The 52,372-nt window shown below is 41.0% G+C and carries 43 protein-coding genes and 2 pseudogenes; 27 read left to right on the top strand and 18 right to left on the bottom strand.

Translation table 11 applies throughout. The features are described from left to right. Positions 1 to 326: 326 nt before the first annotated feature. Entirely contained in the window at positions 327 to 881 is a 555-nt protein-coding gene (locus OGM63_RS20490) for an EF-hand domain-containing protein (protein ID WP_263747500.1), read from the bottom strand. Positions 882 to 927: 46 nt separating this feature from the next. Here OGM63_RS20490 and OGM63_RS29930 point away from each other — a divergent pair, with 46 nt between their 5' ends. Continuing rightward, positions 928 to 1,041 carry a type II toxin-antitoxin system RelE family toxin gene (locus OGM63_RS29930; RefSeq protein WP_375340509.1) on the top strand — a complete coding sequence of 38 codons (114 nt, stop codon included), beginning with the start codon at positions 928 to 930 and terminating at the stop codon, positions 1,039 to 1,041. A gap of 400 nt (positions 1,042 to 1,441) precedes the next feature. Here the strand turns inward: OGM63_RS29930 and OGM63_RS20485 are convergent, their stop codons facing one another. Beyond that, positions 1,442 to 1,816 carry a c-type cytochrome gene (locus tag OGM63_RS20485; protein ID WP_263747499.1) on the bottom strand — a complete coding sequence of 125 codons (375 nt, stop codon included), beginning with the start codon at positions 1,814 to 1,816 and terminating at the stop codon, positions 1,442 to 1,444. A 189-nt stretch (positions 1,817 to 2,005) separates the two neighbouring features. Between OGM63_RS20485 and petG the strand changes: the two genes are divergently transcribed. Continuing rightward, the gene (petG, locus tag OGM63_RS20480; RefSeq protein ID WP_263747498.1) at positions 2,006 to 2,119 is read left to right on the top strand and encodes a cytochrome b6-f complex subunit V; all 114 of its coding nucleotides are present in this window, start codon (positions 2,006 to 2,008) and stop codon (positions 2,117 to 2,119) included. 231 nt (positions 2,120 to 2,350) lie between these two features. On the opposite strand, the gene rsmD is transcribed toward petG, so the two are convergent. Together rsmD and hisH are read right to left on the bottom strand one after the other, a co-directional pair. Beyond that, the gene (rsmD, locus tag OGM63_RS20475) at positions 2,351 to 2,896 is read right to left on the bottom strand and encodes a 16S rRNA (guanine(966)-N(2))-methyltransferase RsmD (protein WP_263747497.1); all 546 of its coding nucleotides are present in this window, start codon (positions 2,894 to 2,896) and stop codon (positions 2,351 to 2,353) included. Positions 2,897 to 2,975: 79 nt separating this feature from the next. Next, positions 2,976 to 3,611: an imidazole glycerol phosphate synthase subunit HisH gene (hisH, locus tag OGM63_RS20470; protein WP_263747496.1), complete on the bottom strand. Its 636-nt coding sequence runs from the start codon at positions 3,609 to 3,611 to the stop codon at positions 2,976 to 2,978. A 58-nt stretch (positions 3,612 to 3,669) separates the two neighbouring features. Here hisH and OGM63_RS20465 point away from each other — a divergent pair, with 58 nt between their 5' ends. From OGM63_RS20465 to OGM63_RS20455, 3 genes are all read left to right on the top strand, one after another. After that, complete coding sequence (locus tag OGM63_RS20465) at positions 3,670 to 4,182, top strand: pyroglutamyl-peptidase I family protein (RefSeq protein ID WP_263747495.1); 513 nt, start codon at positions 3,670 to 3,672, stop codon at positions 4,180 to 4,182. A gap of 39 nt (positions 4,183 to 4,221) precedes the next feature. Further along, complete coding sequence (locus OGM63_RS20460; RefSeq protein ID WP_263747494.1) at positions 4,222 to 5,571, top strand: DUF3370 domain-containing protein; 1,350 nt, start codon at positions 4,222 to 4,224, stop codon at positions 5,569 to 5,571. A gap of 170 nt (positions 5,572 to 5,741) precedes the next feature. Next, positions 5,742 to 6,557 (top strand): SAM hydrolase/SAM-dependent halogenase family protein, encoded by an 816-nt coding sequence (locus OGM63_RS20455; RefSeq protein ID WP_263747493.1) that lies wholly within the window; start codon positions 5,742 to 5,744, stop codon positions 6,555 to 6,557. A 276-nt stretch (positions 6,558 to 6,833) separates the two neighbouring features. On the opposite strand, the gene OGM63_RS20450 is transcribed toward OGM63_RS20455, so the two are convergent. The 3 genes from OGM63_RS20450 to OGM63_RS20440 all read right to left on the bottom strand — a co-directional run bounded on the left by OGM63_RS20450 (position 6,834) and on the right by OGM63_RS20440 (position 9,869). Continuing rightward, positions 6,834 to 7,496 carry a hypothetical protein gene (locus tag OGM63_RS20450; RefSeq protein WP_263747492.1) on the bottom strand — a complete coding sequence of 221 codons (663 nt, stop codon included), beginning with the start codon at positions 7,494 to 7,496 and terminating at the stop codon, positions 6,834 to 6,836. A 139-nt stretch (positions 7,497 to 7,635) separates the two neighbouring features. Then, the gene (locus OGM63_RS20445; RefSeq protein WP_263747491.1) at positions 7,636 to 8,967 is read right to left on the bottom strand and encodes a hypothetical protein; all 1,332 of its coding nucleotides are present in this window, start codon (positions 8,965 to 8,967) and stop codon (positions 7,636 to 7,638) included. 191 nt (positions 8,968 to 9,158) lie between these two features. After that, entirely contained in the window at positions 9,159 to 9,869 is a 711-nt protein-coding gene (locus OGM63_RS20440) for a Uma2 family endonuclease (protein WP_263747490.1), read from the bottom strand. Positions 9,870 to 10,702: 833 nt separating this feature from the next. Between OGM63_RS20440 and OGM63_RS20435 the strand changes: the two genes are divergently transcribed. From OGM63_RS20435 to OGM63_RS20425, 3 genes are all read left to right on the top strand, one after another. After that, entirely contained in the window at positions 10,703 to 11,965 is a 1,263-nt protein-coding gene (locus OGM63_RS20435; RefSeq protein WP_263747489.1) for a DUF4331 domain-containing protein, read from the top strand. Positions 11,966 to 12,256: 291 nt separating this feature from the next. Beyond that, the gene (locus tag OGM63_RS20430; RefSeq protein ID WP_263747488.1) at positions 12,257 to 13,645 is read left to right on the top strand and encodes a tetratricopeptide repeat protein; all 1,389 of its coding nucleotides are present in this window, start codon (positions 12,257 to 12,259) and stop codon (positions 13,643 to 13,645) included. 176 nt (positions 13,646 to 13,821) lie between these two features. Beyond that, entirely contained in the window at positions 13,822 to 15,111 is a 1,290-nt protein-coding gene (locus OGM63_RS20425) for a nickel/cobalt transporter (RefSeq protein ID WP_263747487.1), read from the top strand. Between the two features lie 112 nt (positions 15,112 to 15,223). Here the strand turns inward: OGM63_RS20425 and OGM63_RS20420 are convergent, their stop codons facing one another. The 4 genes from OGM63_RS20420 to OGM63_RS20405 form a co-directional block, all read right to left on the bottom strand. Continuing rightward, complete coding sequence (locus OGM63_RS20420) at positions 15,224 to 15,760, bottom strand: GNAT family N-acetyltransferase (RefSeq protein ID WP_263747486.1); 537 nt, start codon at positions 15,758 to 15,760, stop codon at positions 15,224 to 15,226. A gap of 12 nt (positions 15,761 to 15,772) precedes the next feature. Beyond that, the gene (locus OGM63_RS20415; RefSeq protein ID WP_263747485.1) at positions 15,773 to 16,063 is read right to left on the bottom strand and encodes a type II toxin-antitoxin system TacA family antitoxin; all 291 of its coding nucleotides are present in this window, start codon (positions 16,061 to 16,063) and stop codon (positions 15,773 to 15,775) included. A gap of 220 nt (positions 16,064 to 16,283) precedes the next feature. Further along, positions 16,284 to 18,113, bottom strand: a complete 1,830-nt coding sequence (gene thrS, locus OGM63_RS20410) for a threonine--tRNA ligase (protein WP_263747484.1) — start codon at positions 18,111 to 18,113, stop codon at positions 16,284 to 16,286. A 252-nt stretch (positions 18,114 to 18,365) separates the two neighbouring features. Then, positions 18,366 to 19,628, bottom strand: coding sequence for an HhoA/HhoB/HtrA family serine endopeptidase (locus OGM63_RS20405; RefSeq protein ID WP_263747483.1), 1,263 nt, complete (start codon positions 19,626 to 19,628; stop codon positions 18,366 to 18,368). 172 nt (positions 19,629 to 19,800) lie between these two features. On the opposite strand from OGM63_RS20405, the gene dnaA reads away from it, so the two are divergent. Further along, positions 19,801 to 21,177, top strand: coding sequence for a chromosomal replication initiator protein DnaA (gene dnaA / locus OGM63_RS20400; protein WP_263747502.1), 1,377 nt, complete (start codon positions 19,801 to 19,803; stop codon positions 21,175 to 21,177). Between the two features lie 1,192 nt (positions 21,178 to 22,369). On the opposite strand, the gene OGM63_RS20395 is transcribed toward dnaA, so the two are convergent. Continuing rightward, entirely contained in the window at positions 22,370 to 23,449 is a 1,080-nt protein-coding gene (locus OGM63_RS20395; protein WP_263747482.1) for a hypothetical protein, read from the bottom strand. A gap of 227 nt (positions 23,450 to 23,676) precedes the next feature. On the opposite strand from OGM63_RS20395, the gene mnmH reads away from it, so the two are divergent. Next, a complete protein-coding gene (gene mnmH, locus OGM63_RS20390) occupies positions 23,677 to 24,786 on the top strand; it encodes a tRNA 2-selenouridine(34) synthase MnmH (RefSeq protein ID WP_263747481.1) in 1,110 nt (369 codons plus the stop codon). A 258-nt stretch (positions 24,787 to 25,044) separates the two neighbouring features. Here the strand turns inward: mnmH and OGM63_RS20385 are convergent, their stop codons facing one another. Next, positions 25,045 to 25,908 (bottom strand): prohibitin family protein, encoded by an 864-nt coding sequence (locus tag OGM63_RS20385; protein WP_263747480.1) that lies wholly within the window; start codon positions 25,906 to 25,908, stop codon positions 25,045 to 25,047. 183 nt (positions 25,909 to 26,091) lie between these two features. Here OGM63_RS20385 and nfi point away from each other — a divergent pair, with 183 nt between their 5' ends. Together nfi and OGM63_RS20375 are read left to right on the top strand one after the other, a co-directional pair. Continuing rightward, positions 26,092 to 26,757, top strand: a complete 666-nt coding sequence (gene nfi / locus OGM63_RS20380) for a deoxyribonuclease V (protein ID WP_263747479.1) — start codon at positions 26,092 to 26,094, stop codon at positions 26,755 to 26,757. Positions 26,758 to 27,526: 769 nt separating this feature from the next. Continuing rightward, on the top strand, positions 27,527 to 29,809 hold the full coding sequence (locus tag OGM63_RS20375) for an amylo-alpha-1,6-glucosidase (protein WP_263747478.1): 2,283 nt from the start codon (positions 27,527 to 27,529) through the stop codon (positions 29,807 to 29,809). Between the two features lie 115 nt (positions 29,810 to 29,924). Here OGM63_RS20375 and OGM63_RS20370 read toward each other — a convergent pair whose 3' ends face one another. Both OGM63_RS20370 and OGM63_RS20365 read right to left on the bottom strand, forming a co-directional pair. Further along, positions 29,925 to 30,242: a DUF2973 domain-containing protein gene (locus OGM63_RS20370; protein ID WP_263747501.1), complete on the bottom strand. Its 318-nt coding sequence runs from the start codon at positions 30,240 to 30,242 to the stop codon at positions 29,925 to 29,927. A gap of 306 nt (positions 30,243 to 30,548) precedes the next feature. Beyond that, positions 30,549 to 30,866: a DUF2605 domain-containing protein gene (locus OGM63_RS20365; RefSeq protein WP_263747477.1), complete on the bottom strand. Its 318-nt coding sequence runs from the start codon at positions 30,864 to 30,866 to the stop codon at positions 30,549 to 30,551. A gap of 494 nt (positions 30,867 to 31,360) precedes the next feature. On the opposite strand from OGM63_RS20365, the gene def reads away from it, so the two are divergent. From def to OGM63_RS29925, 4 genes are all read left to right on the top strand, one after another. Beyond that, a complete protein-coding gene (def, locus tag OGM63_RS20360; RefSeq protein ID WP_263747476.1) occupies positions 31,361 to 31,894 on the top strand; it encodes a peptide deformylase in 534 nt (177 codons plus the stop codon). Beyond that, positions 31,887 to 33,017, top strand: a complete 1,131-nt coding sequence (locus OGM63_RS20355) for a phosphotransferase enzyme family protein (protein WP_263747475.1) — start codon at positions 31,887 to 31,889, stop codon at positions 33,015 to 33,017. The genes def and OGM63_RS20355 overlap by 8 nt, the downstream gene beginning before the upstream one ends. Next, positions 33,014 to 33,553: a DOMON-like domain-containing protein gene (locus OGM63_RS20350; protein WP_263747474.1), complete on the top strand. Its 540-nt coding sequence runs from the start codon at positions 33,014 to 33,016 to the stop codon at positions 33,551 to 33,553. Before OGM63_RS20355 ends, OGM63_RS20350 begins: the two co-directional genes overlap by 4 nt. A 185-nt stretch (positions 33,554 to 33,738) precedes the next feature. Next, positions 33,739 to 33,888, top strand: a complete 150-nt coding sequence (locus tag OGM63_RS29925; protein WP_375340510.1) for a PIN domain-containing protein — start codon at positions 33,739 to 33,741, stop codon at positions 33,886 to 33,888. Here the strand turns inward: OGM63_RS29925 and OGM63_RS20345 are convergent. Next, positions 33,868 to 33,990: a hypothetical protein gene (locus OGM63_RS20345; protein ID WP_263747473.1), complete on the bottom strand. Its 123-nt coding sequence runs from the start codon at positions 33,988 to 33,990 to the stop codon at positions 33,868 to 33,870. The two genes, OGM63_RS29925 and OGM63_RS20345, sit on opposite strands and share 21 nt — an antisense overlap. Before the next feature lie 114 nt (positions 33,991 to 34,104). On the opposite strand from OGM63_RS20345, the gene OGM63_RS20340 reads away from it, so the two are divergent. Further along, entirely contained in the window at positions 34,105 to 35,790 is a 1,686-nt protein-coding gene (locus tag OGM63_RS20340; RefSeq protein WP_263747472.1) for an NAD(P)H-quinone oxidoreductase subunit 4, read from the top strand. A 94-nt stretch (positions 35,791 to 35,884) separates the two neighbouring features. Here OGM63_RS20340 and OGM63_RS20335 read toward each other — a convergent pair whose 3' ends face one another. Then, positions 35,885 to 37,822, bottom strand: a complete 1,938-nt coding sequence (locus OGM63_RS20335; protein WP_263747471.1) for an ABC transporter permease subunit — start codon at positions 37,820 to 37,822, stop codon at positions 35,885 to 35,887. A 124-nt stretch (positions 37,823 to 37,946) separates the two neighbouring features. Next, entirely contained in the window at positions 37,947 to 38,897 is a 951-nt protein-coding gene (locus tag OGM63_RS20330; protein ID WP_263747470.1) for an ABC transporter ATP-binding protein, read from the bottom strand. A gap of 291 nt (positions 38,898 to 39,188) precedes the next feature. Here OGM63_RS20330 and OGM63_RS20325 point away from each other — a divergent pair, with 291 nt between their 5' ends. The 10 genes and pseudogenes from OGM63_RS20325 (at position 39,189) to OGM63_RS20280 (ending at position 52,224) form a co-directional block, all read left to right on the top strand. Then, entirely contained in the window at positions 39,189 to 39,359 is a 171-nt protein-coding gene (locus tag OGM63_RS20325; protein ID WP_263747469.1) for a hypothetical protein, read from the top strand. An 874-nt stretch (positions 39,360 to 40,233) separates the two neighbouring features. Next, on the top strand, positions 40,234 to 40,704 hold the full coding sequence (locus OGM63_RS20320; RefSeq protein WP_263747468.1) for a DUF29 domain-containing protein: 471 nt from the start codon (positions 40,234 to 40,236) through the stop codon (positions 40,702 to 40,704). Between the two features lie 280 nt (positions 40,705 to 40,984). After that, positions 40,985 to 42,772 carry an aspartate--tRNA ligase gene (gene aspS / locus OGM63_RS20315; RefSeq protein WP_263747467.1) on the top strand — a complete coding sequence of 596 codons (1,788 nt, stop codon included), beginning with the start codon at positions 40,985 to 40,987 and terminating at the stop codon, positions 42,770 to 42,772. 1,010 nt (positions 42,773 to 43,782) lie between these two features. Continuing rightward, positions 43,783 to 44,496 (top strand): hypothetical protein, encoded by a 714-nt coding sequence (locus OGM63_RS20310; protein WP_263747466.1) that lies wholly within the window; start codon positions 43,783 to 43,785, stop codon positions 44,494 to 44,496. Between the two features lie 201 nt (positions 44,497 to 44,697). After that, on the top strand, positions 44,698 to 45,777 hold the full coding sequence (locus OGM63_RS20305; RefSeq protein WP_263747465.1) for a trypsin-like peptidase domain-containing protein: 1,080 nt from the start codon (positions 44,698 to 44,700) through the stop codon (positions 45,775 to 45,777). A 7-nt stretch (positions 45,778 to 45,784) separates the two neighbouring features. Then, positions 45,785 to 47,233: a VMAP-C domain-containing protein gene (locus tag OGM63_RS20300; protein ID WP_263747464.1), complete on the top strand. Its 1,449-nt coding sequence runs from the start codon at positions 45,785 to 45,787 to the stop codon at positions 47,231 to 47,233. A 21-nt stretch (positions 47,234 to 47,254) separates the two neighbouring features. After that, positions 47,255 to 48,259, top strand: coding sequence for an AAA family ATPase (locus OGM63_RS20295; RefSeq protein ID WP_263747463.1), 1,005 nt, complete (start codon positions 47,255 to 47,257; stop codon positions 48,257 to 48,259). A 2-nt stretch (positions 48,260 to 48,261) separates the two neighbouring features. Then, positions 48,262 to 50,691, top strand: a pseudogene (locus tag OGM63_RS30075) (SAV_2336 N-terminal domain-related protein); the annotation flags it as partial. Positions 50,692 to 50,706: 15 nt separating this feature from the next. Then, positions 50,707 to 51,537 (top strand): annotated as a pseudogene (locus OGM63_RS30070) (formylglycine-generating enzyme family protein); the annotation flags it as partial. A gap of 474 nt (positions 51,538 to 52,011) precedes the next feature. After that, positions 52,012 to 52,224, top strand: a complete 213-nt coding sequence (locus OGM63_RS20280; RefSeq protein WP_263747462.1) for a four helix bundle protein — start codon at positions 52,012 to 52,014, stop codon at positions 52,222 to 52,224. Positions 52,225 to 52,372 lie beyond the last annotated feature (148 nt).

The raw sequence follows: 52,372 nt of genomic DNA, 5'->3' as shown, positions 1-52,372 counted from the left end.
GTTGTTAAACCCCTCCCATAAGTTTTGTACGCGCTCCCCTAAGTTGTAAAAGCGCTCCCATAAGTTGTGAAACCGCTCCCATAAGTTGTGAAACCGCTCCCATAAGTTGTGAAACCGCTCCCATAAGTTGTGAAACCGCTCCCATAAGTTGTGAAACCGCTCCCATAATTTCATATAATATCTGGGTTTTACCAACGTTCTTAAGCAATGGGTATCGTTAAGGGCGCTCCTCCCCCCTGAACGGTTACCTAAATTACCAGGAAACTTAATCACACAATCCTGTGGCATCAGACCATCTTGCAGGTTTGTGAGGGTCAAGGGAACATTTATGGTTCGAGGGGACCAAGCAGCCAGTAGCCGGGAGAATCGGGCGAGTTGTCAAAGTAATAAGCGCGGATGGCTTCGAGCAGTTCACGGGTAGTGATGAATCCATCCTCGTCCTGGTCAATGCGGCGAAATCCCTCGCGGGCATCTTCCTCGGATATGTGCAGCATAGCACCAATCCAGCGGATCTCATCAGTGACAGAGAGCTTCCCGTCGCCATCCTGGTCAACGATATCCATAACGGCGCAAAGGAAAGGCATGTAGCCCTGGTCAAACGTTTCGGTGCTTTCTAGTAGTCCCGACGCGAATGCTGCTTTATACTCGGTCTCGCTGATACGCCCGTCAGTGTTTGTGTCGGCGACTTGAAGCAAGTGTTCCCAAAGACCTAAGCTAAGATCGAGCAGCCGTTGTCGAGCAGGAGATTCAGATTCGTGACCGAATTCTTCAGCCAGACGCGCGACCGACATCTCGAAATCGATCCGCTCAATAAAGCCATTGCCATTATCGTCGTAGGTGCGAAAGCGTCGGGAGAGTTTGCGATCCAGGAAATTGTTCATCCGGTTGATGTGACATCATTTATGTACTCTATAAATAATAAAGGCGATGTATCCTATCCGCATTAGTGATTATAGAGTTCGTTACAAAATTGATGATGAAAGTCAACTTGTACAAATTTTGCAGTGCAACCATCGCAAAGACGTTTATAGAAAAAGTTAGTCCTGAATAATCTTAGCAAAGCAAAAGACATCTCCAGAGTCATACGTAGAGACGTTCCACGCTTTACGTCTTTACAAGGGTTTCGGGCAACACATAATTAAATTCTGGAGATGTCTAAAGTATACTAGCCCCGGCGATGTTCGTAATCGCGGCTATACAAACGAAGTCCGCGATTAGGTAGACTCAAGGAATTTGAAACCCAGGTCGGTGGGTTTTGTCTGTATAGCCGCAAATTCCATTCGCTAGGGCTAAGGATATTTTTACCGGATTGTAGTGTATGTCAAATCTGATTGGGCGATCGCACTGGAGAGACGTTACATGTAACGTCTCTACAATAAGGGTTTATTTACCCGACAATTGCTGTAAACAGCCCCCATTCCCCATTCCCCATTCCCCAATTTTAAAGACTCTCCAAATAGTTCAACAGATCCGCCATTTCTTTGACGCTAGGCTTGAATTTTGGCATTGGTGGGGTGTCACCGCTGGTGACTTGGTGAATCAACCCATAACGTGACTTTCGCTTGGAGACAGCTTGCAAACTCGGACCTACTCGTCCAGAACCTTCTAGACCATGACAACCCGCACAGTTTATTTGAAAGATAGCGTGTCCTTGAATTGGGTCTCCTGTCAGCGATAGAACACTCTTAACATATGGCTCGGAGGCTCTAAGGGTGCGAACAGCAAAAATGCCCAAAAGGATTGCTAGCAGAATCACCACGGCAAACAAAGCGATCCGCTGAATCAGAATTTCAGGTTTGTTAATCTGGTTATCCAAAGGGTTTGCTGTAAAACTATAAGAAACTTTTCATTTCATACACATAGCTTAAAAGTTCTTGATTGTGTCTGCAAGCACAAATTTAATTTTTGTGATTTTTTTCGGCGCTCAAAAATGCAATTTTAGCCGGGATTCATACCCGATTTGGTAGAATCAAAAGCAGAAAACGTTAATTATAGGAGACTTACAGTGGTTGAACCCCTGCTATCAGGCATTGTTCTTGGTTTGATTGTTGTCACGCTGGCTGGCTTATTTTACAAGGCTTACGAGCAATTTAAGCGCGGCAATCAGCTCGGCTTATAAATTGGGGAGGAGCGGAGGAGTGGAGGAGCGGAGGAGTGGAGGAGTGGAGGAGTGGAGGAGTGGAGGAGTGGAGGAGTGGAGGAGTGGAGGAGTGGAGGAGTGGAGGAGTGGAGGAGTGGAGGAGTGGAGGAGTGGAGTTAAGATTCCCCCTTGATCACGCAGTCCCCCTTGTCTCCCCTGTCCCCTTGTCCCCCTTGTCTCCCCTGTCCCCTTGCCCCCCTCCCCCCCTCCTCATTCCCCAATTCTATAGAATGTCAAAGCGGTGTTGCCGTAAACTTTCTCGCGGCATATTTCGATAGCTGGAATTACTGGAGATGTCCAATTTTGGGGGCTGTGTTCGGCTGCGATTTCACCGCTAGAATCTAAAAGCTGACTAGAAGCGATCGCTTCTAACACTGGCTCATATAATCCACTGGCATAAGGTGGATCGAAATAAATCTTATCAAATTGCTTTCCGGATAAATTTTTTAAGCGCTGCAATACGTCTCCCCGCAGCACTTGAAATTCCTGATCTTCGTTTTTTACTTGCTGCCAATTTTGTTGAATAATGGCACAGGCTCGACTCGACTGTTCAATGCCAACTACGAAGCTGGCTCCTCTAGATAAGGCTTCTGCTCCCATTGAACCGCTGCCAGCGCACAAATCCAGCCAGCGACAACCAGCTATTTCTCCCTGCCAAATATTAAAAACTGCTGACCGTACCCGCGCACTCGTAGGTCGGGTATCAAGTCCCGGTAAAGTTTTTATCTGGCGATTTCCGTATATTCTCAGACTCATTTTTAATTGGTCATGGGTCATTAGTCCTTTGTAACTCAGGACTAATAACTAGAGACTAAACATAAAACTCACATTTACATTATGCAGGAATTTTTTCACGGACTTGAGAAACAAAATTAGAGAGGATTTGCAGTCCTATATTAGAAGATTTTTCGGGATGAAATTGGACTGCCATGAGGTTATCGGTTGCGATCGCTGCTGTGACTGTTTGATTCCCGTGGGTGATAGTGGCAGAGCGGACTTGGGGGTCAATTGGGTCAACATAGTAAGAATGGACAAAATATACCCAAGGTTGATAAGGCAAATGCTCCCACAAAATACTTTTTGGCTGAGTCAATTGCAGTTGATTCCAACCCATGTGGGGAATAGTAATTCCGGGTTCGTGAATAAACCGTCGCACTTTTCCTTTGATAATTCCCAGTCCTGGTAATTTGCCTTCTTCGCTAGATTCAAAAAGAATTTGCAATCCTAAGCATATACCTAAGAAAGGTTTGCCGCTGGCGATCGCTTCTTTTATTGGTTGTTCTAAACCACGTGCTCTTATATGTTGCATTGCGGGATCAAATGCTCCCACTCCTGGCAAAATAACTGCATCTGCTTGTTGTAAATCTTTTGAAGAGTGAGTAATCTTCGGAGTTGCCCCGGCTTTTTCCAACCCTTTGCAGACGGAATGCAAATTTCCCATCTCATAATCTATAACTGCAATTATCGGCATTTACCTGCTCCTTGTAAATTTATTAGGGAGACTTTTTATATTCTAAATAAGATTTGTTATGAAGAAAAGAATCCTATTAACTTCTTTTGACATTTGGTTGCCTCATCAACAGTCAAATTCTTCTGATGATTTATTGATCGAAGTCGGCAAACTTAACTCACTTGCTCATGATTTTACTTTTTTGCGAAAGTTACCGGTCGATGGACAGCTTGCCAGTTCTCAGGTGAAGGCAAAAATCGAAGTCGTTCAACCAAATTACATCATCCTTTGTGGCATGGCAGAAAGCCGTAAACAATTGAGTGTTGAAAAAATTGCCAGTTACGCAGAAAATATTTTGCAGACAACGGTAAATTTAGAACAACTAGTCAAGGAAGCAACCGCAATTGAGATTAGCCATGACTGCGGCAAATTCGTCTGCGACCATCTTTATTATTCAGTCTTGGACTATTTGAGACAGCAGCAACTCACAGTTGGTTGCATCTTTGTCCATGTTCCTGTTTTGACCAGCGCAAATTTTGGGGGAATTTTTGCCGATTTCTTATTGATTGTTAACAAATTGGCACTTTTATAAAGTCGTTTGCGTCTCGACAGTGAACAAATATGTAGATATATGTTGCCTTTTTTACTAATTTTTCCCATCGCTCAAACAATTCCCCCACCACAACCTGAAGAAGTGGTGCAACAACAAGAAGTGCGTCCTTTACCCGGACAGTTAGATAATGTGCCTGTGTTTAACAGTAATAGTCCAGAATTAGTTTTGAAGGAGGGGATTTTACTTTCTACCTTTCCAAAAAATGGGAAAAAAGTACCACAGGCACACTTGAATTTTCCTTTTCGAGGAAGATTTGATATTTTTGCTCATCACATTGCCAGATCTGAACCCGCAGATAATTTGCGGACGTTGTATTTAGGGATAATTCTGCACAACCCAACGGATCTATCTGTGACGGTGAATGTTTTACGGGGAGCGAGTTATTTAAGTCAACCAGATGCACCATTTATACAATTGCCATCTATTATTGATAATTCTTTAGGTACAGTTTTCGCAGGTCCAGGCGATCGCGCAATGACTGATATTCTCAGAAAACTGCGACAACCAATTTTACCCGCACAAATTGTCATTCCCCCTGGGCAAAGTCAGATGTTGTTAAATCAGCCAATTCCCGTCAAGGAATTGACACCCCCGTTAAATGGTCGCTCAACATTGATACATCTGCAAAGTAATGGTATGATTTATGCAGCAAGCCTTGGGATGTTTGCACCGATAAATTCTGATGGTAGTTCGCTAACGCCTTCTTTGCAAGAATGGCAAAATCTCCTAAATAATAGTGATTTAGCCGGACCCCGTGATAAAATACCCACTGAGCCAAATAGTCCTAAACCAATAATATACGGTCGTGTTGCCGGTGTTGCCCAAGGTTCTGAGTGGAAAGCTTTATTAGTAGATCGTCCCCAAGCTAAATATCTAACTATTCCCCAACCCGGTCAAGCCTTTTCTTACGCCTTGAGTACAGTTCCGGGTGGTAGCTTGGGTACTAATCAAATTCAAAGTGCGCCGATGTTGGTACGCTATCCTGATACCGCATATCGCGCTCATGGTAACTATGGAATTAAATATAGTCTCAAATTGCCACTATACAATAATACTCAAAGTCGGCGCATTGTAACTATATCAATGCAAACACCACTCAAGCAAGATAAATTAGTAAATCAAGGCTTACGCTTTTTGACTACACCCGGACCGCAAGTGTTCTTTCGGGGTACAGTGCAACTACGTTACAAAGATGAGCAAGGTAAACCCCAGACCAAACTTATACATTTAGTGCAAAAAAGAGGTCAACAGGGTGAACCGTTGGCAGTGCTAAACTTAAAAGCAGGCGATCGCTCCGATGTCGAAGTAGACCTACTCTATCCCCCAGATGCCACCCCACCGCAAGTATTAACAGTCACAACTCAGTAATTAACTTCGTAGTAAGCACTGAAGTGCTTTTCTTTTCAAGCGCTGAAGCGCTTACTACACAAGTACTCTCAATCTGATTGGTTCAACAACTCCGTAAAGGTAAAAATTGTCTGGCTGCCATCGTGTCGAACCAATCGGTTTTGTCCCTTTAGCAGTAATACTGGTTTTAAATGTCAAATCAGCAGATAATCGAACAACCACAGGCAAGTATCCTCACTTTACTCAGCGATTTTGGCGATCGCGATGTGTATGTGGGTGTGATGAAAGGAGTGATTGCCCAAATCAACCCCGCACTAACAGTCATAGACTTGACGCACCATATTTTACCACAAAACATCTTGGCTGCGAGGTTTTGCCTGTTGAATGCTTATCCCTATTTCCCCGTTGGAACGGTGCATGTGGCAGTGGTAGATCCTGGTGTGGGAGGGACACGCAGAGCGATCGCACTACAACTGGCTCAAGGTTTTCTCGTGGGACCAGACAATGGTATATTTAGTGGAGTGCTCAGTCAAAGTCCTGCTGTTGTGGCTGTAGAATTAACCAACTCCCAATATTGGCGAGTCTCTTCACCAAGTAAGACTTTTCACGGTAGAGATATTTTTGCATCGGTAGGAGCTCATCTTGCCAATGGGGTACCTATCAAACAGTTGGGAAAAGAAATCGACCCAACCACCTTATTGACGCTAGATATCGCTGAATGTAGTCAATCAGAAGCGAGTGCAATGGGTTGCATTCAATATATCGATCGCTTTGGCAACCCAGTGACCAACATTCCTGGGAGTTTTGTACACGGCAAATCTTGGTGTGTGCAAATCGCAGGATTGACCATTCCAGGACGTGAAGCGTATAGTGATGTCAACGTTGGAGATGCGATCGCTTTAGTTGGTAGTCATGGCTGGGTAGAAATTGCAATTAATAAAGGTAACGCTCAGTCTCAGTTGCAAATACAGTTGAAATCAGCAGTTGTCGTGTACCACGATAATTGACTTCGACACTGCTGTAGCTCCTGCTAGGTCAATGCACTGATGGAGTGTGTATTGCAATTTAGACTTGAATTGGAATAGACATCTGGTGAAAAACAATGTAGAGACGCGAAATTTCGCGTCTCTTGGGGTTTGGATAACGCATATTTAATTTTCGGAGATGTCTAATGGCACCCTTGTTAATTTTGGGTGTTGCTGAAGAAAGGATTGAATTGGTCTCACTTCTAGTCACACTCGTAGCACTCCTTGTAAGAGTTTAAGATCCTTGATTTTGATACTTCAATTGGTGCAACGCCTAATTTTGGACTCTGTTAAAGCACGATTGAACATAGTAGCCAAACCGATTATAGCGATCGCACCTATGCCAAAAAGAGGAGAGGGTTCGGGAATCGGTTTGGGAACACTATAGCAATTTGCGGGCAAGGAACCTCCATCAGGTACATTGCCATCAAAAATAAATGAGATACCTGTAGTTCTTGTATTTTCTATAAACCCTTGTGTGGCACCACCTGGGTAGCAAGCTTTAGGAGATTGAGGTCCAGCAACACCGATATAAACATCCAACCCTGCGGGTAGAGTTACTCTTTCTCTCAATTGCGCTAAATTTGCAGGAGGTCCGAAGTATTGAGCTAGAGCCAACTCTTGAATGGCATCTAATGTAGTTTTACCATTACTACTGTCATAAAAATTAGTTGTTAAAAATCTACCAAACCGATAAGTATTATCATCATTGTAATAGCGATAATAAGTCGTATCTTGCGTCAGGGTCTGTTGTGTACATTCTGAGTTAAGAAACGAGGCAATAACGGTAGCTTGATCTAAAACGGAGTCGGGTATCACACAGGCAGCCGATGCAGGTGTCTGTCCAGCCACAATCACCAAGGGACAAAGACCGATAAATGCCACTCCACCTAACCAAACAGCACAATCCTGCTTTTTCATTCAGATAAATTTTACGTGTAATTTCCTAGAGATTCTATCAACTTCGTTCCTTTTATGTCAACCAAGGAGTTTGTCACTGTATTAAAAGGTTGGTGCAAGATGTGAGTATAAGCACACTTGAATTGCTTATACTCACATCTTAACTTCGTTGAAAACCCTTTGCTGTGGGCTTTTTCGCTTTATCCTTAGACTTAGATTTATTCACATCTGTCAAAGCTTCTTGAAACAAATTATGCAGATGTATAGGTACACTAGCAATTTCTGGTAACTCTGGCTCAATCAGTTTGTTGAATTGCTGCAAAAGCGGTTTCAAGTCGCTTTCCAAACTAAAATCTGGACGCTGTAAATAAGTTTGCAACACCTTTTCTAATTGAGTTGGGTATTGTTGCGCTAACCGATACCAAACGAAGGCATTAATACTTTTATCTTCTAGGAAGTAACGAATTACTTTTTCTGAACCTTCAATATTTGGCACCTCAGCTTCTAAAATTGCCTTCATTTTACCGTATGTTGGTAAAAACATTTGTCCCCAACGAGGATGAGAAAGTGCCGTTACCTGTTCGGCTTTTCTCAGTTCCGCAGGTAAATCAACCTTTGGCATCACCATTTTATTATTGGCAGATTTATTGTTAAATACCTGAGAAACTACTTGAGAGTCAGCACCTAACTCTTCTGCTGCCGCTTTGATTTCTTCTTCGTCGATACCTGCGGCTGAAGCGGCTTCAGCTAAAGATTTAGAAGTATCAATACCGGCTTCTGTCAAGCGTTTCTCAGTCATTAACTCTTGGAATTCAACTACTTTTTTGTTAAGTTGATATCCCGACAATGTGATTTCATCGCTGCCAAAGAAATCAACAAATTCCTGATGATATTTTTCGACTGATAGCCAAGCTTCTTCTAATAAATCTGGTGCATCACCGTAAAGATTATTTTTGTAGTTATCTTTGAAATTACCAATTGCTACTGCTAATTTTGGTTTGCCTAATTTACCGAAGAGTGTATGGGAACCAAAAAACATCCATTCAGTGTCGGTTACGGGAGCAATTCGAGTTAGGAAAATTTCTCCTACTTGAAACCGCAACATTTCTTGAATTGTCAATGGATCAGTTGGCTTGACAATATAGTGTTTCTCTGTTAGCCAATTTACCAATTCAAAGCCATCAGGTAAAATTTGAACTACGGCAAACAAGCCAATAAAACTACGATGCCAACTGCGAATCAGGTTTCGTTCTGTATCTGGTAAATCTGGATGACTTTCACAAAATAAATCAAGCGGTGTTTTATCACCGACTTTGCCTTCGATCGCAAAACTGTCAATGATGAAATCTTGCTGTTTACTATCTCCCGAACCACGACGTGATTGTTCTGCTGCATAGGTTTCCAGCGCTGTAGCTAGTTCACCTTCTGCATCAACCACAAAATCGGTTAAGGCTAGTTTTAATTCGTGCGATCGCTGTAATATTACATCCACAAGTAAATTTCTCGCTTAAATAGATGTTAAATTATAGCTGTTGAGAGAATTTTAGCATCTAGCGATCGCGGTAATTTATAAGTTATTAAGAATGTAGAGACGATTCTGTGCTACGTCTCTAGGGGTTGCTGGATAACACATATTTAAATTCAGTCGATGTCTACAGCATCAGGATCAACCCCAAGCGATGTCTAACGACAAGCCGCTTCGCGTCTACGCAACTGTTCTTTTAACCTTTCTACCTGTAACTCAGCTTGTTTTGCTCGTTCTTCAGCTTGTTTTGTTCGCTCCTCAGCTTGTTCTCGTGCTAAAATTTCCTGCTGTAGCGCTTGCACTAACTCCCCAGGAGCCAATAATTTCTCTTTTGTATCCTGTTTGTAAAAGGCAATCAATTGCTCTTCAATCTCTAACCGTAGTTGCAAAGCCTCACTTCGCTTATCTGTAATTAGCTCATACTCTTGTCTAATTAAACGATAACCCCGGAGTTGTTCGGGAATCCATTCTCCTTTAGGGTCAAATAACCAGTACTCCAGTACTGCTAACTGCTCGTACAGAGTTTTTTTGAAACTGATATCTTGCTCTCTAGTTCCCTGAGAAGTCATTTCAAAAATGACTAGTGGTACTTGTCTTTCTTCCCAAATCTTATAATTATCTCTAGCTCCAGGTGGGACGTTGTAAATTACCATTACATCTGGAGCTACCCTCAATCGAGGATAACCTTGAGCGTAGTAGAGAAACTGATCTGCGAGAACAATTGCCGGTTTGCCTGCAAGATACTGACGCAAGGCAACAACGGTGTTAATTATTGCATCCGCATGAACAGAAGTTTCTGCCAAAGGTTCACCATCCGAACTTGGATAAAAAATATCAGTTGATTCAGATTTGGGTACGAGGCTAGTCATAACTCACACCACCAATTTTATGAGATAACTGAATAGACATAGGAGTGAAAATGAACGTTAGCGTTGTCCAAAACCCCTAGAGACGATTCTGTGCTACGTCTCTACATTTTTTTCTGGAGATGTTTAATGATTCTATTATATTATCGTTTATATCATCAGATACAAGTCAGCTATTCGTGGTCATTTGAAAGCGGGAATGGTAACAGTTGCAGATATTCTTTGGCAACGATAAATTAATTAATTTGAAAGACTTGATGATGGGAAGTTGTGGATATGCATACCGCTATAGCTGAATGGATGTTTTCTAGCTAATCACAATAGATATCTCCAGAGTCATACGTAGAGACGTAGCACAGAATCGTCTAATCAAGGGTTTCGGTTAACGCATAATAAGCATAGCGGTCGATGTCTAATATTGTCGTGGAAAAACGAACCGCAGAGAACGCAGAGTTCACAGAGGAATGAGGAAGAGAGATAATTTTTGCGTAAGTCCTGTTATCAATGGAAGTTTTGATAAGCAGCAAACATCTTTGGTGGTTTCTGGTTGATGTACAAGACATCTCGATAAATTAATTATGCGTTGCCCGAAATCCTTGATTAGACTACCAAGTGCTACGTCTCTACGTATGACTCTACTTTCTATGTCTAATTTGAATAGGAGATTGAGAAACTCGGCTTAAAAGTAAAAGTGAACAAAAAGTGAACAGTTTTTGGTCTGTAAAGTGAACAACACAATTCAACAATATAGAGCTATTGGAGAAGAGGGAAGGAGGAAAGGAATATTTTTCTGAGTTCCCTTACTAATAATGACAAATATGTCAAGAGATACCAAGATGACGGATACAACAACAATTGGTGCTAAAAAATCCTTGCACCGCTTGAGTTTCAAAAATCGGAATCTGAAAAAAATTATTGGAGCAAGTGTATTAGCTTTGGGTTTAGCTGTTGGTATAGTAACAGTTATCCCAATATACGTTAATGCTTCCGACCATGATGACGGGGAGGTGGATACAAAAGGTCGCAACCTGAATTTAACTGATTTATATGTGTTCCGGGAAAAAGACCAAAACCCCAGTGCGAGTGAAGATGACTTGATATTCGTGATGAATACCAATCCGCGATCGGTTGCTCGTCAGCAGTATTATTTTAGCAGCAATGCTCTTTATGAATTTAAAGTTACCCGTGTTGCTGATAAAGATGCAACCCCCACAGGTCAAGAAGATGTGATCCTGCGGTTTCAATTTGAACAACCCAACAGCCAAGGGGAACAAGCATTTAAATTAACTGCGATCGCTAACGGTAGAAGAATTGGTGCAGATGAAGCTAAAACTACTCCCCTAAGTGCAGATAATAATAACCCAACTCTTAACGAACTAAACTTAGGAAACTCCAAAGTTAGTGTATTTGCCGGACTGCGGGAAGATCCTTTCTTCTTTGATGTGGAACAATTTTTCCGAGTTCGTGCTGGAGCTTTAGGTATAGGTCCCCAAGTTGGTTTTCGTCCCACCAACCAAGCCCTTGACTTTGCTAAAGGATATAACGTTAACACCATTGTTGTTAGAGTACCACGCTCTTTATTACAAGGAAAGACTAAAGCCACAACTTTCGATGTGTGGGAAACTATCTCTGTCAGAAACCCCCGCAATCAGAAATTCCAACAGGTTGAACGTCTGGGACGACCAGGTATTAACGAAGGCTTAATCGTTACTAACGATTTTCTGAATGCCTTTAATAGTATTCCCCCCACTGCTGACTTAAGTAGTGCTGCTGCACCGGTGGGAGCAGAAGCGAAAACTACCCTCAAAGCCCTGGGGAATGACGATACACGAGCTAATGCTTTACTGGGTGCATTCCTTCCTGACGTGATGCGAATTGATACTACCCAACAAAGTGGTTACGGTAAAGCCCTCAACCTCAAAGGCAGCCCCATCACCGGACGTTTGCTCTTAGATGATGTGATTGATACAACTTTAAGTGTACTTACGAACGGTGCGATCGCTGCCGATAACGTTTCCTACGAAGGTACTCCCGATAACCCAGCTCAAGGTCATAAACCGTTAGAAACACAATTTCCTTACTTAGCGCTACCAAATTAGAGGGACACAAGAAGATTAGGAGAAAGCAGATTGTAGTGAGCGATTTATCGCTCAAAAAATTAGAAGCACGCTTTGTGCTGACTACGAACTCAACAACTGCTTTTCTCCTTTCCCCTGCTCTGTGTGTTCTCTGCGTCTGTGTGGCTCAAAAAAGGATGTTGCTGAATTCAGGTATGAATCATATCTGTAGAGACGCGACCGGTCGCGTCTCTACAAGGATTTTGGATGCCCAACAAACCAATTTCATACTTCAAATCAGCAACACCCAAAAAAGAAAAGGAAATAACGGAAATGACCGAAGCTATTTACAAGCACAAACTCAAACCTAAGTGGCTGTTACTCCTAGCAGTCCCCATCGCAACTACCCTTGTAGTCTCATACCTCAATTCCCAATCTTCCCAACTTCTGGCACCTTATCGTTACTCTCTTTCTCGCTCTTTACCAGGTACTGACAATCGTCGAGCTACCATCTTACAGGAAATCGCCCTTTACCAAGAAAAAGTCCGCCAAAATCCCGAAAGTGGCTTAAATTTAGCTTCCTTAGCTCAAGCATATTTCAATATGGCAAAGGCAACTGGTGAAAATAACTGGTATTTACTCGCAGAACAAGCAGCTAAACGCTCTCTCTCCAGTTTACCTTTCAATAACCAAAGCGCGGTGATAGTTTTGGCTCGTGTTGCCCAAGCTAGACATGATTTTACCGAAGCCATAGGGTTATCCCAACAAGTATTAAAAATTCAACCCCGCAATCAAGGTGCCCTGGCTATCTTGGTGACATCTAAGTTAGCGATGGGTAAACTAGAAGAGGCAAAAACCGCTGCTGATACCTTAGTAAACAAACTTCCCACCCAAGGAAACTTAACTTTACAAGCCTTGGTACTAACAGCACAAGGACAAGAACAAGCAGCAATTGATACTTTTAAATTTGCCCTATCTATGGAAGAAGCCGGAGAGACAGGCAGTTCTGCATACACGCGGGTATTACTAGGTCAGTTTTACTACAAACACGGACAACTTGAACTAGCAGAAAACTTATATAAAGAAGCTCTAGGAATTATACCGAGGTATCCCTTAGCCCTACTGCATCTGGCAGAACTGAAAACCAGAAAGGGAGACTACAAAGCAGCAGAGAACCTTTATTCCCAAGTTTTACCCAACTCCCAGAAATCATCCACAACTTACGATCATGCTGTTTTTCGGGGTAAAGCCAGACTGAAACAACTGCAAGGTGAACAACAACAAGCAGTAAAATTATTAACCGAAGCCGAAACCTTACTCAGACAAGAAAATGCTACAGCACATGGTAACGGTTCCTTTGGACATCGACGAGAGTTAGCAAGGTTATTATTAGAAAAAAATCGTCCTCAAGATACCGCTGAAGCCTTATCCTTGATGCAAGCAGAAATCAAGATTCGTCGGGATGCTCAAACCAACGATACCCTTGCTTGGGCATTATCTGACTCTGGACGCATCAAAGAAGCTCAACAAGCTATCCAAGAAGCCTTACAACTGGGTACAAAAGATGCTGCTATATTCTATCGTGCAGCCATGATTGAAAAAGCATTGGGAAATAACCAGCAGGCTTTAACTTACCAAAAATTATCTCAACAAATCGATCCGACTTTTGACAAACAAGCGCGATACTCATCAGGACTGGGATTAGAGAATTTTGGATTTTAGCCCAAAATACGAGTGTAGAGACGCGAAATACGAGTGTAGAGACGCGAAATTTCGCGTCTCTACAGGTCTAAAATAAGTACCAAAAACCTTAGCATCAAGCATATTGGATTTTAGCCTTCCTCCGCTACCTGGTAGTTCATAAACTCTTCTTCCTGCAAACTCTCAAAGATATGAAAATGCACTGGCGTAAAATTAGTATCATTTCCTTCTTTTTATCACTGCTGTTATCAATTAGTTTTAGCGCACCTAGCCTTGCACATTGGGCAGATTTGTCAGTTGCAGAAGTTATGGTAGGCGAAAAAGAAACTGCAATTACACTGACTTTTCCTACGGGTTTAGTAGCTTTTAGTGATGACAACCGGGATGGACAACTTTCCCGTGAAGAAACTGCAACCCATAAAAGAGAACTTGAACAATTTTTAGGCGATCGCATCTTTTTATCCAATGAGCAAGGTAAAAAAGGCACTGTGGCGATCGCACCTGTGGAAACAAACAATTTGCAACCATCTCTGAAAGTTAATGCCAATACCCACACTACTTTGCAACTAAATTACTCTTGGCTACAACCAGCACAAAACCAGAGAATGCATTATGATTTGTTTCTCACTGAAGCACCCTTCTCTCATTGTTTAGCAACAATCTTTCACAAAGGAAAAGTCCAAAATTTTATTTTTAACCGTCAAAATCGGGATTTTTGGTTAATTCCTGGTGCCGTCGGGCAATTTGGTGGTAGTCTTGCGATCGCGCTGATGGCTGCTTTTGTCTGGGGTGCAATGCACGCAATGTCACCCGGACATGGCAAAACCATAGTTGGTGCTTATCTGATGGGTTCAAAAGTAACTGCTCAACACGCTCTGTTTTTGGGACTAACAACAACTCTCACCCATACCATCGGCGTGTTTATCTTGGGATTGGCGACTCTGTTTGCTTCCCAATTTATCTTACCAGAACGGGTATTACCTTGGTTAAGCATCTTATCTGGTTTTATGGTGCTGGTAATCGGTTTAAATCTATTTATTAGCCGTCTGCGGAATCACGACCATGATCACCATCATCATCACCACGATCATGAACATGAACATCACCACGATCATGAACATGAACATCACCACCATCACTTACCCTCAAACACCCCTGTAACGATGGGAAATTTACTCGCTTTAGGTATTTCTGGTGGACTTGTACCTTGTCCTTCAGCTTTAGTTTTGCTATTAAGTGCGATCGCTATCGGACGTGTGGGTTTCGGACTAATGCTGGTTTTAGCATTTAGTTTGGGACTAGCGGCAGTACTAACAGCATTGGGATTATTGCTAATTTATGCCAAACAGTGGTTTGAGAAACTACAGTTACCAAAACCACAGCGTCTCCACAGAATTTTGCCCGCACTCAGTGCATTTTTAATCTCGCTGATTGGTTTGGGAATCACCACGCAAGCATTAATAGAAGTAGGAATACTACGGCTGTAAACTACCTACACCGACTCTTTATATCATATAGGGTTTTGCGATCGCCATGAAATCTCAGATTTTTCGTATCTCAATTCCTCAGAAAGGACAGATTTAAAAAACTTATTTTTGCTTAATTTTTTGGGAGTAAACCAAAAGTTTGAGCAATGTTTTTCATGGTACGGAACAGCTTGTAGGGTTGGTCAGGAAAAGTTTGAAACTCAAACCTTTGATAAAACCTCACCGCTTCATCGTCAATCGCATCTACTACCACTGCAAAACAACCAGTCCTTTGGCTGACTGCGAGACTTCTGTATAAAGCGTCCATAATCAACAACTTTCCCCAACCATATCCCCTGTAATCATGAGCCACCGCTAATCTCCCAATTAAGGTCACGCCAACAATCGGATATTTTGGCAACTTTTTAACAATACTTTGAGGTAATTGTTCGAGATTTATGCCACTCATGGATAGAGTATAGTAGCCAATTATTTTTTGGCGATCGCGATCAAAGATAGCGTAAGGAATTGCAATATTTCTCTTCTTGTCTTGACTGGCTGTGGAGTGCAAGTAGCGATCCAGTTGTTCGTTACCGCAGCTAAAACTCGCGCTATCGTGATGTTTTTCGAGTTGTTCTATACAAAAATCAACGGATTCTGGGTTTAACACTAATATGCGTGACTATTTATTCATCACTTGCTTGTACCATTGGGCATCAGCATAAGCTGTCTCGCTAGGAGCGAGGGGATTTAACAAAGCATCGGCAAATATAGCGCGATCGCGATCGGTTAATTCGATAAATTCCCGATCTTTAATGATTTGCCTAGCCGCATCAGCTAGAACTGCCACCATGAATTCAGTCAAGTTCTGTCCGCGCAAATAGGCAGCCCTTTCCATCAGTTGTTTTTGCTCTACTGTTACACGAGCCTCCAACCGAGCATTTTTTCGGATTTTACTTACTTTTGTATCCATGAACTAGAAATTATGTGCTTTGAAAATATTATGACATATAGTACGCGTTACAGCCGTACATTATTCCGTCTAGACATCCGCGATAGATTAGAATAAAGCGCCTTTTGTCAATCAGCTAAAATACTCAAAATAGTCTTAATAATAATAATAATAATCCTGTGTGAGGCAAGCGTCGCTTGCCTCCTCCCCCTCTATTTGATTATCTTTGTTAGAGACATACCTAGAAGTTATCGAAGTTAGCGATCGCTTCCTTCATTTTCTCCATCACTTCCGAAACAGGTATACTTCCCAACTCCCCTGAAGCCCGTGTCCGGATACTCAAGCTGTTGCTTTCAACTTCTTTCGCTCCTACTACCGCCATCACGGGTATTTTTTGTTTCTCTGCATTGCGGATGAGTTTACCGAGGCGATCGCCACTCAAATCGACTTCCGCACGGATACCCAAAACTTGCATCTTCGCTGCTACCTCCTTAGCAAAAGGTAGAAACTCATCACTCACCGGCAACAATCTGGCTTGTACTGGCGCCAACCACAACGGGAAATCTCCCGCATATTCTTCAATTAAAATACCAATCAGCCGTTCCAAAGAGCCAAAAGGCGCACGGTGAATCATCACCGGACGTTTGCGAGAACCATCTTCGGCAACATATTCTAAATCAAAGCGTTCAGGCAAGTTATAATCTACTTGCACCGTTCCTAGCTGCCACTCGCGCTCTAGAGCATCGCTAAAGATAAAATCGAGTTTTGGACCATAAAACGCCGCTTCGCCAATTCCTTCAAAGTGATCCATCCCCAAAGTTTCCACAGCGCGACGAATCGCACCTTCAGCTTTTTCCCAAGCTTCATCGGAACCAATATACTTATCTGAGGCTGGATCGCGGAAACTGAGTCTGGCTTTAAAGTTCTTCAGTTGCAGTTTATTGAAGACAGACAAAATCAAATCCACCACATTCAGGAATTCGCTGTCTAACTGTTCTGGGGTGACAAACAGGTGAGAATCATCCACGGTGAAACCGCGCACCCTGGTTAAACCGCCTAATTCCCCAGATTTCTCGTAACGGTAAACAGTGCCAAATTCTGCCAAGCGCATCGGTAGTTCCCGATAAGAGCGCAATTCGCTCTTATATATTTGGATGTGGAAAGGGCAATTCATCGGCTTCATTACAAAGCCTTGTTCAAGTGTCGCTGCTTCCTCATCTTCCGCCATCAAGGGGAACATATCTTCTTTATACTTCTGCCAGTGTCCGGAGACTTTAAATAAATCTACTCTGCCGATGTGGGGCGTTACCACAGGCAAATAACCGCGTTTTAGCTGTTCTTGTTGCAGAAAGTCTTGCAGAAGAGTCCGTAACAAAGTTCCTTTGGGTGTCCACAAAGGTAAACCGGGTCCGACTAAATCGGAAAATACAAATAATCCCAGTTCTTTACCCAATTTCCGATGATCTCGGCGTTGCGCTTCTTCTTTGCGTCGCTTGTATTCGGCAAGTTGTTCTGGGGTTTCCCAAGCGGTAGCGTAAATGCGTTGTAGTTGCGCTTTGGTTTCATCTCCACGCCAATAAGCGCCAGCAACGCTTTCTAATTCTATCGCTTTCGGGTTTAAATCGGCGGTGTTTTCCACATGAGGTCCCGCGCACAAATCCCACCATTCATTCCCTAGGTGGTAAATTGTGATTGGTTCGGATTTAATATCTTGGAGAATTTCTAATTTGTAAGGTTCGTTAATTTTCTTAATCCGGGATTCAGCTTCAGAGCGGCTAACTTCTTCCCGAATTAGGGGGATTTTGCGATTGATGATTTTTACCATCTCTTTCTGGATGGCTTTCAAATCTTTGTCGGTAAATGGTTCGGGACTGTCAAAATCGTAATAGAAGCCGTTTTCAATCCACGGACCGATTGTAACTTGCGCTTTGGGAAACAGCTTTTGTACTGCCATTGCCATCACATGGGAAGCTGTGTGGCGGATTTTTCGCAAATTTTCCGATTCGCTGCTACGCGGTAAGTACATTTTTTCAGGTTGTTCTACTTGATTGTCGGATGATTGTGGCGGCATCGGCTGTTGAATTATTGGCTAAGTAATTACTTTATGATGACTTGCGATCGCTCAAGTTTCAAAAAATATACCCAAATATAACATAGGCATTTTTCTGTGCTTTGTGAGGTTGAAAGCGATAACAACTATAGCGCTTCTCGTTTGAATCAAGTACAGATTTATCTGCGTCGAGGGTGCGCTCATCTGCGGTTCCTTAATTCTTTGATGTATTGCACCCAACTGATAACCGCTATATTAGCTATTTTCATAAAATCAGCTTTCTCGTGGAGCAGGTAGAGGTGCAGGGCTAACTGCGATTTGTGCAGTTTGTCCATTCCGCTCCAATTGGATTTGTAACGGGCTACCTATTTGACTATTTTCTAATATTTTTAGTACCTCTTCATTTTTGGCAACAGATTTGTTATTGATACTGATAATCACATCACCTGCTCTTAATCCGGCTGTCGCAGCTGGGGAACCACGAACAACACCGCGAATAAATACTCCTTTATCTGCTGCTATTTTCAGCTGACCGTCAGAAGCATTACTGATGACTCTCTTGATTTCTGGGGTCAGCGTTTCCATTGCCACACCTAAATAAGGATGATCCACCCTTCCGTTGGCAATTAATTGCTGGGCAATTCGTTGTGCTGTATTGATGGGGATGGCAAATCCCAATCCTTGAGCACCACGCAAAATCGCTGTATTCATCCCAATTACTTGACCTTCAGCATTTAGGAGCGGTCCACCAGAGTTACCAGGGTTAATAGCAGCATCTGTTTGAATGTAGTCAACGCGCTTGTCACTAGCACCGATGTCACTACCAGAACGACCTGTAGCACTGAGAATGCCGGAGGTTACAGTATTATTTAAACCTAAAGGATTGCCAATAGCAATTACTGCTTCTCCTGGTTGTAGCGTTTCGGAGTTACCAAGAGCAATAGTGGGGAGGTTATTTGCGCCAATTTTGATGACTGCGACATCAGTTACTCGGTCTTCCCCCAACACTTTGCCGTCAAAAGTCCGACCATCTTTCAATGTTACCGTCACCGTGTCAGCACCATCCACCACATGGGCATTAGTCAAAATTTGACCTGCGGAGTTAATAATGAATCCAGAGCCGCTACCTTCTATTGTTTGTCTGGGTTGTGATTGTTGATCTCCGAAAAAGCGCCGAAAAAATGGATCGTTAAATTCATCTGGTTTACGAGAACTGACGATTCTAGTAGAATCAATTCTAACTACCGCTGGTCCGACTTTTTGCACTACCCCGACGACAAAGTTAGGATCTCCAGACTTGGCGAAAATTGGGGGTGGGACAATTACAGGAGCGCGATCGCTTGAAGAACGCGCTTGTGTCTGAGCCTGAGAATCATTTTTTTGATTCCCAATACCCACACTACTGCTAGGTAAACACCCACCAAGGGACATCATTGCCCCACTCAGTAGCATTGACATCATACCAGTTGCTGTCCACCGTTGAGGCAAACCCCTCGGATCAATTTTTTTTTGCCCAAAGTCATGTGTTATCTTCATGTATTGCGTGCAACTCCTTTGTTAGTCAGTGAGTGGTAGGATCTTGCCTACCGGGAACAAGAATAATTACAACTTAAAAGTTTGTTCTAGGTCTAGAGCATCTGAGCAATGCTAAATGGGTGCTTGCTTATATCTTCTATTTTGACGATTAGCAGCAAAGATGGTGTTAAGAATGGAAATTCCCATAGAAACTCTGTGGATTCAGGTATTGGAGCGCTTACAGCTAGAATTATCCCGTCCCACCTTTGAAACTTGGATTAAAACTGCTAGTGCAGAGCGATTAGAAAATAATTGCTTGGTCATACTTACCCCTAACCCCTTTGCGCGTAATTGGTTACAAAAGTATTACATAAATACAATCGCTCACGTAGTACAAGACATTGTTGGTCATCCTGTAGAAATTTATTTTACCGTTGCTCAGGGTGATGAAGTTTCTTTTTTAAGTGAAGGAGAGCTTTCTCAGACAGTTCCTATTCCAAATCATCTTTTAGAAAATGCTTTTAAAAGCAAAACGAAAACTAGTGACTTAAATTATAAATATGTATTTTCGCGGTTTGTAGTCGGTGGAAATAACCGCATGGCTCACGCTGCTTCATTAGCCGTTGCTGAATCCCCTGGAAGAGAGTTTAATCCTTTATTTTTATGCGGTGGTGTCGGATTAGGAAAAACTCACTTAATGCAGGCTATTGGACACTATCGCCGAGAAAATTATTCGGATGCTAAAATATTTTATGTTTCGACTGAGCAGTTTACTAATGATTTAATTACTGCCATTCGTAATGATAACAGACAAGGTTTTAGAGAGCATTACCGAGCCGCTGATGTACTGTTAGTCGATGATATTCAGTTTATTGAGGGTAAGGAGTCTACCCAAGAAGAATTTTTTCATACTTTTAATAGTTTATATGAAGCTGGTAAGCAAATTATTATAGCTTCCGACCGTCCCCCCAACCAAATTCCTCGCTTACAAGAACGTCTCTGTTCTCGTTTTTCCATGGGGTTAATTGCTGATATTCAAACGCCAGATTTAGAAACGAGAATGGCAATTTTGCAAAAAAAAGCAGAAGATAAAAATATTATCTTGCCTCCAGATGTAATTGAATATATAGCTAATAATTACACTTCTAATATTCGCGAGTTAGAAGGAGCTTTAATTCGGGCAGTGGCGTATATTTCTATTTGGGGTTTAGCCATGACTGTGGAAAATATAGTACCAGTTTTAGAACCCAAAAATGAAAAATTGCCAGCTACTCCAGAAGCGATTTTATCGGTAGTAGCTGATGCTTTTAATATCTCAATTGAAGACTTAAAAAGCAACTCGCGACGACGAGAAATAAGCTGGGCACGTCAAATTTGTATGTATTTAATGCGACAACACACGGGTTTGAGTTTGCCGAGAATTGGAGAAGTTTTTGGTGGGAAAGACCACACAACGGTGATTTATAGTTGCGATAAAATAGCCCAGCTACAAGAAAGCGATCGCACTTTGGTACAAACCTTACGTAAATTAAGCGATCGCATTAATATCACTAGTCGTTCCCAAAAATAAACTTGAACTAGAGTCTGCCAAAAATCATTGAGTATAATTACTCTGTGGAAAAACTATGGGTTTTTCCACAACTTTTTCCACAGGCATTATTACGAAATGTAATACTAATTGCCGTAACTTCTATAAGCAATTACGCTAAACTAACTTCTGAAACTCTCTAGCTGATTCTTTTCTGGCTACTTCTAGATATAAATTACTCTTTTTCCTACTCAGTGATGGCATTTCTTGCCAGCATGTTCGACAGAACCAGTAAACTTCATTCTTGCGAATATGAGCCAAAAGTCGGTGGGAGCAGCAAGGGCAATTATTCATGGTTTTTTAAAGTTATGAGAACGCGATCCTAAAAACAATCTTGTATAGTTTGTGATCAATATTTTGCACAAAACTATCTAAATAATGCTATTTTTGCCGAAAAATACCCTCAGCAGTAATACAGAAAATAAAAATAAAGTTAACCTTATAAACTTCATTTTTGCAGTATTACTACTTAATTGTTTCGATTTATTTTAATTTATCGGAAAAATAATATTGTGTCCGTCTAATTAACGCGCTTAGAAGCTCCGCCCGGTCGTCTCTACAGTACAAGATGTGTGATTATTGTGACGTAGTATGATGCTTGCTGTGTTTGCAATTATTTACAAATTTTGTCTGAGTTTCTTCAGCATAATTTTTCATCCTGATTAATCTAAGAATACCGTCTTGCAGAAGAATAGCTAAGAGCGATCGCACTTGTTTTTTTAGCCTCAGCAAGGAGCGATCGCACCTTTGAAGAATCAACTTTCTACAGTAAGTTTTTTATACAAAGAAGATTCATAAAATTTTTGTAGCCCTTTCCGGACAAATGCAATTAGAGTTTGGAGATTCCAGCATTACTTGTAAGCAAGCACCTTTGAGGGCAATTTTTGCAGTGATGCCTTTAGCTTGTAATTGACGGTTTATCCCCGATGCGATCGCCTCTACATTTCCTGTTTAGCAAGTTCCACGTCTATTCGGTTGTATCATAACCAGTAAAAGTGAAAACCTGAAAATTAATCTTCCATTCTCAGGATTCCCATTTAAAAGACGCGATTAACATCGTCTATATTTTTAATTAATCGCACCCTTTATTACGTATATTCACTCAAAGCTCTGGAAGTCCGCGCAGGCGGACTTCGTTCGTGTAGCCGCGATTTTAATCGTCGGGAAATAAACGTTACTTACTTCCAGCGCTTTGCTTTGCAAAATCCAAATAAACCTGATATTGTCTAATTTTTTGCTGAGACAAAGCATAATCAGGACTTGAAGATGGCACAGAATTCATCAAAAATATTGCTTCTCTCCACAGATTTTCAACCATCTTCCATTCATCTTGAGATTCTGCAACCCTAGCTAATTTTGCTGCACTTTTACCTTTGCTAAGTCCTTTCTCAAAATTATCATCCTCAGTAAATTTAGCATTAACTGGTGTAACTTCTGAAGAAACAGATAATCTAATTTTATCTGCTAAATTCGCCGTTTGTTGAACTTCTGGTAACTTGGCAAACAAATATATCCACATAGCCACCAAAGGAATCAAAATAATTGTAAATATTTTTTTCGGCGATTTACCATGCTTGGTAACAAAGCTCAAAAAAGTTGGTTTTTTAGCTGGTAATTCTTCAGGAGTTTGCATCTGGGTTGAAATCGTTTCATCTCCCATGCTATCAGTCTCAATTTGGGGAGATGTATCCAACTGAGAATTGTCTGCTGTATTATCAATAGAATCACCATAAACCAAGCGACACTTAAATAAATACCCAATCTGGTAAATGAGAGCGGCATTAATCAGCCAGACTACTGCAAAGATTGTTTGGATGTTTCTGTCAATTGGACTTGAGTTGGTAATGATTTTCTCGTAGTTGAGATTAAATAGAGTTAGGAAAGGGGTAGAAAACAACGTTGCTGCTAAAGTTGACAACAATAACACAAGCCAACTATATAAACTTTCCCACCAACTGATTATCCCTGGAACAAAACCTTGAATTTTGCGGATTTTTTCGCCGGGAATTGGAGAAATAAAGCGACTGAGAAAAAAGTGATGCAAAAAGGCGATCGCCGGAATTGGTAGTATAATTAACAATATCAGCCAGATGATAAATTGTTCCGGTCTGTTTGACCATCTAGCCAGATTCAACAACAATTCACTATTGCGTCTAATGGTATTGACAAATGCAGTCATCAGCACAGATAACATTAAAGCGCTTAACCAAGAATTAGGATAAGGAAACCATATAGGTAATCCAAACTTTTTCATATGACCCATCCTCCGCTTCATTTAAATTAATGGTTAGGTAAATTCAAGCCATGCGATCGCATTATTTAGCTTACACATCCCTATTTGTAAAAGATTCGGCTGTATCAGAACAAACTAGAAATCTCATATGGACGATTAAATAATACCTCTTGCCCAACAACCAATCAATCACAGCTTTCTTTACAATTGCATTCATTCGCCATATCCCATCATCCCACTTAAAACTTATGGGAGTGCCACAATTAAGAAAGATAGGTTTGACTGCAATGACACCTTCACCCACATATACCCGACAACCTTGGTCTGAATCTTATAGTGAAATAATTGATGTTCGTTCAAAGAGCGAATTTGCCGAAGACCACATCCCCAAAGCCATCAATTTACCAGTGCTAAATGATGACGAACGCGCTGAAGTGGGAACGATATATAAACAAATCAACCCCTTCACCGCTCGGAAAATCGGGGCTGCTTTAGTATCAAAAAACATCTCCCAACATCTAACAGAATACTTTGCCACAAAAGATAAAAACTACCATCCTCTAGTCTACTGCTGGCGCGGTGGACAGCGTTCTGGTAGCATGGCTTCGGTGCTATCCCAAATTGGTTGGCAAGTCACATTACTCGAAGGTGGTTACAAAACTTATCGCGCTTATGTTCGTCAGCAAATCGAACATCTAACACAAAAATTTACTTATCAGGTACTGTGCGGTCTTACTGGTAGTGCTAAAACGCATATCTTACACCAGATGCGCTTAACTCGTAGCGCTCAAGTTTTAGATTTAGAAGCTTTAGCCAACCATCGTGGTTCTCTGCTGGGGGAACAATGGCAAGGAAAAGTTTCTTTTCAACCTTCACAAAAATACTTTGAATCTCTGCTAGTAGAACAGTTACAAAACTTCAATCCGCATAAATCAGTGTGGGTAGAATCAGAGAGCCAAAAAATTGGCAATATTTATTTACCCCAATTTTTATGGGAGAAAATAAAACAGGCTAACTGTGTAGAAATTCAAATACCGATAGCTGTGAGAGTGAAGTTTATTTTAGAAGAATATCCGCATTTAGTAGATCGTGCCGATATTTTAAAATGGAAGCTGGAAAAGTTTAAATCTCGTTATGGTTGGGATAAATTATGTCAGTGGCATCAGTTAATTGACGCAGGAAATTGGGAATCCTTTGTGCAAGATATGTTGCAATACCACTATGACCCCACCTATAGAAAGTCAATAAAACGGGACTTTACCAAAGCCGATCGCGTGCTATCTATACCCAATTTATCTGATAGCAGTATTGATACTTTATTGGATTGTTTGTTGCCGAATTCTCTAGCATTAACCTGAAAATTACAGCAGATTGCGTTGTTATTAAATACACGTAGAGACGTAGCAATGCTACGTCTCTACAGGATTTTGGGTTTTACGCATGTACCTCATTAACCTGAAAATTATATTACCCCTTTCCAATAGACATCTCCATCAATTAAATATGCGTTACCTGAAATCCTTGTAGAGACGCGAAATTTCGCGTCTCTACATCTTTTCCGGAGATGTCTAATGCAAGGAGAGGGGTAGGGGTAAAATTGTTTGCATCTGTGCGTCTTATTTCTGTTTTTGTTGCGAAGACATAGTAGCGTTATTTGTCGAAGTAGCAGTTGTAATATTAATCATTGGTAATTTACCATCACCAGTCATCACCATCGGAAACTTACCATCCCATTTTTCTATGGCTTGCTTCTGTAAAAATGCTGGTGTTAATGTTTTTTCTTGTAATTTTTGCGCTTCGGCTTCTCCCTTAGCGCGGTTGATGTTTGCTTGAGCTTCTTGTGCTGCTTTATCAGCATTAAATTCTGCAAGTCTAGCTTGTTGTTCTGCTATTTGTCTTGCTTCTACAGCTTTGCTAAACTCTTCCGGGAAAGCGAAATTTATTATAGATACATCATCGACAATTACACCATAAGGCACTAGACGATTTTTTAGTTGTGTATCAAGTTGTGCTTTGATTTCTGCCCTTTGATTAATAATTTCTTCTGTCGTTTTTTGAGAAGTTACTGCTTTTAAAACTTCGGAAACAGCGGGAGCGATTATTGTTGCAATGATTTGTTGCTCATCTCCAATTTTTTGATAAACTTTATTGACTCGCATTGGGTCGATGTTCCAGTTAACAGCGATTTCTGCTGTCATTTTCTGGAGGTCTTTGTCAGTAGCATCAGCTTTAAAACTACTATTTTTAATGCGAATGCTGATGTTTTTAACTGATGTGATAATTGGTGTAATCGGATGGATGCCTTCATCAAATACTCTATCTTGAACTTTGCCAAATTGCATGACAACTCCTCGTTCACCAGCATTCACGATGCTAAAGGGACGAAAAATAATTGCTAAAACTAATAAAACTATTCCCCCGACAAGGTACAAGCCGTGATGATGATTATTAGTATTATTATTGTTTCTTAGATTTTCCATATTTTCTCTGCTAAATTGAGTGATACAAGTACTGGAGTGTAAATAAAGACGGACTTAACTCTATGCCTTGAAAGCTTTGCCATGAGCGGTAAACCGCTCGCTACGAGCTAGAGTGAACATCAGTAAAAACACTCTTATAGGTAACGATTTCGGAAAAAACTTTCAACTCAAACTTATTTAAACATGAAAATTTATCAACGTCATGGTTGGGAATTAACACTAGATGAAGCGATCGCTATTCAAGAACAACTCCAAGCTGAGGTAATTACCGAAGATAAATTTAAAGAACCAGTTGAGTATGTTGCTGGGGTAGACATGGGTTTTGAAGCAGACGGGACGATTAGTCGTGCAGCAGTAGCAGTACTCAGTTTTCCCGATTTGCTTCTTGTCGAGACGAGTTTAGCCTATCGTCCCACAACATTTCCTTACATTCCTGGTTTCCTCTCATTTCGCGAAATTCCCGCTGTACTCGACGCTTTAGAAAAGATTACTACAATACCAGATATTATTCTCTGCGATGGTCAAGGAATCGCCCATCCTCGCAGATTTGGCATAGCTTGTCATTTGGGTGTACTTGTGGATATACCGACGATTGGTGTAGCAAAATCCTTGCTGGTTGGTAAGCATGGAATATTACCAGATACCAAAGGCAGTTGGCAAGCACTTATACATCAGGGTGAAACCATTGGTGCCGTTTTGCGATCGCGTACCAAAGTAAAACCACTATATATTTCCAGTGGTCATCGTATCAGTCTAGCGACGGCTATTGACTACGTATTGCGCTGCACGCCAAAATACCGACTACCAGAAACTACTCGCATTGCGGATAAATTAGCTTCTAACAGATAAAGCGATGGCTTTGCCAACGCAAGTAAGAACGCACTCCAGAAAAGCAAATACCATATTAGGACTTACGCACAAAGACCAGAAAACGAACCACAAAGACACGAAGGACACCTTCTTAATTTGGCATCTGGTGAAGGAGAAGGAATAAGAGTTGCAGAGAGTTTTTGCGCTCATTCCTGTTTATAAGTTTTTGTCATGCGGACTTATGAAGTTAAGTCCACGCAGGTGGACTTTGTTTGTATAGCCGCGACTTTAGTCGTCGGGTAATAAATTATTGTTTACAATTTCAAAGAGCGATACCTAGGGTAAGCGACCAAGATCGCACTCTATAACTTGCGCGATCGCAAATTCCCAATCCAGAAATAAATCAATAATCGGATTTTTTGCCACAAAGCAGACAATATTCGGATTTTTTTGTTATAAAATCAATGAATATAAAGAAAGCTTCATACAATCCGGATTGCCAAACTAAGAGCAAAAGCTGTTAATTTTCAATTTGGCTAAATAGTCTCTGTCCCTTACGCTTTCTCAGTTTCAGCTGTAAATAAATTAAGTAAAAGTTCCTAATTTTTCCCTTGAAATTTGCATTTACAAAAATTCAAAAAAATATACAATTATAAAGATTTAATTATATAGCTTTTGTGGATGTCCTTTTGTCGCCTGTATGTGAGTATTATTTTTGCTCAATGGCTCAAATAGATTTTGAAAGCGTCTTTTTCGTAGACGCTGCTAGAACCACCTGAACATAAACCTGTAAACGGAAATTTGGCTAATGACACCGGATAAGTTGACCTTCACAGATAAAATTTCGCTAGACGGAAAAACTTTTGTACATGCCGAACAAATACCTATCCCAGAGTGGGCTTGTGTGGTGACAGAAAGACCACAGCCGACACTTACTGTTAAAGATGATGATTTATTTTTTGTGACAGACACTATCGGCAATATATCTGGTTGTTCACTCAACGACAGCAACCCCAGTATGGGACTGTTTTGCTCTGATACCAGATTTCTCAGTCGTTTGGAGTTGCAGATTGAAGGGCGATCGCCTGTTCTCCTCAGCAGTACTGCCGACAAGGGATTTTCACTTTCAGTTTTGTGTACTAATCCCAGAATCGACGATCGCCTAAATGCCGACAGCGTAGGGATTCGCCGCGAACTTGTCCTTAACGGCGCACTATTTGAAGAAATAGAAGTATCTAATTATAGCACAACTACCGTTACCTTTGAACTAACTATCAGCTTTGATGCGGATTTTGTCGATTTATTTGAAGTGCGGGGCTATGACAGACAGAAACGCGGTAAACTTTTGCGCCTACTAGACCCAACAATTGAGGAAGCAATACTCAATTGTGATGGTGGCGTTTCGGCGATACAGACAACAGCGACACGAGAAATGTTGACACTAGCCTACCAAGGTCTAGATGGCTTAATCATGGAATCGCGCATTCAATTCCAACATCGAATCCCCGATTCTTTCAAAGGTTACACAGCGGTTTGGCGGATGGAATTGGCTTCCCACGAAACCCAAAAACTGGGTTATCGGGTGAATATGTTAACAAACAACAAATCTAGCTCTACTGTTAGTGCCCCTGCCACCCTCGGACAAGCAAAAGCCGCTGAGGTGATGGAAGAACAGCACTGGGGACAACAAATTACCCGAATTCGCTCAGATAAAAGCTTGTTTAATCGAGTCATCGAGCGAGCGGAACAAGATATGTATTTGTTGCGGCAGTCTTTTGGCAAGCATAAAATTGTTTCTGCTGGTGTGCCGTGGTTTTCTTCACTATTTGGGCGGGATTCGCTGATTACAGCTTACCAAAGCTTAATGTTAAATCCGCAAATCGCCAAAGAAACTCTTTTTCTTTTAGCCGCATACCAAGGTAAAAATGAAGATGATTGGCGTGAAGAGGAACCGGGTAAGATTTTACACGAGTTGCGATTGGGAGAAATGGCGCGTTGTCAAGAAATTCCCCACACACCCTACTACGGTACCGTTGATGCTACTCCTCTGTGGCTGATGCTGTATGCTGAATACTACATTTGGACTCACGATCAAGAAACTCTAGAGCAACTTTGGTCACATGCTCTGGCAGCAATGGAGTGGATCGATCGCAATATGAAACAAACTAGCTACTTAAGCTACTATTGCAAATCTAAACGCGGTCTTGCTAACCAAGGCTGGAAAGATTCTGGTGATTGTATTGTAGACCGCAAGGGAGAATTAGCAAGCGGACCAATTGCCCTTTGTGAAGTGCAAGCTTATGTGTACGCTGCGAAAATGCGTCTGGCAGAAATTGCGAGGACGAAAAAGCGGCTTGATTTAGCAGATCGCTGGCAAGAAGAAGCAAGAAGCCTGAAGGTTCGTTTCAATCGAGATTTCTGGATGGAAGACGAGGATTTCTGCGCTCTTGCTTTGGATGGAGACGGTAAGCATGTAGATAGCATCACGTCAAATCCCGGTCATTGTCTGCTTTTAGGAATTTTCACCCCAGAAAAAGCTTACAGTGTGGCAGAGCGGTTGCGGGCACCGGATATGTTTAATGGTTGGGGCATTCGCACCCTCAGTAGTTTGTCACCAGCTTACAATCCGATGGGCTATCATATTGGCTCAGTTTGGCCCCACGACAACGCGCTCATTGCAATGGGTTTGCGATCGCTCGGTTTAATCGATCAAGCTTTAGAATTGTACCAAGGCTTGATCGATATGACTAGCCAGCAGCCCTACCACCGTCCCCCAGAACTTTTATGCGGCTATGAACGTAACGGTGATAACTCCCCCGTGCTATATCCTGTCGCTTGTACTCCTCAAGCTTGGGCTACTGGCAGTATCTTTCAATTACTGCAAATGATGGTAAATTTGGTGCCTGATGCTCAAAATAACTGCTTGCGAATAATTGACCCCGCTTTGCCAGAGTCGATTAATCGTTTGTCATTCCAGAATTTGCGCGTTGGTGGTACCGTTCTCGATTTAGAATTTGAACGCTCTGGTAACACCACTGCTTGTCGCGTTGCCAAAAAACGCGGTAATCTCCGTGTAGTTATTGAAGCGTAATTTAGTTAGGAGTACAGGAGTTGTAGAGACGCGAAATTTCGCGTCTCTACAGGAGTACAGGAGTTTTAAATCTTAACTCCTAACTCATAACTCATCACTCTTAACTCCTAACTATTTAGCCTTCCTCCTTCTCACTTTTTTGTCCTGGGGAAGCTTCATAAAGAGCATCTAATTGCTGACGAGCATCTTCAACGTTGACTGAACGCATTACCAATAAAGGTTCTTTAATTAAATTTCCAGAACTATCTAATAACTCTGGATGTGGTATAAATTGTTTTCTTGATGACATATACGCCGAGTTTCCGTGCTGAATTGATGACCTGGAATAAGTTCGGTCTGCGTCAAAACTGAACATCATCAAGTTGCGAATTAAGTTGCCAACGGCTATAAAAGCAAGGATGGTAAAAGCAAGAATGTAAAGTAAGTGTAACATCGGTTTTTCCTCCAGGTGCTGCGGTTTTAAAATTTTATCTTGTCGTTTTGGGTGGGGTTTCCCCATCCTGACTGTATTGCTTGGTTTTGCCGATACCGTTACTCCGGGCTAAAGCGAATATTCAACACACAAAAAGTGCGCCTATGTCGATGTGAGACAATTTTTTAAGTCTTAGTCGATGTAACGTGGCATAGAATACAATATTTTCTTAATTCAAAGGATTTGAACGATTTTGTAGTATCTCTTCGACTTATATACCGTTTTGCTATTGCCAAGAAGTTTAGCAAAATTCTGAAGTTAAAAACATTAAACTTCTCGATGTTGACGAAAGCGCATTGCCACTTGCCAACATTCTGTGACTAATTTATGCCAAGGCATTAAAGTTTCCATCTCAATGCCGACTTGCCCGTCAGTTGCAGCAAACAGCATTTTCGTTGTGTTCACTTTGTCTTGAGCCTGCTTGACTCGCAACAGTAGATCGGATTGCTCCTGGTGACTCATAAATGAGAGTTGCTCTGTCTCCAGTAATTCACGCGATCGCGCAAACCAATACTGAAAATCTTCCAACAACGGCTGCAAAACCGTCTTCAGCAACTCTGGCTCTGGTAAGTTCGAGTCTCGCATAAATCAGAGGCATATTTCTAACTTGCTTACTAATATTAACGCTATTTACATTTCTTAACACTTTTCTTATTTCTATCTCACGACAGAAATAGTTATGATTTTGTCAAAAACGTTACAGTTTTATTATATAAGCTATACCAAAGGTTTGTACAGTCCCGATATATATAGCTGTACTTGCAGGGTTAAGATAGATGCAGCTTGAGAAAAAATTATTATATTCAAGTTTAATTATGAGAAATATGATATTATCAAAATATTTTGATATTTTTTATGAAAATACGTAATCATACAGCCAGTTAAAAAAATTATCTCTCATACAAATAAGAGCTTACCTACGTGGGCTAAATTAGATACATCTTCATACATAAATTGTCTTAGCTATTAGCTATTAAGTAAACCTAAAATACTGTACCTGAACCGTAGTAAGCGGTTTACCGCTCAAGTATTCAATTTGAAGGGCTGAAGCCCTACTACCTAAAAAAAGGAGTTATATTATGGCTGAAATCCGAAAAATTATTCAATTAGGCAATCCCATATTGCGCTCCCAAGCTCAGGAAATTGAAAATATTCAAGACGAGCATATCCAAAAACTCATTGAAGATTTATTGGCAACAGTTGCTGATAGTAACGGGGTGGGAATTGCTGCACCTCAAATTGCAGAACAAAAGCGTTTATTTATCGTTGCTTCGCGTCCCAATCCTCGATATCCTAACGCCCCGGAGATGCAACCAACAGCGATGATAAATCCGAAAATAACGGCACATTCAAATGAAATTATTAAAGGTTGGGAAGGTTGTTTAAGTATTCCCGGAATTAGAGGATTAGTTCCTAGATATCAAGCAATAGAAGTAGAATATACTGACCGCAATGGTAAGTTACAAAAACAAGAGTTTACTGATTTTGTAGCGCGAATTTTTCAACATGAGTCCGACCACTTTGAGGGAATTGTTTTTTTAGATAGGGTAGAAAATACTTTAGATATAATGACTGAACAGGAATATCAATTTCAAAGGGAAAACTTTGAATAATCTGATTGACATTGCAGACCGATTTAAGCAACAAGGTAAGATCGTCAACATCCAGGAATTTGGGCATGGGAATATTAATAATACTTTCCTTGTAACTCTGGATTTTCTAGAAGAAAAGCATTTTATCCTGCAACGCATCAACACGCAGGTGTTTCGTCAACCGAAACTCGTGATGCAGAACATGAGTATCTTTACTATTCATGTGCACGATAAGCTGAAGGCTTTAAGCTTTGCCGATCGCCTCCAAGAAACCTCCCCAAATCGCCGCTGGGAGGTTCCCCGTGTACTTATGACACAAAATGCCCAAAATCACTTTATTGATGCTGAAGGGTCATTCTGGCGGGCAATCAGCTTTATTGACGCTGCCGAGTCTTTTGACACAATTCAAGATAGCAATCACGCTCGTGAAGTCGGTTATGCGCTGGGTATGTTCCATAACCTGATCAGCGATTTGCCTACGGAAAAACTCGCTGACACTCTTCCAGGGTTCCACATTACACCGCGTTACCTTCAACAATATGTAGAGACTTCGTATTTGGCGTCTTTACAAAGTAGCGTGAGTCAATCTGCAAAAGTCAAGTATTGCTTGCAATTTGTAAGCGATCGCTCTTCTTGGGCAAACGTTTTAGAAAATGCCCAAGCACAAGGACATCTGCGTTTACGCTCAATTCACGGCGATCCGAAGATAAATAATGTCATGATAGACACTACAACCGGGCACGGCATCAGTATTATTGACCTGGACACCGTTAAACCTGGTTTGGTTCATTATGATATCGGTGATTGTCTGCGCTCAAGCTGCAATCCTTTGGGAGAAGAAACAGACCAGTGGCAGATGGTGCGCTTTGACACCGATATTTGTCAATCTGTTTTGCAAGGTTATCTCTCCGTGGCAAGAGATTTCCTCAATCTTAGCGACTATGAATATATGTACGATGCAATCCGCTTGATTGCCTTTGAGTTGGGATTGCGATTTTTCACTGATTATTTAGCGGGTAATGTCTACTTTAAAACTAAATACCCAGAACATAATCTTGCTAGGGCACTTGTACAATTTAAGCTCACCGAAAGTATCGAATCTCAGGAAACTGCTATCCGCACTATCATTGAGGAAATGCGATGAACGAGCAAAATTTTGATTTGCAGCCATTTAATTTGACAAGCTCAGTGTCTGATTTCAAGATTACAGGCAGTATCGCTCGAAACGGCAATAAATTAACTATTTGTTATGCACTGCTTGGCAATTTGACAAAAGTCCAGATTCCTGAATCAGCAGACTTAAGAAAGCGCAAATACGATCTTTGGGAAGAAACATGTTTCGAGTTATTTGTTGGAATTAAGAATTCTCCTGATTATTGGGAGTTTAATCTTTCTCCTGCCGGACATTGGAATGTCTTTCGCTTAGAGGATTATCGGCAAGGGTTAGAAGAGGAAATGGCTGTTACATCCTTACCGTTTAGCGTTCAGCAAAAATCAAACGCTTTGTTGGTTGACTTAGAAGTTGATTTAAATCAGTTTATCTTGGTGCAGCAATCTTTAGAAGTTGGAATTACTAGTGTTATTAAATCGAATGATGGCAATCTTAGCTATTGGGCATTAACTCATTGTGGTGAAGAAGCGGATTTTCATCGACGAGACAGTTTTATTGTTGAATTGTGAGTTGTCCGCTAATACCAAAAAAGCCTTTTGTGTTGTTTGAGCCAAATTCTCACGATTTGACATCTCAAATCGTTATGGCATAAGCATCTCTGGCTTTTGCCCAATGAAGTGCAACTTGATGAATGGCGATCGCATTGAAAGCATAATTTCCACGTTATCACCAAAGCGATACTACTCCCTTACCGCTGAAAAAATACCTATTACGTATTAAAGGACATCCGTTACCAGAAAACGATATTTGGATTGCAGCGATCGCATTACAATACAACTTGATGTTAGTTACACGCGATGCTCATTTTCTTGAGATTGAAAATTTACAAACGGTAACTTGGTAAGTAGTTGCTTTGTTCAGCCCAAACTATGCCGAAATGATAGTGCGATCGCTTAATTTCCTTTCTTTTGCTGAAGAGCGATCGCACCACAACTTTTTCATTCATCTCTGCACTATAGACTCGACTAGATGGCTATCTGCGATAAATACTGATTTATAAATCGTTACAAAATCACCTAAGATATTTTTATTAACAATATAAGTATTTTTGCTCACTGCCATGATAGCGGATCGATTTCCCTGGCTAACTGCGATTGTCCTGCTGCCACTCGTTGCTTCCTTTATAATCCCCGTACTACCTGATAAAGACGGCAAACTTGTGCGGTTTTATGCTTTAGGTGTGGCGATCGCCGACTTTGCTTTGATGTGCTACGCTTTTTGGAAGCATTACGACCCCAGCAGCGCTACTTTTCAACTCGCAGAGAAGTATACCTGGGTGCCTCAGTTAAATTTTAACTGGGCAGTTTCGGTAGATGGACTATCTGTCCCCCTGGTGCTTCTGGCTGGATTGGTGACGACACTAGCGATATTTGCAGCTTGGCAAGTTAATGTCAAGCCGAAGCTCTTCTATTTCTTGATGCTGGTACTGTATTCTGCACAGATAGGGGTATTCGTCGCCCAAGACTTGCTACTATTTTTCATTATGTGGGAAATCGAACTGGTTCCCGTTTACCTGCTCGTCTCGATTTGGGGGGGTCAAAAGCGTCGCTACGCAGCGACAAAATTCTTAATATATACCGCAGCTGCTTCTATTTTCATCTTGGTTGCAGCGCTAGGAATGGCAGTCTACGGGGACAATATGACCTTCGATGTAGTCGAGCTTGCCATGAAGGATTACCCACTAGCACTAGAATTACCGCTATACGCAGGATTGCTGATTGCATTTGGTGTCAAGCTGGCTGTTTTTCCCCTACACACCTGGCTGCCTGATGCTCATGGTGAAGCTTCTGCTCCCGTGTCAATGATTCTAGCAGGTGTGCTTTTGAAGATGGGCGGATATGGACTAATTCGCCTGAATCTGGAGCTTTTGGGCGATGCACACATTTATTTTGCCCCGATGCTGGCAATTCTAGGTGTTGTCAACATTATTTATGGTGGGTTGAACTCTCTTGCTCAGTCTAATATGAAGCGTCGCCTAGCTTATTCGTCAGTTTCCCACATGGGATTTGTACTGCTGGGTATTGCGTCCTTCACCGACTTGGGAATTAGCGGTGCGATGTTGCAAATGATCTCCCACGGTTTAATTGCCTCGGTGTTGTTCTTCTTAGCAGGGGTGACTTACGATCGCACCCACACCCTAATAATGGATAAAATGGGCGGTGTTGGTCAGGTAATGCCGAAAGTGTTTGCCCTGTTTACAATCGCGGCAATGGCATCTCTAGCTCTCCCCGGTATGAGCGGCTTTGTTAGCGAATTGGCAGTCTTTGTTGGTGTTACCACCAGCGATGTCTACAGCTCCACTTTCTGCACCGTCACGGTCTTCTTAGCTGCGGTGGGAGTCATCCTCACACCGATTTATCTGCTCTCGATGCTGCGACAAATATTTTACGGTTCTGGTGCTGCTCTCACATGCGACGTTACCAATGCCGGCTCGGAGAATCAGGATGATGAAGGAGCGGTTTGCTTTGGTACAGACTGCGCTTTGCCTAGCGAGGCAGTTTATGAGGATGCCAGACCGCGTGAGGTGTTTATTGCTGCCTGTTTTCTGGTGTTGATTATCGGCATCGGGTTCTACCCCAAGCTGGCAACACAAATGTACGACGTAAAGACTGTTGCGTTAAATGCTCAAATTCGCCAATCGTATACTACAATTTCCCAAGGAAATCCCCAGATTTATGCTACTAAATTCTTGCTTCCGCAAATTGCCGAGTCTGAAACTGCACCTGTTTTAGGAATTGTCAAGTAAGCTGATTTTGATGAAAATTAGGCGATCGCCCTAAACGTTAATAGAAAACTTTGTAGTCAGCGCTTGGGCGCCCAAGCGCTGACTACAATTAATATCAGCCTAACAATGCTTTAGTCGCAGATTCCCCTGCTAACTTTACCCGTTTTGTCAATTGAAAGTTTAACAATACCAAAACACTCAATTCACCCAAGAGTGTCATAAAAATTGTTGTTGTAGAGGCATATACTACACTTGCCCAAGGAAAGCTGGAAAACAGCCATAAGCCAGCATTTTTTGCTGGATCAATGGTGAGCAATTGGAGAATCATCGGTGGTAAAAACATTACCGCAGCTACAGTACCAATTGCCCACAAAGAACGCTTGGAAGTTTTCATCATCAACATCAACTGAGCTATGGTAGCGTAAATCATCATCAAGGTGATAAATAAGGCTAAAGCAAAAACTAGATGAATCCGGTGAATATGGTTTCCAAACCCAAGTGAACTAGGGTTATGGTGAACATTTAAAATGGGTGCAACTGCAATCCAAACTATTAATGGGATAATGGCGATCGCTACATTAATTGCCATTGCTACCAGTGCAATACTCTTTTCACCGAAAATCAAATCTTTGAGCAAATTCTTCCAAACACCCTGATGTCGATATCTTGCCCAATCTTGTACAGCTTGACGGTGAGGTGAGAGAATTGCAATTAAACCAAGAAGTAACACTGAATTAGAAAATCCTAGAATTATGAAATTCTCGCCAATTTGAGAATTCACATCGTACAAGCAATCTGTAGAACGTTGGTGAACCAAAGTAGGTGGGCAATAATTTTTTACATATTGCAAAGTGAATCCCCACATCATTACTTGCAAACCAGCTACCAGCAAATAACTTTGAAGCTTGCTGATAACAGCGATATTCGGGTTCCGAAAGCAACGTTTTAATCCTTGCCAAATACCAAGCGTACACAAGCCATAACTCAATAAGTGGAAACCAACAATACTAGTAACATTTGTTCCAATCGGTAAGTAGAAAAACTGCAATTGTTTCAGTGGTGAACCGTTGTATAAGTGAAACAAATTGGGAAACAGATAATTGGTGATATCGAAGGGACTAAATAACCTAAACCAAGCTGTTGAATTGTGGAAATTTGTTCCAGAAGACGATGCCATCATCATCATCATACTTAAGAATATTAGAACCGACCCACTACCTAACCAAGGTTGAAAATTATTAAACCAACGACAAACTAAACCAAAAAGTAGCGCTGCACTATAAAATAAAATACAGCTAGCAACAAGAACAGCGTAGAAACTAAAAATGTAACTGAAGGCGATATTAGCAGAACGTCCAGCATACAAATGTAAAGGCACTGCTACTAAAGTTACAAGATAAACTAAAATTGGCACTCCTAACAGCTTACCAATCAAAATATTTACTTCTGACTGGGGACTGAGACGAATAAAATTTAGCGTACCGCGACGTTCTTCATTAGCTAGGTTATTGATGAGTAAATAAGTTCCTGCTACTAAAAGTGTGAAGATAAAAATCACGCTCAATGAGAGAAATATGTATTCCCAGTGATCTCGCCACCACAATTGCATATTTAATTGATTAGGAGGGCAAAAATTCTCGGAAAGATATTTGCTTAAAGCTTGACTTTTTGTATTCGCTGATTTGAGTTCAGTTTGCAGATCAACCAGTGAACCTGTAGTAGATGCTTTAGTTGTTTTAAAGTTTGATATCGCTGTATTCAATGTGTTTATTTGTTGATACAGCGCGTCTTGTTGCTGGCGATAAGATTTACTTACAGTACAGTATTGATCGATTAAAGAGTATCTTTCTCCAGGAAAATCTTTTAATTGAAACAGGAATAATACCAGTTGACCGAGTAGCGATATAATAAATGCGATCGCCACAGGGACAATTTTCAAGCGACCTTTAATTTCCCGCAATAATTGCGGATTCCAATCGCCGATTTTATCTATTAAGTTGAGCATCATAATCACAAATCCTTCAGTAAATGGTAATTGGTGCTTATTTAGCAACTAACAACGCTCCAAATAACAACTCACAACAATAGACATCTGCGAAAATTAATTATGCGTTAACCAAACCCCAAGAGACGCTAAATTTAGCGTCTCTACATTCTTTTGCGGAGATGTCTAATCTTTAAGATGCTTGTTTATGACCTAGTTTGAGAAAAATTGTTTCTAGGTCTTCTTGAGTGCAGTGAAATTCGCTCAGAGGAATGTTAGCTTCGATGAGCGATCGCAAAAATAAAGCACTATCTTCTTGATTCCCTGAAAAGTAGACGCGCACACTTTGTTTATCTAGCATAACTTCCCACTCCTCTACTAGGCAATGATTTTTCAATTCGCTTAAGAGTGGTTCTAAATTTCCCAAAGTCGATAATAAAATTTGCTGGCGAGAAAGACGCTGATAAAGTTGTTTTAGTGAAGCACTTTCTACCAAAAAGCCAAGTTCCATAATTCCCACTGAAGTACACAGTTCTGCTAAGTCGCTGAGAACATGGGAGGAAATTAATATTGTCATTCCAGCTTCTTGCAACGCTTTAATCATTTCGCGAAAGTGCATTCTGGCAATGGGGTCAAGCCCGGAAACTGGCTCATCTAGTAGTAGTAAAATTGGTTCGTGGATAATTGTTCGCGCTAAACACAGACGCTGTTTCATCCCCCGCGATAAAGTAGAAATCTGACTATGGCGTTTATTGCCAAGTTGTATTAATTCTAACACCTCATGTAAGCGTTGAGTGCGGCGCGGTTCCCGCAAGCGATACAAACGGGCAAAATAATCGAGATAATCCCAAACTGTGAGATCATCGTAAAGGGGATAGTCATCGGGTAAGTAGCCGAGACGACGTTTGAGAGTCGGATTAGTTTTGTCACGTAGCAAGCGATCGCCATTAATATAAATCTCACCCGTAGTCGGTTCCTCAGCAGTTGCCAACATCCGCATGAGAGTTGTTTTACCGGCGCCATTGGGACCAATCAGTCCGTAAACCTCACCCGCTTGGATCTCCAAATCAACATCATTAACCGCAACATGGCGATCGAATTGCTTAGTGAGTCCACAGGTGCGAATTGCCAGTTCTTTTACCATAGCTGCTGTGCGGTTTAACAGTTAACCTAACTTCTCTCTACAGCTTTTGTCAGGCAAGTTTCGGAAATTGAAACAAAAGAAAAGCCTTGGCGAATATAATTCGCTACTATACAAACAAAACCCACCTCCGTGGGTTGGAAAGTCTTGATTTTGTCTTAGCGATTGGAAATCGCGGCTACACAAACAAAACCCACCTCCGTGGGTTGGAAAGCAGGCGGACTTTGCCTGTGTAGTAGCGAATTATATTCGCCCAAAACTTTTCTTTTATAGCGACTTTTCTTTGCGAATGCTATGGCTCCGGCTCCGGCTACGGATATGGCTCCGGCTACGGATATGGCTACGGTTCCGGCGAAAGCTACGGTTCCAGCTATAGCTCTCGTAACGGGAGCGGTCTACCTCGTAACGGGAGCGGTTCCCGAACTTATGGGAGCGGTTCCCGAACTTATGGGAGAGCTAGATTAAATATTCAAATTCTTAGTTAAAGTTACTCATAGCTTTTCACTTCTCGAAGTTGACAGCGTTAAAGCTTTCTGGTATTTTTGAATAATTGCCGAAAACCAAGGCCAAAAAATAGCTAATTTGTAAACCACAGTCGCGTTCATTACTAGCGAGCCTCTAACAAGTCGGACGGAAGACCACGATTCGTTAAATTGGCTTAAAATACTGAATGAACAATGGCTAAAAGCTTTACTATGTGATTGCCCGTAAAATATTACAAATAGGCTCGGCTAGAGCCGAATTTACGCCTGTGGACAAGAAGGAGCCGACTCCCTTGATTGAAGCAGGAAGCAAACCCTCTAGAAATTACTTCTAGTTGAATGGTGAAGCTTAGATAAGTTTAGCCAAGTTTTGTATAGCAGTTAAATTAAAGATATGCTTTTCTAGGCGAAACAAAGTATGCGCTATCAAGTGGTGCTTGCTAACTTAATGTTTTGACCGGATTCAGCCGAATAATTATCGAGTTCTGAATACAAAGTAAACAACTCACTCAAAACTTCTTCCCCAGCAATTTCTCCAAGGCTCGTAAATCGTTCTACCTGTACAATATTACATCACGATGTGTAGGGGCACGGCAGTGCCCATACGTGTCAACTTAACGTAAAAGCTATGTCCCGCAAGGAACTGAAGTTCCTTGCTAATAGCAAAAGTCATCTGAAGATGACTAAATATCCCCAAGAATCTTTAGTCTACTGAAGTAGACTTTAGCTATTAGCCTAGAACTAAAGTTCAAGGCGGGTGAGTCAGCCAACAGTTAAGCTATTTCTAGGCTTTTGTTGACACCAATGGGCAGTGCTGTGCCCCTACGGGTGTACCTCACGTAAACGAGAACTATTATATGAATAATCAATATGAACAAGATTTTAATCTTTGGCGAGAAAGCATTATTGAGCAAATTAAAGAACATCGGTTTAATGATATAGATTGGGAGCATTTGCTTTTAGAATTAGAAGACATGGGTAAAGCAGAGAAACGGTCATTTATGAGCAACTTAACGATACTGATTGCTCATTTACTAAAGTTAACCGTTCAATCTGATGCTCCTGAAATGATGAAACAAAGCTGGTATAGTTCTGTGACAGAACATCGTTTTCGAGTAAAAAAAGATTTGGAAGAAAATCCTTCTTTTAAAAACTATATTACTGAAGTTATTTCTCAGGCTTATGCCGATGCTCGCAAACTGGCAATCAAAGAAAGTAAAAACGCTAAATTTGGAGTTAGAAAACATAAAGAAGAAGAATATCCTCTGGATTGTTCTTTTCTTCTAGAACAGTTATTAGATGAAGATTTTTATGGAGATAGTGATTAACAGTTAACAGTTAACTTGTTTTTTGCGAGTTGAGTTACACCGCATACGCCTTGTAAAAACCAAAACATAGTATTGCAGAGTCCGCAGCCTTAAGACAGGGCATTCCCCGACTGAGTATAAAAACAAAAAACTCGCCAATTTCCGTCTTTTTAATCTCCATCTTCTAATTTGGCGATTTGCTTATTGCATCTTTATGACTACAATTACTATTGATGCTAGATAATGGGAAAGCTTTGACATAAACTAGCCCATCTAGCTCCAGAAATAAGTATTAAGACCTATGCGAACTCACTATTGCGGCGCACTCCGTTCATCACATATTGGAGAAACTGTCACCATTAACGGATGGGTAGACCGTCGCCGCGATCATGGGGGTGTGATATTCTTAGATTTACGCGATCGCTCTGGCATTGTCCAAATTGTCAGCGACCCCCAACGTACCCCAAATTCTTACGAACCAGCTAACGCTCTGCGTAATGAATATGTCGTGGAAATCACAGGTAGGGTAACGCAGCGTCCCGAAGAATCGCTAAATACCCGCATCCCCACTGGCGTTGTGGAAATCTACGCTGATAAAATCGAATTGCTAAATGCTGTTCGCAAACAGTTACCTTTTCAAGTTTCCACCGCAGACAGCGAGAATGTGCGGGAAGACTTGCGGCTGAAATATCGTTATCTAGATTTGCGACGCGATCGCATGGCACGTAACTTACAATTACGTCATCAAGTCGTCAAAACCATGCGTCGCTATCTCGAAGATGTGGAAAACTTCATCGAAGTTGAAACCCCCATCTTAACTCGTTCCACCCCCGAAGGCGCACGCGATTACATTTTACCCAGTCGTGTCAGTGCTGGTGAGTGGTTTGCTTTACCGCAATCACCGCAGCTTTTCAAACAGATATTGATGGTAGCAGGATGCGATCGCTATTATCAAATTGCTCGTTGTTTCCGGGACGAAGACTTACGTGCTGACAGACAACCAGAATTCACCCAATTGGACATGGAAATGAGTTTCATGTCCCAAGAAGAAATTATCGAACTCAACGAAAAGTTAGTTTCGCATATCTTCAAAACAGTTAAAGGTATCGAATTACAACTTCCCTTCCCCCGTCTCACCTACGCAGACGCAATGGAGCGTTACGGCAGTGATAAACCTGATACCCGCTACGGGCTGGAACTAGTCAATGTCTCGGATATATTAAAAGACTCTGGTTTCAAAGTCTTTCGTGAAGCGATCGCCAATGGCGGGATTGTGAAAATCTTGCCGATTCCCAACGGCAATGATACAATTTCCAATGTCCGTATTAAACCAGGTGGCGACTTATTCAAAGAAGCTGCGGAAGCCGGTGCCAAAGGTTTAGCATACATCCGCGTCAGAGAAGATGGGGAAATTGACACCATCGGTGCGATTAAAGACAACTTAACACCAGAACAAAAGCAGGAAATTTTACGCCGCACCGATGCCAAACCCGGACATTTGCTATTATTTGCAGCAGCAGATGTGGCAACTGTCAATAAGACTTTAGATAGATTGCGGCAAGCGATCGCCAGAGAATTTAAATTAATCGATCCAGAAAAAATCAACTTGCTTTGGGTGGTAGATTTCCCGATGTTTGAGTGGAATGCTGATGAGAAACGCTTAGAAGCATTGCACCATCCATTTACAGCACCGCATCCTGATGATTTGTCCGACTTGAAAACTGCCCGCGCCCAAGCGTATGATTTAGTTTACAACGGCTTTGAAGTTGGTGGTGGTAGTCGGCGAATTTATCAGCGAGAAATTCAAGAAGAGGTATTTGAAGCGATCGGTTTATCTCCGGAAGAAGCACAAAGTAAATTTGGCTTTCTTTTAGAGGCATTTGAATATGGTACACCACCGCATGGTGGTATCGCCTACGGTTTAGATCGCTTGGTGATGTTGTTAGCTGGGGAAGAATCAATTCGCGATGTAATTGCCTTCCCCAAGACGCAACAAGCGCGTTGTTTGTTAACAGATGCACCTTCGAGTGTAGATGCAAAGCAATTGAAAGAATTGCACGTTGCATCAACTTATAAACCGAAGTCTTAGACTTCATCAGCGTGCTTGAATTGTATTTTGATACGATGTCCGCACTTATTGTTCAGATTGGGATAAAAACCCGTCGTAGAGACGTTCGGTGTGGAACGTCTCTACAATATGTGTAATATCATGACAGGTTTATCAGATTGGGATTGGGATAAAAACCCGTCGTAGAGACGTTCGGTGTGGAACGTCTCTACAATATGTGTAATATCATGACAGGTTTATCAGATTGGGATAAAAACCCGTCGTAGAGACGTTCCGGCGGAACGTCTCTGCAATATGTGTAATATCATGACAGGTTTATCAGATTGGGATTGGGATAAAAACCCGTCGTAGAGACGTTCGGTGTGGAACGTCTCTACAATATGTGTAATATCATGACAGGTTTATCAGATTGGGATTGGGATAAAAACCCGTCGTAGAGACGTTCGGTGTGGAACGTCTCTACAATATGTGTAATATCATGACAGGTTTATCAGATTGGGATAAAAACCCGTCGTAGAGACGTTCCGGCGGAACGTCTCTGCAATATGTGTAATATCATGACAGGTTTATCAGATTGGGATTGGGATAAAAACCCGTCGTAGAGACGTTCGGTGTGGAACGTCTCTACAATATGTGTAATATCATGACAGGTTTATCAGATTGGGATTGGTATAAAAACCCGTCGTAGAGACGTTCGGTGTGGAACGTCTCTACAATATGTGTAATATCATGACAGGTTTATTACATACAGCAAATTTCAGGTTGCAGGAGGTACATGCGTAAAACCCCTCTCCTTGTAGAGACTACCAAGTGCTACGTCTCTACGTGTATTTAATAACAACGCAATCTGCTGTATGATGCACAGACGTAGCAGTTGGTAGTCTCTACAGAGGTTTCGGGCAACGCATAATAAGCATAGCGTATGAGATTGCCTGAAAATCCGAAAAATAGGATACTCAGGATGTATCCAAAGCAGGAATCCGATTTATTTGAAGAATAAATCTAGAAATTTGAAATTTTAGGAGTTATGGATGAATCAGCAGGAATGGTTAATTGATGAAGCTATGCCCCCTGATGCTGTGGCTATTGAGCAGATGGAGCGTGAAATTGGCTCCTCTCAACGGGGTAGTCGGGAGTCATTCAGCCAGCCACAAGCTGTTAATTTGGCTGTAAGATTGCAAGATATTATGATTTGGGATACAAAAAAGTGGTTTGGCGATGCAGAGATGCGGTTAGATGCCCTGGTGGTTCACGGTCACGCAACACCAGGTGAAGCAGCCAGCGTTTATATGCCTAAAACCTTTCGTTTTCCGGGGATTAAAAGTCAGGATCGTTTGCCTACTGGTGAGAACGGTTTACTAATCTTCTATGGAGAGGCTCTTCATTTCTTGGATATCTTCATCACAGTATCGCGCGATCGCCAAGATTCTGAAGACCTAGCCACCCTACTTCACAACAATTCACAATCACCTAATTTTCAAGGGGCAGTAAATAGTCTCCTGGGGCTGGCTGGGGCTACACCGGGACTTATGGCTGTCGGGACTGCGATTGGTGGAGCATCAATTTTGGGTAATTTAGCTCGCCAAGTCCTCAGCAAAGTTACTGGTAATACCATAGGACTATATCATACCTCATGGTTGCAGTATAAAGATGGATTTGGCATTGGGCGACATCCTGAAAGGGCTTCTCATAATGTCAAAGATTTATCTTTCTGGTATGAAATTATTCGAGAAGAACCTTCATAATAAATTTGGCGTTGCTGATTTAAAATATGAATTTGTCTCACGCACTCGTAGCACTCGTAGCAAAGGTACAAAGAAAAAGAAAGGTAATTTTGGCATTTCATATTCTGATTCAGCAACGCCATAAATTTTGATGGATAGTGTCAATCTCTGGAAACTTTCCTTCTTAGAACTCAAGCACAATCAAATACAAAATCAGTAATTATGACTGTTCAATTATCTCAAACAGACTTTCAACGCCTAATTAAGATAGTATCTAACTTACCAGGGTTTGGCACTACTGTGTACGAGCGCCGTCGTTTTGTTGAAGGTGCTTTTGGAGGTGAACCTAAAGCAAATATCATCTTGGGACAATTAAATTTGGATGGTATACCGATGAATGTCGCGGTAGAAGTAGTGCGTTTCTTCTCCAATTTTGGACAGGTGGCTTATGGCAAAGAAGCTTTAGGCGTTTTCCTCAATTATATTCAACCCTATACAGGTGATGAAGATACTTCTTTCATTCAAGATTTATTTCAAAGATATCCTCTTGATACACCAGCTAGTCCCAATCGCTTAATTGATCGTTGGCGAGGGGTTGATAATATAGCTGATATCAAAGAAAAAATTCTTGGTGAAGATACATTACGCCACATTTATATTTTAGACATGGCGCTTGATGCAGCTAAAGCCGTTGTTCATATCAAAGTTCCCAAATCAAATAGACCTACTGAAGCGGGTACAGGTTTTATGATTGCACCAGATTTATTGATGACCAACAACCATGTTATCGTCAGCCAAGAGGAAGCTGAAAAAGCTGAATATACCTTCAATTATCAATTAGATAAAAACGGTCAAGCATCTCCTATCATTACAGTCAACGCCTTACCCAATGGCAAATTTCATACAAATTACGAGTTAGATTATACAGTTGTATCACTTAATAATGTCCCTGACTTTGGCAATCCTTTAAAACTTAAGAACAAGCAAGTAAGGCAAAATGAACGAGTAACAATTATTCAGCATCCTGGTGGACATTTAAAAAAAATCTCCATCCAAAACAACTTTGTTGCTTATGCTGACACTAAAGATGTGCAATACACTACAAGCACTCTCCCTGGCTCCTCAGGCTCACCTGTATTTGATGATGATTTTCAAGTAGTTGCAATTCATCATAGCGGGAGAATATTAACAGAGCCAAATACACAGCAGCAATATTTACGCAATGCGGGTACAAGTATGATATCTGTGCTGAAAGATTTGCAGACAAATGCACCGGAGATTTATGCACAATTGCAGGGGTAATTGAGCGATGGCAATCAGTAGTAAATTAATGCGAGAATTAGTAGATATTTTGAATACATATCTGACAGATAGTCAAGATTGTATAACTCATTTAATAAAACTATTAGGAACAGAAGAAAAGATATCTAAGGAAGTTTATTGGGATAAGAAATCTAACTACATTACCGCTCTCATATTGCAGCTAGATATTTCTGGAAATCTACCATCTGGAGAAATAGCCCTTTGTGGATTTTTAAAATTAATTAGTGAAGATGTAGGTGAAGATGTCCAAGAACAGATAAATAAGTTAGCACAAAAAATTGTCGAAGAACAAGCAATCTTTAAATTAAAAAATATACTTGTACCTTTAGAAAAACAATTTTTTAAGGAAATACAGCAGTCATATTCTGCCTGTTTATCTAATAACTTTAGTGACTGGGAACCTGAAAATATTGAAGACATTTTCACCCAATTTAAAGATATCTATGAAAAAGAAGCTTCTCTACAATCAATTGCTAAATTTGTAGCTAAATTATTAAGTATTCAGAAATTACTTCCTAATATTAATCATCAATTAGAACAGTGGAGGGTAAAGTATACTGCCAATTTTGATCACATTTATCAACAACCTAGACAAGATATAAAGCACAAACAAGATAATATACAAAGACACCTCATTATCTTAATAGAACCGAGTATTCAAGAACCTGATAAAAATCTTTATATTGTTAAATCTTGGGTAATTGAGGAAGAGAATTTAAGATATAAGTCTAAGTCATTGGACATAACTTATCAAAAAAAAGAAAAATTTTCTTTTGAAGAAATGCCAAGTTTATTGAGCTATTTTATTCAACAAAGCATTGATCCAATGGGAAATTTACTTGAAACAATCGAAATTTTTTTACCTCGTGAACTATTCGACAAACCAATTGATACTTTTATTCAAAAAAAAATTGATGATGATGATGATGATGATGAATTATACGGAATAGGTATGAAGTATAATGTCAGTATTCGTTCCTATCAACGGATCAAAAAACTGCTGAAGAAAAAATGTCGAGACGAAAAAATCATACGTTGGCAGAATAAGTGGCAAACTCTACACAAGCAACGTGAAGATATATGCTGTTCCTATTTGATTCCAGAAAACAATGAAGATTGTTTGGGTCAATTATTATCATCTAATGTTCTTGGTGTAAAATCATTTAACACTCCTTCTGAGGATATTTTGAAAGCTATTGATCAGGCTGGAATCCCAGTTGCTTTATGGTTAAGGTCTAAATTGGAAGATTCAGGTTTTGTGTCTGAATTTGAATCAATTTTAAAAAAGTGTTCGATTATGAAAATACCTGAAAAAATTACAGAAATACGTCGAAAAGCCTTTAGAAAAGAAAAGCATATTGGACAGAATATAGTTTTATTATGGGACAATCCAAATATATTACCACCAGAAATTTTACCTGCATCACTACCATAAGTTTTACATTAATATTCAGCCATGACATCTTGGAAAATATTTGAAGGAAACCCTGAAAAGCCTCATGATAACATCGAAAATCTTCCCGATGCTCCTAGTTGGCGAAAATTTGAAAAACAAGAACGAGGTTCTACTTACAAAGCTAGGGAAGAAGAAATAGAGCTAGTAAATGCAGCGTTGTATCTACGTCGTCCTTTGTTGGTAACAGGAAAACCGGGGACGGGAAAAACTTCTTTAGCTTATGCAGTAGCTAAGGAATTAAATCTAGGTGAAGTATTACGTTGGAATATTACTACTCGCTCGACTTTACAGCAAGGGTTGTATAGTTATGATGCTATTGGTCGTTTACAAGATGCTAAAGCTAATGATAAAGATAATTTAGCAAAAATTGGTAAATATATTCAATTGGGTTCTTTGGGAACAGCATTTGCATCAAGATTGAAAAACCCAAGGGTGTTATTGATTGATGAAATGGATAAAAGCGATATTGATTTACCTAATGATTTGTTGAATATTTTTGAAGAAGGTGAATTTGATATCCCGGAATTAGCCAGAATAGCTAATGCAGATAATAAAGATGATAAAAATAAGTTAGACAACATTCATGTTAAAACTTATGACAACCAGCCTGCAACCATTATTAAAGGCAAAGTCCAATGTCAAGAGTTTCCCTTTGTTATCTTGACAAGTAATGGTGAACGAGAATTTCCCCCGGCTTTTTTACGAAGATGTTTGAGGTTAGATTTACCACAACCAAGTCGTCAGGAATTAGAAAAAATTGTCAAAGCCCATTTAGGTGATAATATTATTGGACAAGCAGAGAAACTTATTGAGCAGTTTCTCAACCGACGGGATAAAGGTGATTTAGCTACAGACCAATTACTCAATGCTATTTATATATTGACGAATACAGCTAATAAATCTGATTCCCCCATGCTTGAATCGGTGGATAATGAGGATAAAGATAAAGATGCCAAAACCAAGTTAGTAGAACATTTGCTGCGCTACTTAAATAGTAGAGATTAATCATGATAGAGCGATCGCTCGCCATTCTACAACAAGCTGGGTTCGACTTCACTGCCAGAGAATTAGCAGACATTCTCTGGTTGGCAGTTCACATGGAGCGATCACGAAGTGTGCCGCAGGTATCGCTAGAACAGTCACCCCAGGAACTAACAAAGCCAGCAACACCACAACCAGACTCCTCAAAACCTGTAGATACTTCAAAACCTGAAGCTACCGAACCTCCAGTTATTCTCGATCAAGACCCAACATCTTTGGTGGTTCTTCCTCCTCACCCGACAGAAAAGCCAAGCACCACAGACAACACAGAAGCGATTCCCATCAAAATTCCCGCAGCAGCAGCGCTGAGAAATTCCCTGGCTTTAGGACGTGCGCTTCGTCCTCTCATGCGGAAAGTACCATCTTCTACAGAAAAGATATTGGATGAACAAGCTACAGTTCAACGCTTTGCAGAAGATGAAATTGGCATACCAGTTCTCAAAAGCACTCCCGAAAGATGGTTAGAATTAGCTTTGGTAGTGGAAGAAACTAGCATCACCGAAATTTGGGAACAAACAATTAGAGAATTTCAACAACTGCTTAAATATCATGGTGCTTTTCGAGATGTGCGGACTTGGAAATTAAAAAGCGCAGAAACTTCAACTCAAACAAAAATACAATTATTTGCGGAAAATAGTACAGGATTTGATAATTTTACTCCCCACAAACCCGATATATTAATCGACCCCAAAGGGAGACGTTTAATTCTCCTGGTAAGTGATTGTATTTCTCCGATTTGGCGAAAAAAACTGATTCATCCAGTCCTAGAATTATGGGGGAAACGTGGTTTAATTACTATTCTTCAGTTACTTCCAGAAAGATTTTGGGAAAGGACAGCTTTAGTTGATCAAATTCCGGTTTTACTTTCCGCTTGCAATGCTGGAGTCTACAATTCCCAGCTAATTGCACAATTATGGGATGAAGATGATATTGATGAATTTGCAGATAAAAACAAATCAGAAATTCTCAAATCATTGACTTCTATTCCTGTTATTACCCTAGAACCAGAACCTTTACTTATCTGGTCAAAAGTTATCGCAGGTCAAGGAAATATCTCAACAGCAGGATTTAAATTTAATTCTCATCCAGAAGCAAAAACTACTACCCAGTCTTTACTCCCTACACCCCAGCTATCTGCTCTTGAATCTGACTTTTCACGGGATCTGGAAAACCCCTCTCCAAACCTCTCCCCGAAGCGGAGAGAGGCTTTGAATTCTCCCCCTTCCCTAGTAGGGAAGGGGGCTGGGGGGTTAGGTTTCGCGTTAGCTTTTCCACATGACGTGAAAAGTCAGGCTTTTGAATTAGTCAATCTATTCCGCGCAAATGCTTCGTTACAAGCCAGACGTTTAGCTGGATTAATGGCAGCAGTTCCTGTGAGTATATCTGTTGTACACCAAATTCAGCAAACCTTGCTAAAAGAATCAACACAAATTCATGTAGCAGAAGTGTTTATGAGTGGACTGTTGAAACGTTTACCAAGTTCTGACCATCCTGATTATATTGCCTATGAGTTTGTTGATGGTGTGAGAGAGTTACTGCGAGATTTTGTCCCCCCTCATCAACAAATTTCAGTTCTTGATAAAATATCGGAATTTATTCGTAAACGATTAGGGTTATCAATAAATGAATTTGAAGCGCTGCTACTCACACATGATAATAATGCTTTAGAAGCCAAGATTCGTCCCTTTGCACAACTCAAGGCTGAAGTTTTACGACAATTGGGAGGAAGCTATGCGCTTGAGGCTGAAAAATTAGACCTCAGTCAATTTGTGAAAAAATATGCTGGAGAATACATTTGTGCAGTAAAATGGGCTGGAGAAACTGGTATTTGGCAAAAAGAATCACAACCAGAACATTTACTAATTTCTCAACAGGGTGAAGTGCAGTTCCGTTCTCGGTTTGGTTTGGCAGTAATTCAAAATGTGAAAGTAGAACGGCAAACATTGTCTTGGGATTTTGATGATAATCAAACTGCTGCTAGTATCACTTTTCAAGTAAATAGCGAAGATAGCTATTTTTGGGAAAGTCAGCAAACAGGTAAGTTATTTCAAGGATGGTTAAACTATCCCAATGAAGGCAAAATTGATTTTAGAGGTAGATTCAACCTACAAATCTTTGAATTTGAAGTCGCACTTATCAAGGTTAATCAACCTGCTCAAATCAGTAGAGATAATCTTCCGGAAATTGCCGATGAGATGATTTTTACTAAAACAGGAAAACATCTCAACGATACTGAACAGTTAGTAATACAAGGAACATTAGCCAATCAAACTTATGAGCAAATAGCAGTCTCAGCAGAATACTCTGTGCGTCACCTCAAGAATGTTGCTATTAAGCTATGGGGAGTGTTATCAGAAGTATTTGGTGAAAAAGTCACCAAAAAAAATCTCAAAGCCAATCTCGAACAGTTGGTGGCAAGTCGTCATTTAACCATTCACCGTCATCGTCAAACATCTCAATATTTTATTGAAGATTTAGGGAATGGAGTACAGCTAGAAATGGTTGCCATTCCTGAAGGTAGTTTTATCATGGGTTCACCAGCAGATGAAGCTGAACGAAGAGAGGATGAAAGCCCTCAGCATGAAGTTACAATTGCTCCCTTTTATATGGGTAAGTATCCAGTAACCCAGGCGCAATGGCAAGCAGTAGCAGCACTTCCACAAGTAAATAGCGAACTTAATCCAGAGCCATCTTATTTTAAAGGAGAAAATCGTCCAGTTGAACGAGTTTCATGGTATGATACTCAAGAGTTCTGCGATCGCCTCTCTCGTCAAACTGGCAAGCCCTACCGTTTACCGAGTGAAGCCGAATGGGAATATGCCTGTCGTGCTGGTACGACTACGCCATTCCATTTTGGTGAGACGATTACATCTGAACTGGCAAATTACCATGGTAACTATACTTACGGTTCTGGCGTAAAAGGAACTTATCGAGGAGAAACAACCGAAGTAGGCAGCTTTGGTGTAGCGAATGCCTTTGGGTTATATGATATGCACGGTCTAGTTTGGGAATGGTGTGCAGACCATTGGCATAACAATTATGATGGAGCGCCAACAGATGGTAGCGCGTGGATAAGTGATAATGATAATCGTTCCCTGCTGCTGCGCGGTGGGTCTTGGTTCGACTTCCCTGGCTACTGCCGTTCTGCTATTCGCAGCGACTACAACCCCGTCAACGACTTCAACACTGTCGGTTTTCGGGTGGTGTGTGCGGGTGCGATCGCGAGGATTCTTCGCCCTTGACACTTTAGCCCTTTAGCCCTCTGCACTTCTTCTCTTTGCCCTTTTCAAGTGTAGCGGAGCGGAGCGATCAATTTTTTTTGCAGATTGACAAAGGTTAAGATTTATATCATGTCCACTTGATTACTTACTCCTAAGCGCGGAACCCCACCCCGCCAAAGCTGTGCTTTGTCTCCCCTCCCCGCAAGCGGGGAGGGGATTAAGGGGTGGGGTGCAGTGTGTGGGAATCATAACTAATTATCCGGACTTGATATTACTAATAAATGGTAACTTCAGTTTCAACCAGCATAACACATAAACTTGGGCGGTGCTGAATTTTAATATGAAAATACTAATTCAACGCTCAGAGACGTTCCGCCGGAACGTCTCTACAATAAGGGTTTTAATGTTACAATCAACCCCAAAATTTATAATTCATATTTGAAATCAGCAACGCCTAAACTTGAGCATGTAAATATGCGTGCTTTGGGAAAAATAATGGAAGAATTGCCAATCATCCAAAAGACTTACGATTTGATTAAATGGTATGTTCCAATTCTCAATCGATTGCCAAAACTACATAAATTCGCTTTAGGAGACAGGATAATCAATGGCTTGTACAATTTATTAGAAGGCTTGCTGGTTGCACGTTATAACAAAGAAAAGCTAAAACAATTAGAATCACTGCCCCAACGATTAAAATCGCGGTGAAATAAACCAAGTCCCAACGATTAAAATCGCGGTGAAATAAACCAAGCCCCAAGGATTAAAATCGCGGCTAAACAAACCAAGCCCAAACGATTAAAATCGCGGCTAAACAAACCAAGTCCGCCTACGCGGACTAAGATAAAATCGGGGG

The sequence above is a fragment of the Plectonema radiosum NIES-515 genome (genome assembly GCF_025753815.1).
Taxonomy (GTDB): domain Bacteria; phylum Cyanobacteriota; class Cyanobacteriia; order Cyanobacteriales; family Nostocaceae; genus Hassallia; species Hassallia radiosum_A.
This window is presented reverse-complemented; position numbering and strand designations above follow the sequence as displayed.

Bases quoted from the DNA above. Each gene is read 5' to 3' on its own strand.
- OGM63_RS20490 (WP_263747500.1), bottom strand. From the start codon at position 881: ATGAACAATTTCCTGGATCGCAAACTCTCCCGACGCTTTCGCACCTAC.
- OGM63_RS29930 (WP_375340509.1), top strand. From the start codon at position 928: ATGTATCCTATCCGCATTAGTGATTATAGAGTTCGTTACAAAATTGAT.
- rsmD (WP_263747497.1), bottom strand. From the start codon at position 2,896: ATGAGTCTGAGAATATACGGAAATCGCCAGATAAAAACTTTACCGGGA.
- hisH (WP_263747496.1), bottom strand. From the start codon at position 3,611: ATGCCGATAATTGCAGTTATAGATTATGAGATGGGAAATTTGCATTCC.
- OGM63_RS20465 (WP_263747495.1), top strand. From the start codon at position 3,670: ATGAAGAAAAGAATCCTATTAACTTCTTTTGACATTTGGTTGCCTCAT.
- OGM63_RS20460 (WP_263747494.1), top strand. From the start codon at position 4,222: ATGTTGCCTTTTTTACTAATTTTTCCCATCGCTCAAACAATTCCCCCA.
- OGM63_RS20455 (WP_263747493.1), top strand. From the start codon at position 5,742: ATGTCAAATCAGCAGATAATCGAACAACCACAGGCAAGTATCCTCACT.
- OGM63_RS20450 (WP_263747492.1), bottom strand. From the start codon at position 7,496: ATGAAAAAGCAGGATTGTGCTGTTTGGTTAGGTGGAGTGGCATTTATC.
- OGM63_RS20440 (WP_263747490.1), bottom strand. From the start codon at position 9,869: ATGACTAGCCTCGTACCCAAATCTGAATCAACTGATATTTTTTATCCA.
- OGM63_RS20435 (WP_263747489.1), top strand. From the start codon at position 10,703: ATGACGGATACAACAACAATTGGTGCTAAAAAATCCTTGCACCGCTTG.
- OGM63_RS20430 (WP_263747488.1), top strand. From the start codon at position 12,257: ATGACCGAAGCTATTTACAAGCACAAACTCAAACCTAAGTGGCTGTTA.
- OGM63_RS20425 (WP_263747487.1), top strand. From the start codon at position 13,822: ATGCACTGGCGTAAAATTAGTATCATTTCCTTCTTTTTATCACTGCTG.
- OGM63_RS20415 (WP_263747485.1), bottom strand. From the start codon at position 16,063: ATGGATACAAAAGTAAGTAAAATCCGAAAAAATGCTCGGTTGGAGGCT.
- thrS (WP_263747484.1), bottom strand. From the start codon at position 18,113: ATGCCGCCACAATCATCCGACAATCAAGTAGAACAACCTGAAAAAATG.
- OGM63_RS20405 (WP_263747483.1), bottom strand. From the start codon at position 19,628: ATGAAGATAACACATGACTTTGGGCAAAAAAAAATTGATCCGAGGGGT.
- dnaA (WP_263747502.1), top strand. From the start codon at position 19,801: ATGGAAATTCCCATAGAAACTCTGTGGATTCAGGTATTGGAGCGCTTA.
- OGM63_RS20395 (WP_263747482.1), bottom strand. From the start codon at position 23,449: ATGAAAAAGTTTGGATTACCTATATGGTTTCCTTATCCTAATTCTTGG.
- mnmH (WP_263747481.1), top strand. From the start codon at position 23,677: ATGGGAGTGCCACAATTAAGAAAGATAGGTTTGACTGCAATGACACCT.
- OGM63_RS20385 (WP_263747480.1), bottom strand. From the start codon at position 25,908: ATGGAAAATCTAAGAAACAATAATAATACTAATAATCATCATCACGGC.
- nfi (WP_263747479.1), top strand. From the start codon at position 26,092: ATGAAAATTTATCAACGTCATGGTTGGGAATTAACACTAGATGAAGCG.
- OGM63_RS20375 (WP_263747478.1), top strand. From the start codon at position 27,527: ATGACACCGGATAAGTTGACCTTCACAGATAAAATTTCGCTAGACGGA.
- OGM63_RS20370 (WP_263747501.1), bottom strand. From the start codon at position 30,242: ATGTTACACTTACTTTACATTCTTGCTTTTACCATCCTTGCTTTTATA.
- OGM63_RS20365 (WP_263747477.1), bottom strand. From the start codon at position 30,866: ATGCGAGACTCGAACTTACCAGAGCCAGAGTTGCTGAAGACGGTTTTG.
- def (WP_263747476.1), top strand. From the start codon at position 31,361: ATGGCTGAAATCCGAAAAATTATTCAATTAGGCAATCCCATATTGCGC.
- OGM63_RS20350 (WP_263747474.1), top strand. From the start codon at position 33,014: ATGAACGAGCAAAATTTTGATTTGCAGCCATTTAATTTGACAAGCTCA.
- OGM63_RS20345 (WP_263747473.1), bottom strand. From the start codon at position 33,990: ATGAATGAAAAAGTTGTGGTGCGATCGCTCTTCAGCAAAAGAAAGGAA.
- OGM63_RS20340 (WP_263747472.1), top strand. From the start codon at position 34,105: ATGATAGCGGATCGATTTCCCTGGCTAACTGCGATTGTCCTGCTGCCA.
- OGM63_RS20330 (WP_263747470.1), bottom strand. From the start codon at position 38,897: ATGGTAAAAGAACTGGCAATTCGCACCTGTGGACTCACTAAGCAATTC.
- OGM63_RS20325 (WP_263747469.1), top strand. From the start codon at position 39,189: ATGGCTCCGGCTCCGGCTACGGATATGGCTCCGGCTACGGATATGGCT.
- OGM63_RS20320 (WP_263747468.1), top strand. From the start codon at position 40,234: ATGAATAATCAATATGAACAAGATTTTAATCTTTGGCGAGAAAGCATT.
- aspS (WP_263747467.1), top strand. From the start codon at position 40,985: ATGCGAACTCACTATTGCGGCGCACTCCGTTCATCACATATTGGAGAA.
- OGM63_RS20310 (WP_263747466.1), top strand. From the start codon at position 43,783: ATGAATCAGCAGGAATGGTTAATTGATGAAGCTATGCCCCCTGATGCT.
- OGM63_RS20305 (WP_263747465.1), top strand. From the start codon at position 44,698: ATGACTGTTCAATTATCTCAAACAGACTTTCAACGCCTAATTAAGATA.
- OGM63_RS20300 (WP_263747464.1), top strand. From the start codon at position 45,785: ATGGCAATCAGTAGTAAATTAATGCGAGAATTAGTAGATATTTTGAAT.
- OGM63_RS20295 (WP_263747463.1), top strand. From the start codon at position 47,255: ATGACATCTTGGAAAATATTTGAAGGAAACCCTGAAAAGCCTCATGAT.
- OGM63_RS20280 (WP_263747462.1), top strand. From the start codon at position 52,012: ATGGAAGAATTGCCAATCATCCAAAAGACTTACGATTTGATTAAATGG.